Annotated in this window: 58 protein-coding genes and 1 rRNA gene (1 of these 59 running past the window's edge); 34 read left to right on the top strand and 25 right to left on the bottom strand. The window is 41.6% G+C overall.

The window, feature by feature from the left end:
• Nucleotides 1-1207, top strand: the 3' portion of a protein-coding gene (der, locus tag B1202_RS05645; RefSeq protein ID WP_078189606.1) for a ribosome biogenesis GTPase Der. Its footprint begins 203 nt before the window's first position; 1207 of the gene's 1410 nt are visible here — the last part of the coding sequence; its start codon lies off the left edge, out of view; its stop codon occupies nt 1205-1207.
• A gap of 76 nt (nt 1208-1283) precedes the next feature.
• On the opposite strand, the gene B1202_RS05640 is transcribed toward der, so the two are convergent.
• Nucleotides 1284-1853 (bottom strand): hypothetical protein, encoded by a 570-nt coding sequence (locus B1202_RS05640; protein ID WP_078189605.1) that lies wholly within the window; start codon nt 1851-1853, stop codon nt 1284-1286.
• A 277-nt stretch (nt 1854-2130) separates the two neighbouring features.
• Between B1202_RS05640 and B1202_RS05635 the strand changes: the two genes are divergently transcribed.
• Nucleotides 2131-2772 carry a 4'-phosphopantetheinyl transferase family protein gene (locus B1202_RS05635; protein ID WP_078189604.1) on the top strand — a complete coding sequence of 214 codons (642 nt, stop codon included), beginning with the start codon at nt 2131-2133 and terminating at the stop codon, nt 2770-2772.
• 88 nt (nt 2773-2860) lie between these two features.
• On the opposite strand, the gene B1202_RS05630 is transcribed toward B1202_RS05635, so the two are convergent.
• Nucleotides 2861-3280 carry a hypothetical protein gene (locus B1202_RS05630; protein WP_078189603.1) on the bottom strand — a complete coding sequence of 140 codons (420 nt, stop codon included), beginning with the start codon at nt 3278-3280 and terminating at the stop codon, nt 2861-2863.
• Nucleotides 3281-3445: 165 nt separating this feature from the next.
• Nucleotides 3446-4222, bottom strand: coding sequence for an SDR family oxidoreductase (locus B1202_RS05625; protein ID WP_078189602.1), 777 nt, complete (start codon nt 4220-4222; stop codon nt 3446-3448).
• A gap of 104 nt (nt 4223-4326) precedes the next feature.
• Here B1202_RS05625 and mazG point away from each other — a divergent pair, with 104 nt between their 5' ends.
• The 9 genes from mazG (at nt 4327) to yjgA (ending at nt 11000) form a co-directional block, all read left to right on the top strand.
• Complete coding sequence (gene mazG / locus B1202_RS05620; protein WP_078189601.1) at nt 4327-5121, top strand: nucleoside triphosphate pyrophosphohydrolase; 795 nt, start codon at nt 4327-4329, stop codon at nt 5119-5121.
• Between the two features lie 37 nt (nt 5122-5158).
• Complete coding sequence (locus B1202_RS05615; RefSeq protein ID WP_228145134.1) at nt 5159-5530, top strand: ComEA family DNA-binding protein; 372 nt, start codon at nt 5159-5161, stop codon at nt 5528-5530.
• 134 nt (nt 5531-5664) lie between these two features.
• Nucleotides 5665-7134 carry a polynucleotide adenylyltransferase PcnB gene (pcnB, locus tag B1202_RS05610; protein ID WP_078189599.1) on the top strand — a complete coding sequence of 490 codons (1470 nt, stop codon included), beginning with the start codon at nt 5665-5667 and terminating at the stop codon, nt 7132-7134.
• Entirely contained in the window at nt 7131-7616 is a 486-nt protein-coding gene (folK, locus tag B1202_RS05605; protein WP_078189598.1) for a 2-amino-4-hydroxy-6-hydroxymethyldihydropteridine diphosphokinase, read from the top strand. The genes pcnB and folK overlap by 4 nt, the downstream gene beginning before the upstream one ends.
• 46 nt (nt 7617-7662) lie before the next feature.
• The gene (panB, locus tag B1202_RS05600; RefSeq protein ID WP_078189597.1) at nt 7663-8472 is read left to right on the top strand and encodes a 3-methyl-2-oxobutanoate hydroxymethyltransferase; all 810 of its coding nucleotides are present in this window, start codon (nt 7663-7665) and stop codon (nt 8470-8472) included.
• A gap of 3 nt (nt 8473-8475) precedes the next feature.
• The gene (panC, locus tag B1202_RS05595) at nt 8476-9324 is read left to right on the top strand and encodes a pantoate--beta-alanine ligase (protein ID WP_078189596.1); all 849 of its coding nucleotides are present in this window, start codon (nt 8476-8478) and stop codon (nt 9322-9324) included.
• Between the two features lie 22 nt (nt 9325-9346).
• A complete protein-coding gene (rapZ, locus tag B1202_RS05590) occupies nt 9347-10198 on the top strand; it encodes an RNase adapter RapZ (protein ID WP_078189595.1) in 852 nt (283 codons plus the stop codon).
• Entirely contained in the window at nt 10195-10464 is a 270-nt protein-coding gene (locus B1202_RS05585) for an HPr family phosphocarrier protein (protein WP_078189594.1), read from the top strand. The genes rapZ and B1202_RS05585 overlap by 4 nt, the downstream gene beginning before the upstream one ends.
• A 2-nt stretch (nt 10465-10466) precedes the next feature.
• Entirely contained in the window at nt 10467-11000 is a 534-nt protein-coding gene (gene yjgA, locus B1202_RS05580; RefSeq protein ID WP_078189593.1) for a ribosome biogenesis factor YjgA, read from the top strand.
• Nucleotides 11001-11193: 193 nt separating this feature from the next.
• On the opposite strand, the gene B1202_RS05575 is transcribed toward yjgA, so the two are convergent.
• On the bottom strand, nt 11194-12834 hold the full coding sequence (locus B1202_RS05575; RefSeq protein WP_078189592.1) for an acyl-CoA synthetase: 1641 nt from the start codon (nt 12832-12834) through the stop codon (nt 11194-11196).
• A gap of 534 nt (nt 12835-13368) precedes the next feature.
• On the opposite strand from B1202_RS05575, the gene B1202_RS05570 reads away from it, so the two are divergent.
• On the top strand, nt 13369-14649 hold the full coding sequence (locus tag B1202_RS05570; RefSeq protein WP_078189835.1) for a D-arabinono-1,4-lactone oxidase: 1281 nt from the start codon (nt 13369-13371) through the stop codon (nt 14647-14649).
• A 57-nt stretch (nt 14650-14706) separates the two neighbouring features.
• The gene (locus B1202_RS05565) at nt 14707-15858 is read left to right on the top strand and encodes an alanine racemase (RefSeq protein WP_078189591.1); all 1152 of its coding nucleotides are present in this window, start codon (nt 14707-14709) and stop codon (nt 15856-15858) included.
• Between the two features lie 64 nt (nt 15859-15922).
• Here the strand turns inward: B1202_RS05565 and B1202_RS05560 are convergent, their stop codons facing one another.
• A complete protein-coding gene (locus tag B1202_RS05560; protein ID WP_078189590.1) occupies nt 15923-17542 on the bottom strand; it encodes a glutamate synthase-related protein in 1620 nt (539 codons plus the stop codon).
• A 319-nt stretch (nt 17543-17861) separates the two neighbouring features.
• On the opposite strand from B1202_RS05560, the gene thrS reads away from it, so the two are divergent.
• Together thrS and infC are read left to right on the top strand one after the other, a co-directional pair.
• Nucleotides 17862-19784 carry a threonine--tRNA ligase gene (gene thrS / locus B1202_RS05555; RefSeq protein ID WP_078189589.1) on the top strand — a complete coding sequence of 641 codons (1923 nt, stop codon included), beginning with the start codon at nt 17862-17864 and terminating at the stop codon, nt 19782-19784.
• 5 nt (nt 19785-19789) lie between these two features.
• Nucleotides 19790-20338, top strand: coding sequence for a translation initiation factor IF-3 (gene infC / locus B1202_RS05550; RefSeq protein WP_078189588.1), 549 nt, complete (start codon nt 19790-19792; stop codon nt 20336-20338).
• A 59-nt stretch (nt 20339-20397) separates the two neighbouring features.
• Here infC and B1202_RS05545 read toward each other — a convergent pair whose 3' ends face one another.
• Nucleotides 20398-20793, bottom strand: coding sequence for a hypothetical protein (locus tag B1202_RS05545; RefSeq protein ID WP_078189587.1), 396 nt, complete (start codon nt 20791-20793; stop codon nt 20398-20400).
• 271 nt (nt 20794-21064) lie between these two features.
• On the opposite strand from B1202_RS05545, the gene B1202_RS05540 reads away from it, so the two are divergent.
• Nucleotides 21065-21682 (top strand): glutathione S-transferase N-terminal domain-containing protein, encoded by a 618-nt coding sequence (locus tag B1202_RS05540; RefSeq protein ID WP_078189586.1) that lies wholly within the window; start codon nt 21065-21067, stop codon nt 21680-21682.
• Nucleotides 21683-21711: 29 nt separating this feature from the next.
• Here the strand turns inward: B1202_RS05540 and B1202_RS05535 are convergent, their stop codons facing one another.
• Complete coding sequence (locus B1202_RS05535) at nt 21712-22125, bottom strand: energy transducer TonB (RefSeq protein WP_078189585.1); 414 nt, start codon at nt 22123-22125, stop codon at nt 21712-21714.
• Between the two features lie 170 nt (nt 22126-22295).
• Between B1202_RS05535 and B1202_RS05530 the strand changes: the two genes are divergently transcribed.
• A complete protein-coding gene (locus tag B1202_RS05530; protein WP_078189584.1) occupies nt 22296-22580 on the top strand; it encodes a hypothetical protein in 285 nt (94 codons plus the stop codon).
• A gap of 12 nt (nt 22581-22592) precedes the next feature.
• Nucleotides 22593-23021 (top strand): YqaA family protein, encoded by a 429-nt coding sequence (locus tag B1202_RS05525; RefSeq protein WP_078189583.1) that lies wholly within the window; start codon nt 22593-22595, stop codon nt 23019-23021.
• A gap of 57 nt (nt 23022-23078) precedes the next feature.
• Here the strand turns inward: B1202_RS05525 and B1202_RS05520 are convergent, their stop codons facing one another.
• The 3 genes from B1202_RS05520 to B1202_RS05510 form a co-directional block, all read right to left on the bottom strand.
• Complete coding sequence (locus B1202_RS05520) at nt 23079-23813, bottom strand: energy transducer TonB (RefSeq protein ID WP_078189582.1); 735 nt, start codon at nt 23811-23813, stop codon at nt 23079-23081.
• A gap of 246 nt (nt 23814-24059) precedes the next feature.
• Complete coding sequence (locus B1202_RS05515; RefSeq protein WP_078189581.1) at nt 24060-24419, bottom strand: TonB family protein; 360 nt, start codon at nt 24417-24419, stop codon at nt 24060-24062.
• 102 nt (nt 24420-24521) lie between these two features.
• A complete protein-coding gene (locus tag B1202_RS05510) occupies nt 24522-25784 on the bottom strand; it encodes an MFS transporter (protein ID WP_078189834.1) in 1263 nt (420 codons plus the stop codon).
• 223 nt (nt 25785-26007) lie between these two features.
• On the opposite strand from B1202_RS05510, the gene rpmI reads away from it, so the two are divergent.
• Together rpmI and rplT are read left to right on the top strand one after the other, a co-directional pair.
• A complete protein-coding gene (gene rpmI, locus B1202_RS05505; protein WP_065994397.1) occupies nt 26008-26202 on the top strand; it encodes a 50S ribosomal protein L35 in 195 nt (64 codons plus the stop codon).
• A gap of 12 nt (nt 26203-26214) precedes the next feature.
• Nucleotides 26215-26574 carry a 50S ribosomal protein L20 gene (rplT, locus tag B1202_RS05500; protein ID WP_004647525.1) on the top strand — a complete coding sequence of 120 codons (360 nt, stop codon included), beginning with the start codon at nt 26215-26217 and terminating at the stop codon, nt 26572-26574.
• 67 nt (nt 26575-26641) lie between these two features.
• Here rplT and B1202_RS05495 read toward each other — a convergent pair whose 3' ends face one another.
• Nucleotides 26642-27616, bottom strand: coding sequence for a hypothetical protein (locus tag B1202_RS05495; protein WP_143221577.1), 975 nt, complete (start codon nt 27614-27616; stop codon nt 26642-26644).
• A 251-nt stretch (nt 27617-27867) separates the two neighbouring features.
• Here B1202_RS05495 and B1202_RS05490 point away from each other — a divergent pair, with 251 nt between their 5' ends.
• The 3 genes from B1202_RS05490 to B1202_RS05480 all read left to right on the top strand — a co-directional run bounded on the left by B1202_RS05490 (nt 27868) and on the right by B1202_RS05480 (nt 29206).
• Entirely contained in the window at nt 27868-28248 is a 381-nt protein-coding gene (locus tag B1202_RS05490) for a hypothetical protein (RefSeq protein ID WP_078189579.1), read from the top strand.
• Nucleotides 28249-28317: 69 nt separating this feature from the next.
• Nucleotides 28318-28869: an AAA family ATPase gene (locus B1202_RS05485; RefSeq protein ID WP_078189578.1), complete on the top strand. Its 552-nt coding sequence runs from the start codon at nt 28318-28320 to the stop codon at nt 28867-28869.
• A gap of 124 nt (nt 28870-28993) precedes the next feature.
• The gene (locus B1202_RS05480) at nt 28994-29206 is read left to right on the top strand and encodes a hypothetical protein (protein WP_078189577.1); all 213 of its coding nucleotides are present in this window, start codon (nt 28994-28996) and stop codon (nt 29204-29206) included.
• A gap of 85 nt (nt 29207-29291) precedes the next feature.
• Here the strand turns inward: B1202_RS05480 and B1202_RS05475 are convergent, their stop codons facing one another.
• Nucleotides 29292-30320 carry a hypothetical protein gene (locus B1202_RS05475; protein WP_078189576.1) on the bottom strand — a complete coding sequence of 343 codons (1029 nt, stop codon included), beginning with the start codon at nt 30318-30320 and terminating at the stop codon, nt 29292-29294.
• A gap of 159 nt (nt 30321-30479) precedes the next feature.
• Here B1202_RS05475 and pheS point away from each other — a divergent pair, with 159 nt between their 5' ends.
• From pheS to B1202_RS05460, 3 genes are all read left to right on the top strand, one after another.
• On the top strand, nt 30480-31460 hold the full coding sequence (gene pheS, locus B1202_RS05470) for a phenylalanine--tRNA ligase subunit alpha (protein WP_078189575.1): 981 nt from the start codon (nt 30480-30482) through the stop codon (nt 31458-31460).
• 147 nt (nt 31461-31607) lie between these two features.
• Complete coding sequence (gene pheT / locus B1202_RS05465) at nt 31608-33989, top strand: phenylalanine--tRNA ligase subunit beta (RefSeq protein WP_078189574.1); 2382 nt, start codon at nt 31608-31610, stop codon at nt 33987-33989.
• Nucleotides 33986-34282, top strand: a complete 297-nt coding sequence (locus tag B1202_RS05460; RefSeq protein WP_004649746.1) for an integration host factor subunit alpha — start codon at nt 33986-33988, stop codon at nt 34280-34282. Before pheT ends, B1202_RS05460 begins: the two co-directional genes overlap by 4 nt.
• Nucleotides 34283-34563: 281 nt before the next feature.
• Here B1202_RS05460 and B1202_RS05455 read toward each other — a convergent pair whose 3' ends face one another.
• The 3 genes from B1202_RS05455 to trxA all read right to left on the bottom strand — a co-directional run bounded on the left by B1202_RS05455 (nt 34564) and on the right by trxA (nt 37141).
• Nucleotides 34564-34809, bottom strand: a complete 246-nt coding sequence (locus tag B1202_RS05455) for a hypothetical protein (RefSeq protein WP_078189573.1) — start codon at nt 34807-34809, stop codon at nt 34564-34566.
• 412 nt (nt 34810-35221) lie between these two features.
• The gene (gene rho, locus B1202_RS05450; protein WP_067731074.1) at nt 35222-36490 is read right to left on the bottom strand and encodes a transcription termination factor Rho; all 1269 of its coding nucleotides are present in this window, start codon (nt 36488-36490) and stop codon (nt 35222-35224) included.
• 324 nt (nt 36491-36814) lie between these two features.
• Nucleotides 36815-37141: a thioredoxin gene (gene trxA / locus B1202_RS05445; RefSeq protein WP_078189572.1), complete on the bottom strand. Its 327-nt coding sequence runs from the start codon at nt 37139-37141 to the stop codon at nt 36815-36817.
• Between the two features lie 266 nt (nt 37142-37407).
• Here trxA and ppx point away from each other — a divergent pair, with 266 nt between their 5' ends.
• The 5 genes from ppx to B1202_RS05420 are packed head-to-tail and all read left to right on the top strand — an operon-like array spanning nt 37408 to nt 42517.
• Nucleotides 37408-38928, top strand: coding sequence for an exopolyphosphatase (gene ppx / locus B1202_RS05440; protein ID WP_078189571.1), 1521 nt, complete (start codon nt 37408-37410; stop codon nt 38926-38928).
• Between the two features lie 33 nt (nt 38929-38961).
• On the top strand, nt 38962-39786 hold the full coding sequence (locus B1202_RS05435) for an acetyl-CoA carboxylase carboxyltransferase subunit alpha (RefSeq protein WP_078189570.1): 825 nt from the start codon (nt 38962-38964) through the stop codon (nt 39784-39786).
• Nucleotides 39723-41099, top strand: coding sequence for a tRNA lysidine(34) synthetase TilS (tilS, locus tag B1202_RS05430; RefSeq protein ID WP_078189569.1), 1377 nt, complete (start codon nt 39723-39725; stop codon nt 41097-41099). The genes B1202_RS05435 and tilS overlap by 64 nt, the downstream gene beginning before the upstream one ends.
• Nucleotides 41096-41926 (top strand): pyrroline-5-carboxylate reductase, encoded by an 831-nt coding sequence (gene proC / locus B1202_RS05425; RefSeq protein WP_078189568.1) that lies wholly within the window; start codon nt 41096-41098, stop codon nt 41924-41926. Before tilS ends, proC begins: the two co-directional genes overlap by 4 nt.
• Before the next feature lie 27 nt (nt 41927-41953).
• Nucleotides 41954-42517 (top strand): YggT family protein, encoded by a 564-nt coding sequence (locus B1202_RS05420; protein ID WP_078189567.1) that lies wholly within the window; start codon nt 41954-41956, stop codon nt 42515-42517.
• Between the two features lie 156 nt (nt 42518-42673).
• Here the strand turns inward: B1202_RS05420 and polA are convergent, their stop codons facing one another.
• Nucleotides 42674-45439 carry a DNA polymerase I gene (gene polA / locus B1202_RS05415; RefSeq protein ID WP_078189566.1) on the bottom strand — a complete coding sequence of 922 codons (2766 nt, stop codon included), beginning with the start codon at nt 45437-45439 and terminating at the stop codon, nt 42674-42676.
• A 163-nt stretch (nt 45440-45602) separates the two neighbouring features.
• Here polA and B1202_RS05410 point away from each other — a divergent pair, with 163 nt between their 5' ends.
• Nucleotides 45603-48389, top strand: a complete 2787-nt coding sequence (locus B1202_RS05410; RefSeq protein ID WP_078189833.1) for a DUF2339 domain-containing protein — start codon at nt 45603-45605, stop codon at nt 48387-48389.
• 122 nt (nt 48390-48511) lie between these two features.
• Here the strand turns inward: B1202_RS05410 and B1202_RS05405 are convergent, their stop codons facing one another.
• Entirely contained in the window at nt 48512-49435 is a 924-nt protein-coding gene (locus B1202_RS05405) for a mechanosensitive ion channel family protein (RefSeq protein WP_078189565.1), read from the bottom strand.
• Nucleotides 49436-49444: 9 nt separating this feature from the next.
• A complete protein-coding gene (locus tag B1202_RS05400; protein ID WP_078189564.1) occupies nt 49445-50266 on the bottom strand; it encodes a hypothetical protein in 822 nt (273 codons plus the stop codon).
• Between the two features lie 100 nt (nt 50267-50366).
• Here B1202_RS05400 and gspE point away from each other — a divergent pair, with 100 nt between their 5' ends.
• Nucleotides 50367-51854 carry a type II secretion system ATPase GspE gene (gspE, locus tag B1202_RS05395; RefSeq protein ID WP_078189563.1) on the top strand — a complete coding sequence of 496 codons (1488 nt, stop codon included), beginning with the start codon at nt 50367-50369 and terminating at the stop codon, nt 51852-51854.
• Nucleotides 51855-51910: 56 nt separating this feature from the next.
• On the opposite strand, the gene B1202_RS05390 is transcribed toward gspE, so the two are convergent.
• The 7 genes from B1202_RS05390 to B1202_RS05360 all read right to left on the bottom strand — a co-directional run bounded on the left by B1202_RS05390 (nt 51911) and on the right by B1202_RS05360 (nt 57062).
• A complete protein-coding gene (locus B1202_RS05390) occupies nt 51911-52261 on the bottom strand; it encodes a hypothetical protein (protein WP_078189562.1) in 351 nt (116 codons plus the stop codon).
• A gap of 173 nt (nt 52262-52434) precedes the next feature.
• Nucleotides 52435-52827: a DUF4951 domain-containing protein gene (locus B1202_RS05385; protein ID WP_078189561.1), complete on the bottom strand. Its 393-nt coding sequence runs from the start codon at nt 52825-52827 to the stop codon at nt 52435-52437.
• Between the two features lie 202 nt (nt 52828-53029).
• Nucleotides 53030-53455 (bottom strand): organic hydroperoxide resistance protein, encoded by a 426-nt coding sequence (locus tag B1202_RS05380; RefSeq protein WP_078189560.1) that lies wholly within the window; start codon nt 53453-53455, stop codon nt 53030-53032.
• 95 nt (nt 53456-53550) lie between these two features.
• Nucleotides 53551-54375, bottom strand: a complete 825-nt coding sequence (locus tag B1202_RS05375; RefSeq protein WP_078189559.1) for a carbon-nitrogen hydrolase family protein — start codon at nt 54373-54375, stop codon at nt 53551-53553.
• A gap of 32 nt (nt 54376-54407) precedes the next feature.
• Nucleotides 54408-54926 carry an anti-anti-sigma factor GigB gene (gigB, locus tag B1202_RS05370; protein ID WP_078189558.1) on the bottom strand — a complete coding sequence of 173 codons (519 nt, stop codon included), beginning with the start codon at nt 54924-54926 and terminating at the stop codon, nt 54408-54410.
• A gap of 112 nt (nt 54927-55038) precedes the next feature.
• Nucleotides 55039-56007 (bottom strand): RsbU family protein phosphatase GigA, encoded by a 969-nt coding sequence (gene gigA / locus B1202_RS05365; protein ID WP_078189557.1) that lies wholly within the window; start codon nt 56005-56007, stop codon nt 55039-55041.
• A 98-nt stretch (nt 56008-56105) separates the two neighbouring features.
• Nucleotides 56106-57062, bottom strand: a complete 957-nt coding sequence (locus B1202_RS05360; RefSeq protein ID WP_078189556.1) for a VacJ family lipoprotein — start codon at nt 57060-57062, stop codon at nt 56106-56108.
• Nucleotides 57063-57597: 535 nt separating this feature from the next.
• On the opposite strand from B1202_RS05360, the gene B1202_RS16525 reads away from it, so the two are divergent.
• A 16S ribosomal RNA gene (locus tag B1202_RS16525) occupies nt 57598-57671 on the top strand; the annotation flags it as partial.

Below are 57671 nucleotides of genomic sequence, written 5' to 3'. Positions count from 1 at the left end.
TTCGTACATGGCAGAACAGTCAAAAACTGCCATCAATGAAGCAGATATTATTGTCTTCGTGGTCGATGCGCGCGCAGGCTTATTGGCATCTGATGAACAAATTGCTCGTGACTTACGTACGCTAGGTAAAAAAGTTTACCTTGTTGCCAATAAAGTTGATGGTGTTCATGCCGAAGCAGCTTTAGTTGAATTCTTCAAATTGGGTATGGGTGAACCACTTCAAGTGGCTGCCAGCCATGGTCGTGGTGTTCAGCAAATGCTTGAAGAAGTGTTAGCTGAAGTGCCTGAAGATGAAAGTGAAGAACAACACGATAAAGACACAGGCTTACGTTTAGCGATTATTGGTCGTCCAAACGTAGGTAAATCAACTTTAGTGAACCGTTTGTTGGGTGAAGACCGTGTGGTTGCATTTGACCAACCGGGTACAACACGTGACTCAATTTATATTCCATTTGAACGTGATGGTCGTAAATACACGTTAATTGATACTGCGGGTGTACGTCGTAAAGGTAAAGTGGACGAAATGATCGAGAAGTTCTCGATTGTGAAAACTTTACAAGCGATGAAAGATGCGCATGTTGTGGTTATTGTTGTCGATGCACGTGAAGGGATCGTTGAGCAAGACTTGCATTTGATCGGTTATGCGCTTGAAGCAGGCCGTGCGATGGTAATTGCCATCAACAAATGGGACAACATGTCTGACTACGACCGTAAACAGTGTAAATTAGATGTTGAACGTCGTTTTGACTTTATTCCATGGGCAAAAATTCACTTAATTTCTGCACTTCACGGTACAGGTGTTGGTGATCTTTATCCATCGATCCACCGTGCTTATGATTCTTCGCATTTGAAAGTATCACCTGCGAAAATCACTCAAATCTTGAATGATGCAACTGATGCACACCAACCACCAATGGTTCAAGGTCGTCGTATCAAAATGCGTTATGCGCATATGGGCGGACAAAATCCACCGACGATTGTGATTCATGGTAACAAAGTTGATAAAACGCCAAATGACTATCGTCGTTACCTAGAAAACGTGTTCCGTAAAGTTTATAAACTTGAAGGTACGCCAGTCAAAATTGAATTTAAAACCTCTGATAACCCATTTGAGGGTCGTAAGTCGCAAATCGATGAGCGTACGGCTGCACGTAAACGTCGTTATGTTCAGAAGTTCAAAAAAGCGGAAAAGAAATTCAAACGCTAAGTTTGGATAAGCAAAAAAAGCCTGCAGATATGCAGGCTTTTTTATTTCACTTTATTTATCTAAAAAGATGTAGAAATTAGTTTTTACACTTTTTAGCTTGGCGGTAAATATCAATATTATCCAGGTTGGCTTGAGCAACTTCCATGGCTTGCTGAGCGCTGTTGCTATCCTGTTGTGTATTTTTATTGCCCGAAAAAGCCGTAGCAAATTGTCCCATACGTGCCGCTGTTTCAGATTGACCTGAAAAGGCGGATAGCGCGTTGCCAGCAAGCCCCGCCCATTTTGAAACTTGATTATTTTGCTGTGCAGACGCTTGGCTTAATGCCAGTTGCGATGCTTCTAATGTACGTTCAAAAGTCTTACGCTCAACGCTCAGGTCAGTGCAATCCAAGGTTTTTAAATAACTGGTGCTATAAACACTATTGTTGGTTTGACTGGCTTGATTGAAATTTGAGGCATAGCCACGGTCTGCTTGAGCCACGGCATTGGCAGCTTCTTGACGGCTTTGATTCATACGAGCTTCAGCTTGGTCCATAATCGCGCCATTTTTGGCACCCATCACTGCAACAGCTGCATCCAATAAACCTGCTTGGGCGAAACATGGTAGGACACAAAGTGAACTGATTAACGTGATTTTTCTTAGCATCTGGTTTACCCCGAGTTTTAAATTAAAGTTATAAGAATCTAGAGTATTTTATCTAATTAAAGATGTATTTGAAATATTTATTATACTTAAGTATTTGAATATATTTATAATATTAAGTATTTCTTAAGTGGTTTGAAATATTTTTAAACTGAGTTTTAAAATCTCGATAAGTCAAAGGACCGATGCGCTCATCTGTATTGTGGTGTATTTTGTGTCGGAGAGTCGCATAAAATATAGCGTCATGGACGTAGTGTAAAAGATATTGGATCAATAACTTATGGCGAAAATTCAGCTTGAATATAGTGCAGTTACTGACTTCTTTGTGGAGCCGCATGGCTTGAGTCGTCAAGAGGTAATTGCCGTGCGTAAACAAGCCATTTACCAATATCGCAATCAATTACTTGGGCAGCGGCTAAATAGGTCAGTTGAAAATTCAGATTTTTCAAAGTCTGCGTTTGGTAAGCCTTTTCTTCCTGATTTTCCAAGTTTTCATTTTAATCATAGTCATAGCCAGCAGCATTATGTTTTGGCCAGCAGTGAAAAAATCGCCAGTATTGGTGTAGATATTGAGGATTTAAATCGAAAAGTCCGTTTTGATGCGATGGCCCAACACAGCTTTCATCCCGAAGAATTGCTTCACTGGGAGGGCTGTGAGCATGATCCTGATTTTTGGTTTAAAGTTTGGACCACCAAAGAGGCGGTACTTAAAGCGTCAGGTTTAGGGATTCGAGTGAACTTGAATGAACTGAATACTCAGTGTCATCCTGAGCAGAATGGTGGGATGTGTAGCCATCCAGCAATTGGCACTTTTGCTTATCAGAATATTCAACTGCCGCATGTGATGTTGACGGTGGCATGGCAAAGTGAACAATCTTGCCGAGGCTTTCATTTACCGAAAATTGAGTTGAATGTCTTATAAATCGGTATGAAATAAAAACCACCATGAAAAAAGCCCTGTTCTGGCTGAACAGGGCTTTTTTTGAAAATCAATCTAAACTGGCTTTAGATTAGATTTTGCATTTTTTAGAACCTTGGTAGATACCAATGTTGTCGATGTTTGCTTGAGCAGCAGATTTGTTCGCTTGTTGAAGTTCAAGGTTGCCTGCTTCTGAAGTATCTTGCTCACCAGCCAAGCTGTTTGCAATGTTGCCTGCACGAGCAGCTTTTTCAGAGTTACCACCGAAAGCAGCAAGAGCGCCACCCGCTAAACCAGCAAATTTGCTCAATGATTTGCCTGGCGCTTGAGCAGATGCTTGGATGTTTGCAATGTTTTTGTCAGCAGCTTCTAAAGAGCGCTTAGCATTCGCTTTTTCAACAGCAAGAGTTGCACAATCCATCGCTTTTAATTCTGAAGATGCGAATTGAGTTGTAGCAAAAGCAGAAATTGAAATAGTAGTAACAGTTGCAAGAACAAGTAATTTTTTCATGAAATAATTCACTTTTATTGTTAGAAAATAAACGCCCGAAAGTAGTGGGCGGGTGAATATTATTCAAAAAAAGGAATTTTGTCCTGTTAAAATGTGACAATTGTGTAACTTTGTGTAATTTGCGTACAAATATGATTGCAAAATTAAATGATTAGTAACACGTTGCTATTTGGGTTTTTGTGCAATCCAAATATTACTTAAGCGATTGACGAATTGCGGGCTAAACTTCGATAAATTAAATAAAAATTTAGCTTTCATCCCCACAGGTGTATGTGTGGCCATTAACACCGTATCCTTTTTTTGTACCAAGGCATAAATTTGCTGAGCGACATCGCTCGGTTGAAGATTGACGCCCATTTTCTTAATACTTTGTGCATCCATGTCTTGCACCATCGCGGTTTGAACAAATAAAGGCATCACATCTAAAACGCGAATATTGTATTTTTGCCATTCAATATCCAAGCTTTCAGTGAACCCACGTACAGCAAATTTGGATGTGGCATAGCTGGCTAAATCGGCTTGTCCATAAATTGCTGAAGCCGAAGAGAGGTTAATCACACGAGCAAAATTGCTTTGCTGTAAATAGGGGAATGCCGCATAGCAACCGTTTATCACCCCTTTGACATTGATATCAATTGTTCGGTGGTGTGCAGACAGTTCCGTATGTTCAAAGCTGCCTGAATACAGAATTCCGGCATTATTGACTAAGATATTCAGCTGACCTGCCCAAGCAACAAATTCAGCTAAAGCGCTTTGCCATTGCTCTGGTTGTGTCACATCTAAAAGCCCTGCTTTGGCATGGCTACCGAGTTCAGCAGCTAACGAGGTGACTTGAGATTGGTTAATGTCGTAGAGCCCAACTTTATAGCCTTGTTGTACGAACAGTCGTGCAATTGCTGCGCCAATCCCTTGTCCAGCACCGCTAATAAAAATACTTTGCATGTTATGCTTCCTTGAATTGAGTTGCTCATTCCCTGAGTGAATTTTGAGCATATCAAATTCTGTAATCGAAACAATGTACTGATGAGTAAATAGCTGGAGTTCACATGGAACAATTATTAGCAGTGATGAAAGAATTACGTGAAAAATGTCCATGGGATCAAAAGCAAACCCCAGAAAGTCTGACTCGTTATGCCATCGAAGAGGCCTATGAAGTGGAAGCGGCAGTTCGTTCAGGTCAGAGTGATGATGTACGAGATGAACTGGGAGATTTATTACTGCAAGTGGTTTTTCAGTCGCAGATGTATAGCGAACAAGGCGCGTTTGATTTTCAAGATGTGGTGCAAGCCATTACAGATAAATTAATTCGCCGTCATCCCCATGTATTTCAGGCAGAGCAGTTCTCAGCACTCAATGCGGATGATGTGGCAACACTATGGAAACAGATTAAACAACAAGAAAAAACAGGGAAATCAGCATCAAGATTAGATGAGGTTAAACATGCTCCTGCATTAAGCCAAGCAGATGAAATCCAAAAAAATGTGGCGAAAATTGGCTTTGATTTTCCTGATATTGAAGGGGCTTATGGCAAGCTTGAGGAAGAGCTAGGGGAGTTTAAAGAGGCATTGGCAGGCAAAAAATCCGACGAAATATTTGATGAATTCGGTGATTGCTTATTTTCTCTGGTGAATGTTGGACGTAAGATTGGTATCTCAAGTGAAATGGCACTTTTAAGTACCATTCATAAATTTAGAAGCCGTTTTGCTTATATTGAAGCACAGGCCACATTACAACAAAAACATGTAGAAGACTTGTCCTTAACTGAGATGGATCAGTTATGGGAACAGGCAAAACAACAATTAAAACAACAGGCTGAATATGTACCACACCCTAAAAAATAAATGCTTTACACAACTTCTTATCTTGGTTTTGAGTTTAATGGCTGATTTGACTTTTGCTCAAAGCCCTTCGGGCTACGCGGAATGGAAAGCCATGCAACAAGCTCAAGATCAACAATTAAAAAAGCAATCTGAGGCCTCTAAGTCCAAATCGGCAACTGCACCCAGCAATGCCAACTATTATTTGTCACGACCCAGCACTCAGCAAAATAGCCGATCAGATCAAGTGCACTTAAATACAGCCTCAGTCGATGAACTGCAGACATTGCATGGAATTGGTCAGAAAAAAGCAGAAGCAATTGTGCAATATCGCAAAAGTAATGGCTTATTTAAAAGCATTGATGATATTCAACAGGTTAAGGGAATCGGTCCTGCGCTGTTTGCTAAAAATAAAGCAAAATTGGCACTTTAAGTGAAGTGTAAAAAAAAGAATTAGGTTAAGCTCAGCTTGAGCATTGAGATAATCAAATTGCCCTTTGATTGTGTTAGAGATATCATTAGCGACATCTTAAGAATTTTACGTTCAGACGTAGGAGACAGCGTCTTTTGCAAACTTTGCGCGCGTCCAAATGTGGTTTATCAACCGCACAATTACCTTCTTCCATTTTAGATGTGATTGATGCCTTAACTAAGGCAGGCTATGAAGCTTATATCGTGGGTGGCGGTGTCCGTGACCTAATGTTGGGTCATGCACCTAAAGATTTTGATGCCGTGACTAATGCGACACCAGCTCAGGTGAAAGAAGTCTTCGGGCGACGTTGCCGAATTATTGGTCGTCGTTTTGAGCTGGCGCATGTCTACTCAGGACGTGAACTGATCGAAGTTGCGACCTTCCGTGCGCCACCTAAAAAAGCCGTGACTTCTGCTGCGGGCATGATTTTACGTGATAATAATTGGGGGACGATTGAGCAAGACTTTGCACGTCGTGACTTCTCGATCAATGCAATGTATTACCAACCACGCAAAGGTGAAGTGCTAGATTTTTGTCATGCAGTAGATGACATTAAGCATAAAACATTGCGTTTATTGGGTGATCCACAATTACGTTTTGAAGAAGATCCTGTGCGGATGCTTCGGACTTTACGTTTTGCAGCCAAATTAAACTTTAATATTGATGAAAAAATTCTGGATGTCTTTACTCCAGAACTTACTCAATTGCTGCGTGATGTGTCTCCACATCGTTTATACGATGAATCACAAAAGCTCTTTACCATGGGGCATCTCAATCGCGTCTTACCGATGCTGATCGATTTTGGTATTTGGTATCAATTATTTGCAGATATCAAACCGGTTGTAACGCCATTTATTGAGTTGGCTGCAAAAAATACCGATCAACGTATTTCGATTGGGAAAACCATTAACCCAGCGTTTTTCTATGCCGTGTTATTGTGGATTCCGTTCCAAGAACGTTGTACGTTCTATCTGAATAAAGGTGTAGTTCCTGCTGAAGCGCGTGCTCAAGCAGGCTTGGATGTATTGAAACGTCAGGCTACACGAACCATTATTCCACGCTTTGCCGAAACATTTATTCGTGAAGTTTGGGAAATGCAAACCCGTTTGTTGAATCCAAAACCACAGCAAATTGAAGCACTTTCAGGTCATGCACGTTTCCGTGCAGGCTTTGACTTCTTGCTGCTGCGCGAGAAATCCGGCGACACAAGCACGCAAGGTATGGGCCAGTGGTGGGATGCTTATCAGCAGATGAGCACTGACGAAAAAGAACGGGCAATTAGCCAATACAATCGTCAACGTGCCAAGAGTCGTCGTAAAGCGGTGCATGAAGATGTGGAAACGAAAGGTTCTGCTCATCAGCAAGTAGAAATTGAACCGCTTGTGAATGAACCAGAAAGCAGAAGTCGCCGTCAACGTAAGCCTAAATCACATGCCAACAGCCCAGCGACAGTATCAATTGTTGCAGCGTCAGCCAGTGGTGAAATTGGTGCAGATCATCCGATTTTAAAACGTAAACGTGTGAAACGAGATTTGACTCAGGTTATTTTTGGGCCAACACAATGACGCTGACATATATTGGTTTAGGCAGTAATTTAGGTGATTCTCTGCAGATCCTCAGTGAAGCCGTGCATAAACTTGCGACACTCGGTACAGTGAAAGTCTCACAACTGTACCAAAGTCCGCCAATGGGTCCACAAGATCAGCCGAATTATTTAAATGCAGCGGTTGCATTAGAAACGGATCTAGCACCTTTGGCCTTGTTGGATGAATTGCAACGCTTTGAACAAGAGTCGGGGCGTGTACGCCTACGTCATTGGGGCGAGCGTACACTGGATTTAGATTTACTGATTTACGGTGAACAGCACATTCAAAATGACCGTTTAACGGTGCCTCATGTTGGTGTTTTAGAACGTGATTTTGTGTTGAAACCTTTATTGGATTTAGATGAGAATCTACAGATTAAAGGACAACCATTAAAAGATTTACCTATTTTGAATAATCCAAATTTAACTGTATTGGATGCAGGAAACTGGGCCCATCTTTAATTTTTGTATGACCACTTGAGAAAGCCGTCATCTGAGGAATATTGAAATGATTAGTCTAAGTGACTTGAAAAAATTTAAAGCGGAAGGCCGCAAATTCTCCTGCCTGACTTGCTATGATGCGAGCATGGCAAAAGCAATGGAAATTGCTGAAGTCGATAGTATTCTGATTGGTGATTCATTGGGGATGACCATTCAAGGCAATGACTCTACTTTACCTGTCACTGTTGAAGATATGGCATATCACACTGCAGCAGTGCGTCGTGGCAATAAACATGCGTTTATTTTGACTGATTTGCCATTTATGACCTATGCCACTTTGAAAGACGCTTTGGTGAATTCAAAGACCGTGATGCAAGCAGGCGCGCAGATGGTCAAATTGGAAGGTGGCGCATGGTTGTCAGAAACAGTTGAAGTATTGACCCGTAATGGTATTCCAGTGTGTGTGCATTTAGGGTTAACTCCGCAATCGGTTCATGTGTTTGGCGGTTATAAAGTGCAAGCACGTACACGCGAAACTGCGGATCAACTCATTGCAGACTGTAAAGCTGTGGTTGATGCAGGTGCAGCACTTTTACTTTTGGAATGTGTTCCTGCCCAAGTGGGTAAAGAAATTAGTGAATTGTTCCCAAATACTCCTGTGATTGGGATCGGTGCCGGTGCAGAAACGGATGCTCAAGTCTTGGTTCAACAAGATATGTTGGGGCTAACGTTTAGTCACGTGGCGAAATTTGTTCGCAACTTTATGAAAGAGCAAGCAGGGGAAACGGCAATTGTGGATGCGTTTAAGGCATATCATGCTGCCGTATTAGATGGTAGCTTCCCTGCCAAAGAACATACATTCCAAATTGAGCTGTAAGACATGAAAACTGAAACAACGATTCAAGGTTTAAGTGCATCGCTAAATCCAGCACGTGCTGCGCGCAAAATCATTGGTTTTGTACCAACGATGGGGAACTTGCATGAAGGTCACCTCAATTTAGTTCGTGAAGCACGTAAACTGTGTGATGTCGTGGTGGTGAGTATTTTCGTTAACCCAATTCAGTTTGGTCCAAATGAAGACTTTGACAACTATCCACGTACTTTGGAACAAGATCAGCATTTATTGGCTGAAGTGGGTTGTGACATTGTATTTGCACCGACCGTTGAACAAATGTATGGCAACAAGCCGCGCTTAACCAATATTAGCGTGGGCGGTATTACCAATGATTTGTGTGGCGAACAGCGTCCGGGTCATTTTGACGGTGTTGCTGTTGTTGTGACAAAACTCTTTAATATTGTTCAACCGAATTTTGCATTCTTTGGACAAAAGGATTACCAGCAACTTGCAGTGATTCGTCAGTTTGTACGTGACTTAAATATTCCACTTGAAGTGATTGGTGTGCCGATTACGCGTGCTGAAGATGGTTTGGCATTGAGCTCACGTAATGGTTATTTAAGTGCGGAAAATCGTGCGATTGCTCCAACGATTTACCAAAGCTTGAAAACGGCTGAAGCAGAATTACATGCCGGAACTCAACTGGCAGATGTGTTAGCGAATATTAAAGCAACATTGACAGCAGCGGGTTTTGTTGTGGACTATGTTGAAGTACGCACACCTGAATTACAGAAAATTGAAGAATTTGATCAAGATGTGGTGTTGTTTATTGCGGCTAAATTAGGCGCAACACGTCTTATTGATAATATGCAGGTTAAATATACTGCAGTTTAAAACGGCTATGGGGTAGCAAGCGATGAAGCGCATTTTAATTGTTACAGGACAATCTGGATCTGGAAAGTCATCTGCATTACAGATACTTGAGGATTTGGGCTATTACTGTATCGATAATTTGCCGTTGGCCTTACTCCCCGAAATTGTTGAAAAACTTGATTCAGAAAATAATCTTGAACAATTGGCACTGGGTGTGGATGTCCGCAGTACACGTGCAGATTTACAAGAGTTCGATTTGGTTTTTCAACAGCTACAACGCCATGGCTCAGTCGATATTATTTATTTGACCACGCGTGATCAGGAATTGATTGCGCGATTCAGTTCATCTCGACGTCCCCATCCGTTGGCAAGTCGTTTCAAAAGTTTAAATGAGTGCATACAGGAAGAAAAATCTTTACTGTTGCCGATTCAATTACGCTCGACAGTACATATTGATACCACTGATAAGAGCGTACATGATTTAAAACATACCTTGCTGTCTAAACTCGGACAGGCAGATAATTTAATTTTGATCTTACAGTCTTTTGGCTATAAGCATGGTATTCCACTCGATGCAGATTATGTTTTTGACGTCCGTCATTTGCCCAATCCGCACTGGGATATGGAATTACGCAAGTATTCAGGATTAGATGAGCCAGTTCGTCAGTTTTTACAACAAAGTGAACAAACCAATGAAATGTTCCAAGATATTTATAATTTCTTGGATAAATGGCTGCCGGCATTTGCCGAAGGGCATCGTCATTACATGACGGTGTCGATCGGTTGTACAGGTGGGCAACACCGTTCGGTATATATCGTAGATAGACTAAAAAAAGCACTTGAGGCAAAATGGTCTATTCAGGTTCTACATAGAGAAATGAAGCACTGGTCATGATCGACATAACTGTTGACGTAATTAATAAACTGGGTTTACATGCGCGTGCATCTGGCAAGCTAATCGAAGTCACGACCAAATTTCGCTCGTCGATTCAAATTGGTAAGGGTGGAAAATTAGTAGATGCCAAAAATATTATGTCTTTGCTGATGCTTGGCGCAGGCAAGGGCACAACTTTACGCTTAGTGATTGAAGGTGCAGATGAAGAAAAAGCTTTATCTGAAATTCAAGCACTGTTTGCAGCAAAATTTTACGAGGCAGATTAAACGTGGCACGTCGACCGAACCGCTATACCGAAGAAGACTTTGAATCCTTAGAAGGACGTGCAAGTAAAACTGAGCAAAAGAAAGCTGTACAACGTATGGCTGCTTTGGGCGAGGAACTTGCAAAACTGAATCCTAAACAGATTAAAAATCTTCCTGTAGAAGAGCGTCTGATCGAAGCACTACTTGATGCACAAACTATTACTTCACATGAAGCGCGACGTCGTCAGTTTCAACGTGTAGGTAAATTGCTGCGTAATGAAGATGAAACCATGATTTTATCTTACTTAACCCCACAGCAAGGTGCGAAAAAAACAGCGCAGCTTCAACGCTGGACTGAACGTATGATTGCTCAAGGTGATCCAGTCATTAAAGAGTTCATGAAAGCGCATAATGCTGCTGAACATCATCCCATTCGTCAGCATATTTTGCGTATTCAACGTGATATAGCCAAAAATGTAAGCGAAGAAGAACTGACTGCGTCTAAGTTAAAATTGTTTAACTACATTCAACAAGTGGCTTTATTATCTGATAACTAATGCATGATTAGATAGCCAAGTGCTTAGATAGCTCAATGATCAGAGCCTTCAACATGATCTGATCATTGAAGCAATACGTGAAGTTATAGACTTCACATCAAAAAAAGCGACCTGATTAGGTCGCTTTTTTTGCTTGAATTTTTCAACATTCAAGCTTGGCTTTTGGGTTTTTATATTAATTGGGGTTTTAACATTAACCAAATTCACCAACAGCGCGCTCTTTAGCCCATTCACGGAGAACGAATTTCTGAAGTTTACCAGTTGAAGTTTTTGGAATTTCGGTAATCACCACATCTTTTGGCACTTTGAAACGTGCAAGATGTTGTTTACAGAATTCAATCAGTTCTTCAGGTGTGGCTTCTTTGCCCGTTTTCAATTCAATGAAGGCACAAGGCACTTCTTGCCAACGAGGGTCAGGCTTTGCAACCACTGCAGCGGTCAGTACTGCAGGGTGTTGATACAGAATTTCTTCCACTTCGAGTGATGAAATGTTTTCACCACCTGAAATGATCACATCTTTAGAGCGGTCAGTAATTTTGGCATAACCGTCGGGTTGGCAGACCGCTAAGTCGCCTGTATGGAACCAGCCGCCGGCAAAGGCTTCAGCCGTTGCTTCTGGGTTTTTCAAATAACCTTTCATTACGATGTTGCCACGGAACATGATTTCACCCATGGTCTGGCCATCATGTGGAACAGGTAACATGGTCTCAGGGTCAATGACTTTCATGCCATCTTGAAGCGGGTATGGCACACCTTGGCGAGAATGCAACTGTGCTTGTTCTTGAATGGAAAGATCAGACCAGCCTGCTTGCGATGCGCAAAGTGCCGATGGACCATAGGTTTCAGTCAAACCGTAAACATGTGTGACATTGATACCAATATTACGCATCCCTTCAATAATCGCTGCAGGAGGCGCTGCACCAGCCACCATCACTTCAACGCGATGGTCAAATTGCGCTTTTTTCTCTTCAGGCGTATTGATCAACATTGAAAGTACGATCGGCGCACCGCAGAAATAATCTACTTTGTGTTCTGCGATCAGTTTGAAAATCAGTTCTGGGTCGATTTTACGTAGACAAATATTGGTTCCGCCATTGGCTGCCATTGTCCAAGCAAAGCACCAGCCATTACAGTGGAATAGAGGAAGCGTCCACAGATACGTTGCACGTGGCGTCATACCGCAAGCAATGATATTACTCGCTGCATTGATATATGCGCCGCGGTGATGATACACCACGCCTTTTGGGTTACCTGTTGTGCCTGAGGTATAGCTTAAGCTAATCGCATCCCATTCATCTTGGGGTAAATGCCATTCAAAGTTGGCATCGCCTTGCGCCAACCAGTCTTCAAATTCGATTTGTCCAATTGGTTGTGCTGTGCCTTCAAATTCAGCATCGGCAACATCAATGACATAAATGTCTTGATCAATTAAAGCTAAAGCTTCTGTGGCTACTTGAGTGAATTCAGGGTCAACCAGCAGGACTTTGGTTTCTGCATGTTCCAACATGAAGGCAATGGTTTTCGCATCAAGACGTGTATTTAGCGTATTCAGTACCGCACCGGCCATCGGTACGGCAAAGTGTGCTTCAACCATAGCCGGAACGTTCGGTAATAACACAGACACGGTGTCGTTTTTGCCAATGCCTAATTGTTGCAACTGATGTGCAAATTGACGACAGCGGTTATACGTTTGGCGCCAAGAAATATGACGATTGCCGTGGATAATGGCATCCTGATCAGGATAAATATAGGCTGCACGCTCTAAATAACGTAGAGGCGAAAGTGCCACAAAATTTGCCGGGGTCCGTGGCAATTCATCGTATGCGCTAACCATTGTGGTACTCCAAGTCCATGTATATTTGTTTTAAATCTGACTTAACAATAATTCAGTCCGTAGCTTCTCTGCATTTATGCTTTAGTCGAGTATTTACACTAAATTTTTAAGTGGTTGAAATTGAATAAAATAAAAATAATAAGGTGACGAAAATGAACCCTATGGTTCTCAAAATTGATTTTTTAGAATAAATAATTTAGCTGAAAAACATACAAGTGTTGTTGGTTTTTTATGCTGATTTTACCGATGTTTTCGTGCGTGATCCTCTTCATTGATCAGGTTGGAATGATGCTGATCGAATAAAATAGAGCACCTTGAACAGTCTGTATGGGGATATTAACGAATGATTTTTCTTTAATTGATCGTGGCTTATTTGCTGTTTTATAACAATAAACTTAAATTTGAGAAGATGCTGAACTTCGTATAATCTAAGTAAAAAATCAAGATGGCTTGTGCATTAACATTGCAAAAGCGGAAATCAAAAATAAAACAATATGGCTGAATACAATAAAAAGTATGGCGATAAGGATGAATATGACAATTCAACACGACATTGCATGGGAAAATTGGTCAGGTGCTCAGAAGTCGATCCCGAAGTCATTTATACAACCGCAAAATCTTGAGCAATTAATGGATGTGGTGCAATCCCATCCTAAGATTCGTATGGTCGGTGCAGGGCACTCATTTAGCCCTTTGGCAAAAACCATAGATACCTTAGTAAGTTTAGATCATCTTAAAGGCATTCTAGATATCGATGCTGAACGCTGCCAAAGTACCGTCCAAGCTGGCACACGATTATTTGATTTGGGTGAGAAACTCGCGTCTTTTGATCAAGCACTGATTAATCAAGGGGATATTGATCGTCAAAGTTTGGCTGGAGCGATTGCAACAGGGACGCATGGTACTGGACTCGAATTACCGTGTTTATCGGCATTGGTTACGCGTTTCGAATTATTAACCGCGCAGGGCGAATTACTACAATGCAGTGCTGAACAGAACAGCGAAATTTTCCAAGCAGGGCGGGTTTCATTCGGGAGTTTAGGCGTGCTGTCGCATGTACAGCTGCAAAATCGGCCGATGTATAAACTCAAAGAACAAACGCGATTATGTCCGCTGAAAGACGTCATGCAAAATATGCAGCAATGGCAATATGAACATCGACATATTGAGTTCTGGGCATTTAGTCATGCCGATCAGGTTATTTTAAAAACCTTAGATGAGACGGAAGATGACCTTCAATCGCGGAAAGAACAGTGGTTAGTTGACGACGTATTACTCAAATTTTGTGCAGAATTGACGCGAATTTTTCCACCACTGAATCCATGGTTACAAAAATTATTGGGTGTTTTTGTCAAACCTTCGATGAACGTGGACTGGTCAAGTCGAATTTTTCCTTCTGCTCGAAATACCAAATTTAATGAGATGGAATACCAGATTCCGCTGCAACACGGAATGAATTGTTTAGAAGAAATTTTGCATACCCTTCGACGTCATAAGGTTCCGATGTTTTTTCCGCTAGAGTATCGACTTGTACGTGGGGATGATATTTGGCTCAGTCCGTTTTATCAGCAAGATTCGGCCTCAATTTCGGTGCATCAGTTCTATAAGCAAGATTATCAAGTCATCTTTAATCTCGTAGAGCCGATTTTTTTAAAATTTGGCGGGCGACCGCATTGGGGGAAATTGCATAGCCTAAATGCGCGGCAACTTCAAAATTTGTATCCCAAGTGGCAGGATTTTTTAAACATTCGACAAGAATTAGATCCGAAGCAAAAGTGGCTCAGTCCAGAGCTACAGCAATTACTGATTGAATAAGCGTCGTGGAACGTTAAACGTTGAAGACTAAACGAATGAAATAAAAAAGGAGATGGCATGGATGCATATTTTCAAAAGTTGAATACGCTGCTAAAGCAAAACGGGACAGGTATGCCGCAGTTAATCGTGGATGTTGATGTATTAAATCACAACTTGAAGATCACTCACCAGCAAATACCACACAGTCTGCATCCGCGCTTGGTAGTGAAATCCTTGGCGTGCATGGCATTGCTCCAACATTGTGCTACACAGCTTCAGACACAGCGTTTCATGCTATTTCATTTTGCACATCTGAAAACACTTTTCGAATCGATGCCGCAAGCCGATGTGTTGTTTGGGAAACCGATGCCGATTCAGGTCTTGAACCATGCAGACAAGGCATTTTTGCAGGCAACGCAATCGCAAGTGCAATGGCTGATTGATAGTGAACAGCGTTTAGCCCAATACCTCAAATTTGCTGAGCAGCATCAACTGTGTCTACGCATCAATATTGAAATCGATGTGGGTTTACACCGCGGTGGTCTGAAAACGATCAATGAGCTAAAGGCTGTTTTGGATCTAATCGCTCGACATCCTCAACATTTAAAATTTTCAGGATTGATGGGCTATGACGCACATGTGGCAAAGATTCCACGGCTGATTCAATCTGCTGAACAGACTTATCAACAATCTCAGCAAAGTTATCAACAATTCAAAGCTTATGTACTACAGCGCTATCCAACTTTATGTGATGAACACACCTGTTGGAATGGTGGTGGTAGCCCTAGTTTTAGTTTTCATTGTCAGCAGAGCGTCTGTAACGAAGTCTCGTTTGGCTCGATGTTATTAAAACCCGCAGATTTTGAACTGAAAAATTTGCACACTTTTCAAAGTGCCTTGTGGATCGCCACACCTGTGCTAAAAGTGTTGCCGCGGATAGAATTACCACAGTTAGAGTGGCTCAGTCGTTGGGCGAAATCTCAGGCTGTGTTTATTTATGGAGGTTATTGGCGTGGGGACTATGTTTATCCTCAAGGCAGTCAGCCCCATGCATTATATGGTCGCAGTAGTAATCAGGAACTTGTGCAAATTCCACAGACAAGCAGCATAGAAGTAGATGATTATATTTTTTTACGTCCTGCACAAAGTGAAATGATCATCCCTCAATTTGCACAGCTTTGGTGGTATCAAGCCGATCAATTCATGGCCTTTGAGACCTTTCGAGAATAAAAGAGCCCGTTTGGACTCTTTTATTTAGGCTCAATGGTTTTGAAAAAAGCTCACGATTTGAAGCTTACTCAAAACCTCCATAGTGAATACCCGTGAGGTTCGACATTTCTTTTTTCCATGTGGTCAGGTCATCTTTGCAGAATTGATTCAGATGATGATGTCCGCAGGCACGTGCCATGACTTGCATCAGTTCAACGGATGCATTTAAAAAATTTGCCAGTTGTTGTGCCGATTTGTCTATTTCTAAACGACGACGTAAATGATCTTGTTGCGTGGCAATGCCGACAGAACAATCATTGGTCTGACAGGCACGCATAGCTAAACAGCCAATGGCTTGCATGGCAGAGTTTGAAATCGCGATGGCATCGGCTCCTAAAGCCAGTGCCTTAATAAAGTCAGCGGGTACACGAAGTCCACCTGTGATCACTAAGCTAATATCTGACCGTCCTAAACGGTCTAAATGACGCCGTGCTCGTGCAAGCGCAGGAATGGTTGGTACAGAAATATTGTCACGGAACAGCGTGGGTGCTGCACCTGTACCACCGCCACGTCCATCTAAAATAATATAGTCCACGCCAATCGCGAGGGCTGCATCAATATCACGTTCAATATGCTGTGCAGAGAGTTTATAGCCGATCGGGATGCCGCCGGTTTCTGTTCGGACATATTCTGCAAATTCACGATATTGTGAAAGATGTGTCCAATCAGGGAAGGTCGCAGGAGAAATAGCAGCGGTGCCTTCTGGTAATTTGCGCACTTCTGCAATCTTGCCAACCACTTTATGGCCTGGAAGATGTCCTCCCGTACCTGTTTTTGCAGCTTGACCGCCTTTAAAATGAAAGGCCTGACACTTTTTGACTTTTTCGATGTCATAGCCAAAACGACCTGATGCGAGTTCATAAAAATAACGCGAGTTGGCCGCTTGTTCCTCTGCAAGCATTCCGCCTTCACCTGAGCAAATCCCTGTACCCGCAAGTTCAGCACCTGTTGCGAGGGCAACTTTGGCTTCTTGAGATAACGCACCAAAACTCATATCTGACACAAACAAGGGAATGTTGAGTTTTAAAGGTTTTTTAGCATTTGGGCCAATCACCACTTCGGTTGCTACGGGTGCATCATCTAATAATGGAATTTTCCACAGTTGCGCGGTGATCAGTTGAATATCCTCCCATTTAGGGAGTTGATTAAAAGGCACGCCCATTGCCGCTGTCGGGCCATGATGTCCAAATTTACTTAAGCCATTGCGTGCGAGTTCTAAGATCAATTTATTATGTGGTTCTTCTGGTGCTGGCGCGGAGTCAGCATATAGGCCTTGGTATTGATCACGCTTATATTGTTGAGGATTTCTATTTTCCCACGCTTGAATTTCTTCAAGATCGACATACACCTGATCGCCTTCCACCCACGCTTTAAACTTTTGCAAATTTTTATTCAGATAACGTGGGTTGATACCAGTTTTATAAATATAGTGCGAGCCATGCAGCCCACAGACGATTTTATCCCCTTGAATATGGGCATCAGCCATGAGGGCGCCGCGATGCTGACAGCGACCATACATGACCACGACTTGTTCTGCATCATCATCTTCGAGCCTTAAGATCACTAGATCGACATTTGCTGCGAGGGCATAAGCGGGTTGGAGCGGTTTTAAACTAGACCAAGATATGAGTGAATGTGCTTGCATGATACCTGCCTACATAAAGATTTCAGTGGGTATTGGTGTTCGAAATTCGGAATAATTTTATGAATGAGAACGTGATTATTATGTTGACAGCATAAAGCGCATTTCAGCTGAAATCTGCTTGAATTATCAGGAGTCTTGTAAAAGGCGGTAGAAAAATCAACTTCCATGGGATTAGAGGTTTATTAAAGTTGGCAGGGCGTGTAAAATTTAGGTCGAATTTTATTTATCCACCGTTTTTATCTTTTGAGGGTCTCCCTCGATCATAATCTCGCGGTGACATGCTCCATTGTACGGGGCATCACTCCTTAAGGATTTTTATATGCCAATTATCACTTTGCCAAATGGCGATCAAAAAGAATTTGATCATGCCGTGTCTGTGATGGAAGTTGCTCAAAGCATCGGTCCTGGTCTAGCAAAAAATACAGTTGCGGGTCGTGTAAACGATCGTTTAGTTGATGCGTCTGATTTAATTACAGAAGATGCTAGCCTACAAATTATCACGCCTAAAGATGAAGATGGTATTCACATCATTCGTCACTCTTGTGCGCACTTGGTGGGTCATGCAGTTAAGCAATTGTTCCCAGAAGCAAAGATGGTCATTGGTCCTGTCATTGAAGAAGGTTTCTACTATGACATCTGGATGCCACGTCCGTTTACTTTAGATGACATGGCAGCAATCGAAGAGCGCATGAAAAAGCTCATCGACCAAGACTATGATGTCATCAAAAAAATGACTCCACGTGATGAAGTGATTAAAGAGTTCACTGCACGTGGCGAAGAATACAAACTGCGTCTGATCGAAGATATGCCTGAAGAAACTGAAATGGGCTTGTACTACCATCAAGACTACTTGGATATGTGCCGTGGTCCGCACGTTCCAAATACTAAATTCTTAAAATCGTTCAAGTTGACTAAAATCTCTGGTGCTTACTGGCGCGGTGATGCGAAAAACGAACAGCTACAACGTATTTACGGTACAGCTTGGGCGGACAAAAAGCAGCTAGCTGCCTACATCAAACGTATTGAAGAAGCTGAAAAACGCGATCACCGTAAAATTGGTAAAGCGTTAGACTTGTTCCATATGCAAGAAGAAGCACCGGGTATGGTGTTCTGGCATCCAAACGGCTGGACTATTTACCAAGTGCTTGAACAATACATGCGTAAAGTTCAACAAGCCAACGGTTACCAAGAAATCCGTACACCGCAAGTGGTTGATTTCACGCTTTGGGAAAAATCAGGTCACGCAGCAAACTATGCTGAAAACATGTTTACGACTCACTCAGAGAACCGTAACTATGCAGTAAAACCAATGAACTGCCCATGTCACGTGCAAGTCTTCAACCAAGGTTTGAAATCTTACCGTGATCTTCCAATTCGTTTGGCTGAGTTTGGTTCATGTCACCGTAACGAACCATCGGGTTCATTACACGGCATTATGCGTGTACGTGGCTTTACACAAGATGATGCGCATATCTTCTGTACCAAAGAACAAATCGGTACTGAAGTTGCAGACTTTATTAAACTGACATTAGATGTATATAAAGACTTCGGCTTTGAAGAAGTACAAATGAAGTTGTCGACACGTCCAGAAAAACGTGTGGGTGATGACAAACTTTGGGATATGGCAGAAAAATCTTTGGCAGATGCTTTAGATGCTGCTGGCCTAGAGTGGGAACTTCAACCGGGTGAAGGCGCATTCTACGGTCCGAAAATTGAATTCTCATTGAAAGACTGCTTAGGTCGTGTATGGCAGTGCGGTACAATTCAATGTGACTTTAACTTACCAGAACGTCTTGACGCATCTTATGTGACTGAAGATAACGACCGTGATCAGCCTGTAATGTTGCACCGTGCAATTCTTGGCAGTTTCGAGCGTTTTATTGGTATACTTATTGAACACTATGCTGGTTTCATGCCACCTTGGTTGTCTCCAATTCAAGCATGTGTGATGAACATTACCGATTCACAAGCTGAAGCATGTGAGTCAGTCGTCGCTAAACTTAAAGAAAGCGGTATCCGCGCGATTTCAGACTTGAGAAATGAGAAAATCGGCTTTAAGATTCGTGAACGTACTTTAGAGCGTATTCCTTACTTGTTGGTTCTTGGGGACCGTGAAGTTGAGGAAGGTACTGTAAACGTCCGTACTCGCTCTGGAAAAAATTTGGGTACTATGTCAATTGATGCATTCGTTGACCTAGTAAAAGCAGCCGTAGCCGAACGCGGCCGGTACATTGTGGAGTAAAAGCGATTAAACAGCCTGACCGTAATCAACAGGGCGGAAAATCAAACCGTCCTGCCTTGAATGATGAAATTCGTGCAAAAGAAGTCCGTCTAGTAGACGAAAATGGCGAGCAAAAAGGGATTGTATCTCTTACTGACGCCTTGCGCGCTGCAGAAGCAGTAGATCTTGACCTTGTTGAGATCGTTGCCAATGCTGAGCCACCAGTCTGCAAAATCATGGACTTCAACAAGCATTTGTTTGATCTAAAACAAAAGCAAAAAGAAGCGAAGAAAAAACAGCATCAAGTACAGGTGAAAGAAATCAAACTCCGCCCTGGTACTGATGTTGGTGACTACAACGTTAAACTACGTGCGATTATCAAGTTCCTTGAAGAAGGCAACAAGGTAAAAATCACGCTTCGTTTCCGTGGTCGTGAAATGGCACACCAACAGCTTGGTCTTGCTCAATTACAAAAAATTGAAGCTGACGTTGCTGAAGTAGGTGTTGTGGAACAATCACCGAAAATGGAAGGTCGTCAAATGGGTATGCTACTTGGTCCTAAAAAGAAAAAGTAAGCATCTCTTGATGAAAAAAGCCCTGCGGATGCAGGGCTTTTTTATGTCTGAATTTTGAATTAGTCAGCTAGACGTTGCTGGCTTGCCTCGACAATAGGAATATTGGCTTCAGTCGGGACATAAATAATTTGTTGAATACGACCATCTCTTAATGCCTCACCAAAGGCACCAATAAATTCTTGCTTTCGATATTCAGGATATTCTTTGGCTGCTTGTCCCACGAGTTTAATGGCTTGAGCGCGCAGTTTGGCACTTTCAAGTTCAGCTTTTGCCACTTGCACCTGAATCATTTTCGATTGTTCAGCTTCTGCAAGAGCAGCCTGACCGTCCATGCCTTGTTTCCAGACTTTATAATGTGGCCAAGCAAACATCAGGAGCAGTAGTACAACCAATAAAAAGAATAAAACCACAAAAATACCGAGGGGATTGAGTGTGTTTTGTCGCATATAGCTCATAATTGAACCTGTATAAGTTGATTTTTTATTTGAGATTATTGGATTTGTCTTGTTTGGAATATATTTGAAAAATCATTTCTTAGCATAAAATATGAGCTAAATTATAAATACTGTAAAGCCAAAATTTTAGAGAATACTAAATAAATAAAGTGCATAAATGTCGCTGAAAAATTCAGTTAGGCTTAAGGCTTTTGTATTAAATTCATGTTATAAAATGCAGATAAAATTGCATAACCTGAACTAAAAACGAGAATATTCATAGGAAAAATATATGATTGACCTCTACTATTGGGGCACACCCAATGGCCATAAAATTACCATCGCTTTAGAAGAAATGGGTTTGGAATACCAAATTTTTCCGATTAATATTTTGGAAAATGACCAATTTCAGCCAGACTTCTTAAGAATTTCTCCGAACAATAAAATCCCTGCAATCGTGGATCAGAATGGCCCACGAGGAGAGTCGATTTCAGTTTTTGAGTCTGGTGCGATTCTGCAATATCTTGGACGTAAAACAGGTTTGTATTATCCAGAAGATGAGTTTGAGCGCGTTGAAGTTGAACAATGGTTGATGTGGCAAATGAGTGGTTTTGGGCCCATGTTAGGACAAAATCATCATTTTAGTCGTTTTGCACCTGAACGCATTCCATATGCAACTGAACGTTATGTCAATGAAACTAAACGCTTATATAAGGTTTTGAATCATCAGTTGATTGGTCAAAAATTTGTGGCGGGAGAGTATTCGATTGCAGATATGGCTATTCTGCCTTGGGCGCTGCGTCATGAATGGCAGCAAATTCAGTTGGAAGATTATCCATACGTGAAAGACTATATTGATCGACTGACGGCCCGTCCAGCGGTACAAAAAGCCTTAGCGATACAGGTTTAAAAAAAAGTGCATGGAAACATGCTCTTTTTTTATGGAATGAATAGAAGCTTTTTCCACCAAGGTCTTTGGTTTTCTTTCAGGGTCTTGAGTGAAAAGGGTTGTACGGCAACAAAGGGGTAAGCGACACCATTTTCGATATAAGGTTTGAACTTGGCACGTAAAAGTGACTGTTCAACCCGCTTGTCAATGTGCGTGAGTCCAGAGCTTTTGATTAATTCAGCTTTTTTAACTTCGCCAGTGGCTAAAACATATAATTTGAAACTGAGGTCACGATTTTGATTGCCAAGATCGTCATTGTTGAAGTTGAAAATAGGTCGCTTTTTCCAAAGAATTTGATCTTGTGTAATCACGTGTTGTTTGGCAATCTCAGAAGGAACTTGTGCATATAAAGCAGTCAAACTTTGTAAGAACACGATAAAACTAAGGCTGAGAATTTTTTTCATAAATTTTTTAATATTTGCGTGGCAGATTAGAAGTCTCATGCATAAAAGTAAAGTGCGGAAAGACTCACCTTAAGATTTTAGATGGGACGGAAGAAAATTCTAAGGCTGTGTTAGAATGCGGCGCTGCCGAAAAGAACACGATGTTGACGGCTTAGTTGGACGATTTTGCGATGAAAGACTTTTTCTTAAATTTTACCCGTATTGTTGAAAATAACCCAAGAATCTATTGGAGTATTATTTTTGGTATTGCAGGCTGTTTAGTGCTATTTGTCGCGGAAATTGTGCATGTGCAAAATATTCTTGCAGATTTACATACCAAGGATCAAAACTTGATGCGGGCTGCGATTGAACCGATTTCTTCACAATATAAATGGTCGAGAATCGTTGTGATTATTGCCGCAGTGCTTTGGTCAAATTTTGAATATTTGAAGTCGAAGAAAAAATTAGGTCTCTAAGCATTTGTTTCGATGTGGTCATTTTTAGTTTTATTCTTCGCGGCATTTGGGGCAGCGACCTTACTTCCTTTACAGTCCGAGGCCGTATTGCTCGGCTTGTTGAGCTATGGTCAACATAACTCATGGCTGCTGATTGTGGTGGCCAGTATTGGTAATATTCTCGGTTCTTGTGTGAATTGGTGGCTCGGTTTAAAAGTAGAACATTATAAAAATAAAACATGGTTTCCCGTGTCAGAGCCGAAAATGCAGCAGGCACAGGGCATTTATCACAAATATGGCTATTGGTCTTTGCTACTGAGTTGGCTGCCGATTATTGGAGACCCAATTACTTTAATTGCGGGTTTAATGAAAGAAAACTTCTGGCGCTTTGTGTTCATGGTTACCGTGGCCAAAACAGGGCGTTATCTCTGTATTTATCTTATATTTTTAGGCTTTTTCTGAGATAAAAAACAGGGCATTGAAAGATTCAATCCCTGTTTGAAATGTTGCATCTATTATTTATTTACAGCCATTCACTTTAAATTGAATTTCATCTTTAAAGTTCGACTTTTTGTAGACCCATAGGGTGCTCGCAGTACGTTTAACCGAGATCTGACTATTTCTTAGTGCTTCAACGACTTTCTGATCGAGTGCATAAATGCCAGAGCCTTGCTTGATCTTCACCTTTTTTACTTGTCCGTGTTTATCCACTTTAAAGTTAAATTTGACTTTACGATCGTGCTGTTTCAATTCATGACTAGTGAGATCTAATTTTGGTTGAGATACATATTGGAATGGTGTTTTCTTATCTGCACTTTGTGCATTCCAAACTTTTGAATCAAAGTTGAAATCACATTCAGGCGTATTGCCTTTAACTCTCAAATTAAACGCTTGATAGCCAATAATGGCTTTGGCTTCACCATTTTCTAAATGTGGTTTGACTTTAGCTTTTTTGACAGCAGAAATTAAGATTCGGTCGAGTTGATCGACACCAGTACTTTCTTCAACACTTGCATCGGTAATTGTGCCTTTTGCATTCGCTGTGACACGAATAATGGCCGCGCGGTCACGTTGCTTGAGGTCTTCATTGGCATATACCGGTTTTGGAAAAACCGACCAATTTAAGCGCGTGGTTAAATGTGCAGGAGCAACTTCAATATTCTGTGCCGGAAGTTGGTGGGTTTTGGTTGAAGCACTAAACGCTGTAGAAAATGGAGCGCAGGCCAAAAGGGTTAAGCACAGATATTGTTTCATAAGTCTATTCTAAGATCACAAAGTGAGTGATGAATGCGTCGATATTGCTGCGCAGTATTTCCTGTATTGGAAATACTGGCAAGGTTTAAATGGAAAATATGCCATTATTTTTTTGACTGATGGGTAATGTCGATTCCAAATAAGTCACGGGTTTTTGCGTTTTTGCGTTCAGCATCATAAACATTTGAATGAAGTTCTATTTTGCATTTAGGTGGAATACGACTTGCGGAATCAGTATTTTGTTCCCTAATTTAGTTTAATAGGTAGTTGAATAATAAATGAAGTGGCTTGACCATTCTCTATATACGGTTTAAATCTTGCACCTCTTAAGGATGCGCTGATTTTTTGATCCAAAGCATCTAAGCCTGTACTTTTGAGAGTTTCGACTTGAGTCACTTTACCTATCTCATTTACATATAAACGTGCAAGAAATTGATGAGATTTACCTTTTAGATCATTTTCATTAACGTCAATTTTTGGTGTTCTAAGAAAACTAACACCACTAGATTGTAATTTAAGCTCTTTAGGGCTGTTATTTATATCTGTTTCGGCATAAGAATAGCCACATAAAATACTGCTCAGTAAAATCAATGTTTTAATTTTCATAAAATAAATCTTAAATTATTAAAATAAAGGAGGAAAATGAGTATAAATCATCCATAAAAAAAAGGGCAAAATGAATATTTGCCCTTAATATGATCGGTAAATTTATTTTTTTAAATCATCATGACTTTGGGTGATATCTACTTTAAACAAATCACGGGTTTTTGCCCAACTGATCGCAACTACAGCCATGGTCATACAGCCACCAAACAGTGTCGCCATGATCGTGCCCATATATTTTGCAGCCAATCCAGATTCAAATGCACCGAGTTCATTACTACTGGAGACAAACATGCCATTGACCGCGGCAACACGCCCACGCATATTTTCCGGCGGGTAGAGCTGTAAAATGGTTTGGCGAACCACCACAGAGATGCTGTCACATGCGCCAGTCATTGCCAGTGCAAAGAGTGATAACCAAAGATTGCTTGAAAATGCGAATAAAATGGTAAATACACCAAAACCTGCTACAGCCAATAACATATTACGCCATGCATGATGGGTTGGAGGGAATTTGGTTAGTGCAATCATGGTGATGAGTGCGCCAATAGACGGAGCTGCGCGTAAGTAGCCTAAACCTTCAGGCCCCACTTTTAAAATATCTTCGGCAAAAATCGGTAAGAGGGCAATCACGCCACCAAAAAGCACAGAAACCAAATCGAGTGAAATCGCCCAAAGGACAATTTTGGTTTTCCAGATAAAACGAAAACCTTCACTTAAACTATCTTTTAAATTGTCAGATTCAATTTTAGGGAAACTGCGTTTACTGAGCAGATTAATAAGGACGAAGCAGAGCGTTAGTAGTGCTGCAACACTGAGCAAACTTGTTTCACGGCCTAAAAATGCCAACATGAAACCGCCGAGCATTGGCCCAATAATCACCCCACTTTGCCAACCAATCGTTGTCCATGTTGCACCATTGGCATAGAGCTCCCGCGGGATCAAAAAAGGTTTAAGCGACGTTGCAGACGGATTATAGAAACCTCGGATCGTTCCAAGCCCAAAAATGACCGCATAAATCCCCCAAGACAGTTGGGTGACATCAATTTGCCCGAGCCCATATTGGTGAAAAAGCCCCCAAAGAATCAGTGGCATCGGTACAGAAAAAAACAGACAAATTTTCATAATGGTCTGTTTATTGAAACGATCTGCAAAATATCCTCCCCACAAAGAGAGAGCAATAAATGGAATTGCTTCGGCTAAACCAATTAAGCCCAGTGTTAGAGGGTCTTTGGTGATTTGATACAGTGAATAAGCAACGATAATTTCTTGAATCAAAATGGCTAAGGTCAGACAAAATTGATTGAGCGTAACAATCGAGAAATCCCGATAACGTAGGGCTGCAAAAGCATCCTGTGCAGGTTTCATAATGGACATTAATAGTTGGCGTGCCGACATTATATAAGCCTTATTGGGCAGCGCTTATAAAATCATCGGAAAATCTATATCAGAAAATTAATTAAGATCGATATTCGGTAGAAAGATTCGCTTTTGTTTTGAGCACAGATGCTTTAGAATACTCGCTCCCTTACCTGCAGGGCGTCTTTGCAATGGTGCAGACGTGCCGAACAGGTGTTCAAAAGAGGTTCTTATGCCTAAGATGAAAACTCGCCGTGGTGCAGCTAAACGCTTCAAGCCAACTGCAAACGGTTTTAAACGTCACCAAGCGTTCAAACGACACATTTTGACCAAAAAATCTGCTAAGCGTATCCGTCAATTACGTGGCTGTGTAATGGTTCACGTAAGTGACGTTGCTTCAGTTCGCCGTATGTGCCCATACATCTAAGGAGATTTATAAATGGCTCGTGTTAAACGTGGTGTACAGGCTCATCGCCGTCATAAAAAAATTCTTGCTCGTGCTAAAGGTTACTACGGCGCTCGTTCACGCGTATATCGCGTAGCGTTCCAAGCAGTAATCAAAGCAGGTCAATATGCTTACCGTGACCGTCGTCAAAAGAAACGTCAATTCCGTGCTCTATGGATTGCGCGTATCAATGCCGGTGCTCGTCAAAATGGTTTGTCGTACAGCCGTATGATTGCTGGCTTGAAAAAAGCTCAAGTGATTATCGACCGTCGCGTACTTGCTGACATCGCTATGCATGACGCAGTTGCATTTGCTGCTTTAGCTTCTAAAGCTAAAGATGCATTAGCTGCATAAGTCTTTATGACTTAAAAAGAGACCGCTTTTAGCGGTCTTTTTTTATGGACGAATTTTATTAAACATCTTATTTTTTCGACCATATGGCTAAAAACACAATGATGCCAATTGTGATTGCGGCAAATTTTATAAACTCAAATTGTTTAAAAAGTAAATAAAAGCCATAAAGTAAAGCGAATAGCATGGTAAAAATTAAAACTAAAGAAAAAAATGCAACCCATGGTTTTTCAGGCACTTTATCTGTTGAAGTGCTGGTGGCGGAAAGACCTTGATCAGATGTTGCGTTGAAATAATTAGCTTTGGGGTATTTTTTCTGTAGTTGTTTGAGTAAAACTTTCTCTTCATCATTGATTAAATTTTCTTGGTTGAAATGATTGGCTGTATAGCATGTGATATATACATGGTGCTCTGACAGTTTGTACTCATAATCCAACAGTTGTGCATACTCTTCGGTTGTAAATAAATAGATTGGTGAGTTTTCGTTTTTTACATGTTTTAAATTTTTGATAGCAGCTTCGATTGAATTGAGCATTACAAGCAGACTTAATCCAACTTGAGGTGAAGCTTGATGATTCTCCAAAAGAAGAGGGAGTGAGTCATCCTGAAGGTCATAATAATATAAATTATGGATCAGTTTAAATTGAGGCTGAATGTGGGTAGAAAACGGATGTTCAAATAAATCCAGTTGAATGCTGTTTACTAAACTGCCCCAGCTCGATTTTTTATCAAAGCAAAAGCATTCGTTCCGCTGTTGTTGATTAAGCTCAATCAATGTAAACAGCCCTAATGCGTCATGAAATTGTGTGGAACTTGCACCCCAAAACTCCCGAGGATCACCAATAGAGCTGATATCTAAAATTTTCTTTTCAGAATTGATTTGAACCAGTGCAAAGGCTTGATTTAAATTGTTGTGGAAAATAGCAAGAGGGTAGTTAGTTTTTACAAAGTCAAAATGAGGATGTTGATTCAGTTTTGCATGCTCAAAAAGAAGATCAAATGGATAAAGTGAGCATGTTCTAATCCGCTTTTCAGCCATATACATGATCAAATGATCCACTGAGTCATGTAGTAATGCGTTGGTTTTAAAATCGCGAATCAAGAAAATGTTGCAAGCTTGGCCGCACCATGGGTGCAAAATCTCGTCATAGTAAATCTTCTGGTCAAAAAAGCGTTGAGCGTTATATTGCAAACCCAGAATAAATTGCTCGTAATGATCTAGCATAATGAATCATTTTTTTATTTTTCAATTGTAAGCTATCTTAGCTTGAATTTGATTCAAAAGGTAACGGCCTGATGCGCAAACAGTATCACTTCCGCCAAGTAGGTGATGATACGTATATTTGGGATGTACATCGTTTAGTAAAACTCAGTCAAAATTTTAAGATTCAGCAAATCCCTGTAAATGACATTCAAGAGTTAAATGAAGCATATTGGTTTCCAAAATCTGCACCGACCACACAGCAAATTATTGAACATCTGCAATTGGTAAATGCTGCGGACTTAAGTTATCCGATTATTTTATGTGCCAGTGGTCGAGTGATGGATGGGATGCATCGAGTCGCAAAAGCATGCATAACCACTCAGTCGCATATATTAGCCGTTCAATTTGAACAAACCCCAAAGCCTGACTTTATCAATATCGATGCAGATCGTTTAGATTATCGTGAAGAATAAAGTTAACCTACAGATCCAATGCTGTTATCTTGAAGTAGATTCACCAGACTCAAGTAGATCATCATGACAATGAAAAGAATAAACGTAGTCGGTACATCGGCCACTGGAAAATCAACCTTTTCCAGAGCTTTGGCGGAAAAATTAGGGCTGCATTATATTGAACTGGATAACCTATTTTGGCTGGATGACTGGCAGGAGTGTCCTGACGAAATCTTTTTTGCACGTATCGAAGCTGAAATTGCCAAAGCGAAAAATGGTTATGTTATCGATGGAAACTATACTCGGGCGATTCCGGTGAAATGGTCGGAAATAGATACGGTGATTTGGCTCGATCTACCGTTTCCAGTCAATTTATACCGCTCTGTAAAGCGCGCGATTTCTCGGGCTAAGTCCAAACAAGATCTTTGGCCGGATTCAAATAATCAGGAAAGTTTGTGGCGAATGTTTGGTCGAGATTCAATCGTTTGGTGGATGATTAAAACCCATAAAAAAAATCGTGAAAAATATCTACAGATGATGAATGCACCTGAATATCAACATATTCAATGGATTCGATTAGAGTCACCAACTGCAGTGGATGCGTTTTTAGAACAATTGGACTCTTATGTTTTTGATGTTTAAGTTTTGATATTTAAGTTTTGATGTTTTATCAATAAAAAGTGCAGCCAAGTTACAGAAATAATCTTTATACCAAGCTTTGCACCATGCCTAATGTATGGATAGAAAAAAACAAAAGGTAAATAAAATGTTGGCTGAAATAGTTGGTATGGGTCAAGGCAGCATTACAGTAGAACTAGAAATGATCCCCCGTAAAGGTGAGGCGGTCAAAATCATGTATGGTGCAGATGCAGAGATTGAGGGGGAAGTAGTCTCTGTCAGTCATTATATTAATCAACATGCCGATCAGCATCGCGTTCGATTAGAAATTCGTCCGTTTAATTATTTAACTACCTCATAATTTTGAGGTCTTTCATACAGAAGTATGTCTATAAAAAAAGCCCTTCCATGAGAAGGGCTTTTTAGTGTTGATCATATTTATACAGTTAAAGTCCGAAGTAATAAGCCAATAAGCAAATCACTACCGTAATAATAATTAAAGTAATCACTCCACCTGCACCGGGTTTATGGGTTGGATTTGGTGTGTGTGCATGCTGAGGATTTGATTTTCTTTGTTCAGTTTTAAATCCATCCAGAGGAGAGCTTTCGACTACAGGAGTTAAGCGTGCAGTTTTATAGTGATTGGCGACTTTCACAATAAATTTAGCCGTTAAATCTTCAGTTTTCTGAGCAAAATGGCGCAAATTTAACTGTTCTTCAGGTGTATAGATGCTGCCATCTGCATGATAGGGATGCTGAATTTTAGACTGAATGTGGCGGTTTAATGCATCTAAGCGATGCAAGCTATCATGTGCGAAATCCGCTTGTGCATCCGTTGGCAAGAGTGCAAGTTTTGCGGATTCATTCGATTCGCTGCTTAGATCAGGCTGCGTACCATAATAAGGTGTGCCTAACACCTCCGGCTCAATAAAACCTTCCGCAGGTTTTTGTAAAAATAATTCTGCTTCAGTGAAGTTATGAATATCATCCCATTTTGGTAACTGCATATCCGCTTCGATGCGTTTAATGAGTTTATGGTTCAGCTCATAGCGCCAAAAAGTTTCGCGACGAATTTGTAGTTGTTGGGATGCAGGTGCTTCATAGTCATTTTCTGCGTTATACCACTCGGCAAGTTCTTTACCAAAAATCCATGCCTGCTTTTTATTTTGTTCGTGGCTCACAATAAAATGGGCAAAGGGAAGAAGTTCAACGTTAGCATTCGGATTTTGTTCATCATTCAGTAAGCTAGAGCTATGTAAACTTAAGCGTTGTACCCCTTGTTTTTTTAAGCCCTCTAGCCAAATTTGGAAATGTTGAGCCAATAAATGCTGTGATAGCAAATCACGAAAATGGAAACTGTGCTGATCAAAAATGTGGTGATTCAACCAACGTTGAAAACTCAAACCTTGGTTGAGAAATTCATTGCCATAAGTGACGAGTGTGAGCTGTTGTTTCCAGATTGGATCGAGTGCCATAAAGATTGGATCCCATTGATATTGTGTTTATCTTATACTTTTTTTAAAACTTGATGCTAATGCAATTTTAACTTGTGAATGCGCTTCATCATAACGGCTAAAAACTGTTAGAATAAGGGGTTTATATTATTTTTTTAAATTGTTGCTTTGAGAGTTACTATGTCACTGGAAGCCCTGACCACTGAAGCGCTCGCTGCGATTGCAGCAGCAGAGGACCTTGCTACACTCGACCAAGTGCGAGTGCAATTTACAGGGAAGAAAAGCCAGCTCGCGGAACAATCGAAGTCGCTCGGTAAAATGGACCCAGAAGAACGTAAAGTTTTTGGTGCTCAAATTCATGCCGTTCGTGAATCGATTACTGGCGCACTGACTGCTCGTCAAGCTGAATTACAAAAAGCTGCATTAGAACAAAAGCTTGCTAGCGAAACGATTGATATTACTTTACCCGGCCGTGGTCAAACGGTGGGTAGTATTCACCCTGTGACTCAAGTTCAAGAACGTATTTGCCAATTCTTTACCAAAGCTGGCTTTACTGTTGCGACCGGTCCAGAAGTTGAAGATGATTATCACAACTTTGAAGCATTGAACATTCCGGGGCATCACCCTGCACGTGCGATGCACGACACTTTCTATTTTGATGCGAATCATTTACTTCGTACGCACACCTCAGGCGTGCAAATTCGTACCATGGAAACGAGTCAGCCACCAATCCGTATTGTGTGTCCTGGTCGTGTTTATCGCTGTGACTCGGACCAAACGCATTCTCCAATGTTCCATCAAATAGAAGGTCTGTACGTTGCTGAAAACACTAGCTTTGCAGAACTTAAAGGTTTGTTGGTGAACTTGCTAAATGAATTCTTTGAAAAAGATTTGAAAGTACGTTTCCGTCCATCTTATTTCCCATTCACAGAGCCAAGTGCGGAAGTGGATATCATGGATGAACGTGGTAAATGGTTGGAAGTTTTGGGCTGTGGTATGGTGCATCCAAACGTTTTACAAGCCGCTGGCATTGACCCAGAAAAATACAAAGGCTTTGCCTTTGGTTTAGGTGTAGAACGTTTTGCAATGTTGCGTTATGGCATTAATGACCTACGTATGTTCTACCAAAATGATGTGCGTTTCTTACGCCAATTTGCTTAAACAGATTTTTTGTAAATCCTCTCCTAACCTCTCCTTTATAAAAGGAGAGGGACTTCTCGAAATCAATTAGAAGTAGAGGAGTTCTCCCCTTTAAATGAAGAGGGAGTTAGAGGGGGATTAAGAATTTAGATATATAGGTTTTTATAAATGAAAATTAGCGAAAATTGGTTGCGTACATGGGTTAACCCAGCCATTGATAGCGATACACTTTCTGACCAACTGACCATGTTAGGTTTAGAAGTTGATGATTTATCTCCTGCTGCAAAACCATTTACAGGTGTAGTAGTCGGTGAAGTTTTAACAGTGGTTCAACATCCCGATGCTGACCGTTTACGTGTCACTACCGTAAACATCGGTTCAGGCGAACCGTTACAAATCGTTTGTGGTGCTCCAAACGTACGTGCAGGGATGAAAGCCCCTGTAGCAACCATTGGTGCTGTACTTCCGGGCGATTTTAAAATCAAAAAAGGCAAGCTTCGCGGTGTTGAATCACAAGGCATGCTCTGCGGTGCGTCTGAAATTGATCTTGAAGACAAAATCGACGGTCTATTAGAGCTTCCTGCGGATGCGCCTGTGGGCACCAATATCCGTGAATATTTAAGTCTTGATGACCATGTGATTGATATCAGCATCACGCCAAACCGTGGTGACTGTTTCAGTATTCGTGGTATTGCACGTGAAATTGGTGTGATTAACCAACTCCCTGTGACTGCACCAGTGATTACAGAAGTTGCTGCAACCATTAGCGATGAAAAAAATGTCGTTGTTAGTACGGATGGTTGCCCACGTTATTTAGGTCGTGTGATCAAAAACGTTAATACCAAAGCACCAACTCCTGAGTGGATGGAACGTGCATTGGCTCGTGCAGGCATTCGTCAGCACAGTATTTTGGTCGATATTACCAACTACGTTTTAATGGAGTTGGGTCAACCTTTGCATGCATTCGATGGCGGTAAAGTTGAAGGGTCAGTTCGTGTACGCCAAGCAACAGCAGCAGAAAAATTAACGTTGTTGAATGAACAAGAAGTTGAATTATCTGAAAACGTGATGGTGATTGCAGATGATCAAAAAGCCTTGGCGATTGCAGGGATTATGGGTGGCCTAAGTTCAGCCGTATCTGACGATACCACTGAAATTTTCCTTGAGTCGGCGTTCTTTGATCAACTCTATATCGCAGGTCGTGCGCGTAGTTTTGGTTTGCATACCGATGCATCTCAGCGTTATGAACGTGGCGTAGACTTTGAATTGCCGATGACGGCAATGCACCGGGCTTCACAGCTTATTGCTGATTTAGCTGGTGGTGAGTTTGGCCCAATTACTGTGGCTGAAAAAGTTGAGTTATTACCAAAACGTGAAGCCATTGAACTGAACCAAGCACAAGTTGATCAACTGCTCGGTTATAAAGTTGAATCTACATTTATTACTGATGCTTTAACGCGTTTGGGTTGTAACGTTACTGTGAAAGCAGAAGGTGAGTGGACAGTTGTGCCGCCATCACACCGTTTTGACATGGCGATTTATCAAGACCTCATCGAAGAAGTGGCACGTATTCACGGTTACGACAATATTCAAATCAGCTTGCCAGTGATTGATGTCAAACTAGCGAAATACCAAGACCAATTTGAATTGGTTCAGTTACGTCAAACTGCAGTGGCTTTGGGTTATCAAGAAGCAATTAGCTTTAGCTTTGCAGATGCGAAACTAGAGAAACAATTGAATCCACAGGTTCAACCACTAGCGCTTGCAAACCCGATTTCTAGCGACCTTGCAGTGATGCGTTCAACCTTATTATCAAGTTTGATCCCATGTGTGCAATACAACGTGAACCGTCAGCAAAACCGTGTGCGTTTCTATGAGCTTGGTCTACGTTTTGATTATCAAGGTGCGAACAGCATTCATGATTTGAAGCAAATCCCAACGTTTGCATTGGTTGCAACAGGTTCACGTACGACGGAATCTTGGCATGGTAAAGCACAGCCAATGGATTTCTTTGACTTTAAAGGCGATGTAGAAGAGATTTTAAATTCTGCACGTTTAAATGTTGAATATGTACGTTCAGAGCGTACGTGGTTGCATCCAGGTCAATCTGCTGAAATCTTAGTCAATGGTCAATCAATTGGTTACTTCGGTCGTTTACACCCATCTTTAGAAGATGAGTTGGATTTGGCGACAACTTGGGTAGCTGAGTTGGATCAATCGGCTGTTTTGCAAACTTATGTATCTAATTTTACAGAATTATCACGTTTTCCGTCGGTTCGACGTGATATTGCGCTTTTAATTAGTGATAAGATTAATGTTAGTGAAATTCAGCAACTTATCGAAAAAACCGGCGGTGAGCTTTTAGACGCAGTTTGGTTATTCGATGTGTACACTGGTCAAGGTGTCGAAGAAGGCAAGCGCTCATTGGCATTTGCAATTCAATGGCAACATCCAACACGTACATTAGAAGATGCTGAAATCAAAACCGGTATGGATAACATACTTCAGGTGTTGGAAAACACTTACCAGGCGACATTGAGGGCTTCATGACAGCATTAACAAAAGCAGAAATGGCTGATCATTTAAGTGAGCTCACGAGTTTAAACCGTCGTGAAGCAAAACAAATGGTCGAGTTATTCTTCGATGAGATTAGCCAAGCGCTAATCTCTGGGGAACAAGTTAAACTCTCTGGTTTCGGTAACTTCGAGTTGCGTGATAAACGTCAACGCCCAGGCCGTAACCCGAAAACGGGTGAAGAAATTCCGATTTCTGCCCGTCGTGTAGTGACCTTCCGTGCGGGACAAAAATTCCGTCAACGTGTTGGAAATGAGCAGATCGATTGATCTGCTTTTTTTTGCCTTTGATTTAGTAGGCGCAGTGTTCATCATCTATCGCACAAGTCATGTTGAAGAATATTCGTTTTAAAGTGTGACGATATATTTGAGTTGAGTTGTCGTAGAGATTGATTGTGGCTTTCTTTTAGCTAAATCTTTAGTTTTTATTTTTCAATAAGCATGGGCTTAGTATTTTGAATTTTAGCTATTATTATTAACTAGGGTCTAAAGTTTGAGGCAATAAAAAGAGAGCCAAAGGGCTCTCTTTTTGTGCTGAATAATCGGTTAGATTATTGAGCTTCAGAAGCAGCAGCAGTAGCTTCAGATGCAGCAGCAGTAGCTTCAGAAGCAGCAGCAGTAGCTTCAGAAGCAGCAGCAGTAGCTTCAACAGCAGCAGCGTCAGACGCAGCAACTACTTCAGAAGCAGCAGCTTCAGATGCAGCAGCAGGAGCAGCTTCTTCAGTTTTTTTAGCACAACCAACGAAAGCTAAAGTAGTAGCAACTGCAGCAGCAATAGCGATTTTTTTGAATAACATGGCATCACTCTCTAAAATATGAGATTAAAAAATAACCTGCGTTAGTCTGTTGTGTGCTTTTATTATGCCTAATTTGAATAGGTATTAAAAATGCATAGAGCAGTCTAACTGGTCTGCGTGTATGCTATCACTGAGTATTTTGAAATGCTACTAGCGCCTTTGAAAAAACCGTGAAAAATAGGTGAAAAACGACCATTTTTTAACAGAAAATAACAATTAAGAGAAAGATTTATATTGGGGAAATAGCAAATAAACCACTAAAAAGAATAGGGTTTTTTAAAATATATTTTTTATAATCATCAACTTGAAAATAAGTTTACATGGAAATCCATCAAATGTTTCTTTGTGTAACAGAAGTCAACCAAATAAAAAGGCCATCGTTATAGATGGCCTTTTCAGTCAAACATTCAACTTAGTTGGATGCTTTACGTTTCATTTGATCAAAGAAATCATCATTGGTTTTGGTTTCTTTCATACGATCAAGCAAGAATTCCATCGCTGCAAGTTCGTCTTGTGTATGAAGCAATTTACGTAAAATCCAAACTTTACGTAGGTTATCTTCAGACATTAGGCGCTCTTCACGACGTGTACCTGATTTTTTGATGTTCATCGCAGGGAACACACGTTTTTCAGCAATACGACGGTCTAGGGTAATTTCTTGGTTACCTGTACCTTTAAATTCTTCGTAGATCACTTCATCCATCTTACTGCCAGTTTCAATCAAAGCAGTTGAGATAATTGTCAGTGAACCACCTTCTTCAATATTACGTGCTGCACCAAAGAAACGTTTTGGACGTTCTAAAGCATGGGCATCCACACCACCAGTAAGAACCTTACCAGATGATGGAATCACTGTGTTGTACGCACGTGCTAAACGAGTAATTGAGTCAAGCAAAATCACCACGTCTTTTTTGTGTTCTACAAGACGTTTAGCTTTTTCAATCACCATCTCTGCAACTTGTACGTGACGAGCTGGTGATTCATCGAATGTTGAAGCAACCACTTCACCACGAACAGTACGTTCCATTTCTGTTACTTCTTCAGGACGTTCGTCAATCAGAAGGACAATCAAGAAACATTCAGGATTGTTACGAACAATCGACTGTGCGATGTTTTGTAACAACATGGTTTTACCGGCTTTTGGCGGTGCAACGATAATTGAACGTTGACCTTTACCAATCGGAGCAACCAAGTCAACCACACGCGCAGTTAAGTCTTCAGTTGTACCATTACCTAATTCCATCACCAATTGTTCAGTTGGGAATAACGGTGTTAAGTTCTCGAAAAGAATCTTATTACGTGAGTTTTCTGGTGTGTCGTAGTTAATTTGATTAACTTTTAATAATGCAAAGTAACGTTCGCCTTCTTTAGGGGGACGAATCGTACCTGTAATAGTGTCACCAGTACGAAGGTTAAAGCGACGGATTTGTGATGGGCTCACATAGATATCGTCAGGGCCGGCTAGGTAAGAACCCGCTGCAGAGCGTAAGAAACCAAAGCCGTCCGACAGAATTTCTAGAACGCCATCACCAAAAATCTCTTCGCCGTTCATTGCGTGGCGCTTTAAGATGGCGAAAATAATGTCTTGCTTACGGTTACGAGCCATTCCTTCGAGGCCCATAAACTCGGCAATCTTGATGAGTTCGCCAATCGGTTTTTTCTTGAGTTCGGTTAAGTTCATAGGTGGTCAGATAGAATCTAAAATTCTGAGGTACAGGTTGGAAAAGGGAGCAACAAATGTGCCGCGATCGTGCAAGAAACGTTAGCAATTGGTTTGCACAAAACAATTCAGAGATCTGATTCGTTATATGAAGAGAGATGTGAAAAACAATTCTGTTGCCGAGCGGCATTTTATGTGTTGTGTGTTGTAAGAAAATGACAGGATTTGAGATCCTTTATTTCTTGAGTAAGCAATATAAGAGAGAACACAACATTTGTCAATTTATCAGGCAAAAAAATACGCTGTATAAAACAGCGTATTTCCATGGGTTTTTATCGAAAAATATTAGATGTTTTCTTCGATGAAAGCTGTCAATTTAGATTTTGGTGCAGCACCGACTTGAGTTGCTACAACTTCGCCGTTTTTAAACATTAATAATGCAGGAATGTTACGGATGTTGTAGTTCACTGCAGTTTGTTCGCAAGAAGTTACGTCTACTTTAACGATTTTAACTTTGCCTTCAAACTCAGTTGAAAGTACTTCAAGTACAGGTGCAATGGCTTTACAAGGAGCACACCAACCTGCCCAGAAATCTACAAGTACAGGAGTATCAGACTCTAGTACGTCAGCTTGGAAGTTTGCATCAGTTGTATTTACGATATTGCCAGACATGGATTTTGCTCCGGATTTAATTTTTAAGTTGACTCTATGCTTATAAGTATTACATAGCCAACTATAACAATGTAGGGGGTTATGTAAATTTTCGACCTGAATGGTCAGTTTGTCTAATGGATGATCACGATGCCGATGATCGTGTATGACTATCATTAGTTCAGATAAAAAAACGATAAGTTCCGTTCGAACTACTCATAAATGGCTTTTAAATTGCATGTATGTGAATTAATCTAAGCACAATTCTGAACAGGTTTTTTTGAATAATGTCTGATTTTTTGATTGATGAAGAATTACTTGCTGCTATCGATATGGGATCGAACAGCTTCCACTTGGCTATCGCACGTGTAGACCATGGTGAAGTGAAAAAAGTTGCATCAATGTCAGAAAAAGTACAGCTTGCCGCAGGTCTAGACGAAAATAAAAATTTGACTGAAGCCGCACAGCAACGAGGATTAGCCTGCCTAGCACGTTTTGTAGGGCGTTTAAATCCTGTCCAAGCCAACCGTTTACGTATTGTAGCGACCAATGCCTTGCGCCAAGCAAAAAATGGTCATGAATTTATTCAAAAAGCCGCTGAAATTTTACCGAAGCCGATTGAAATCATTGCTGGTCGTGAAGAAGCCCGTCTCATTTATTTGGGGGTTTCACATACCATGGCGAATAGTGGTCGCCGTCTAGTGATTGATATCGGTGGTGGCTCAACAGAGCTGATTATTGGTGAAGAGTTTGAGCCGATTCATACTGAATCCGTGCAAATGGGCTGTGTTGCTTTTACCAAAGCGTTTTTTGCCGACGGTGAAATTAACCTGAAAAGCTTTGATAAAGCAGTGAATGCTGCTCGTAAGGAAATTGCAGGTATTGCCAATACCTATAAAGCCGCGGGCTGGGATACTGTTGTTGGTTCAAGCGGTACGATCAAAGCGTGTCGTCAGATTTGTGTCAATATGGGCTGGAGTAACGATCAGGAAGAACTGACGCGTGACGGTCTATTTAAACTCAAAGATAAATTGCTTAAATATAAGCATGTCAATGAAATGGAATTTGATGGTCTAAAAGAAGACCGTCGAGCAGTTTTGCCAGCCGGCATTGCCATTTTATATGCCGTCTTTGATGTGCTGAATATCGATAAATTAGTTTATTCGGATGGCGCATTACGTGAAGGCGTGATGTATGACCTCTTGGGTCGTTTCCAACATGAAGATGTTCGAGATCGTTCTGTACATGCGTTGATGGGGCGTTACAACGCAGATGTGAAACAAGCAGAGCGTGTGGTCAATACCGCGCAACAACTGTTTAATGGTGTGGCGACCGCACTGAATTTGACCAGTGATGACAGTGATTTACTGCGTCGTGCCGCGTATTTGCATGAAATTGGTTTAGCGATTAGTCATAGTGGTTACCATCGTCATGGTGCCTATTTACTGCAACATTCGGATATTCCAGGTTTCTCGCAAATTGATCAAAATCATTTGTCACATTTAGTGGCGCATCATCGTCGTAAGTTACGTAGTGATGCACGTGTCGATGTGATGAAAGTCGGTGGTAACAAACTTGTTTACTTATGTCTATTGCTTCGTTTAGCAGTTTTATTAAATCATAGTCGCAGCGATGAGATGCTTCCTGCCATTGAATTAAGCGTGGACAATGCGCAACAATGGCAACTTAGTGTTTCTGGTGATGCCAAACAGTGGCCTTTGTTAGTTGCAGACTTGCATGATGAGCAAGTGCAATTTAAGCATTGGGATATTGAACTGAATATCCAGTCGGAACAATTTATCAATTAACAGACCAGTTAAGTTAGGGATAATGATCGACCTATGAAAAATAAAGCAGCTCAATCTAAAGCCTGGACTACGGTTCAGATCGCACGTCATCCTGAACGTCCGCAGTTTTTGGATTATGTTGGCGAAATTTTTACAGAGTTCGATGCTTTGCACGGTGACCGCCTATTTGGTGATGACGGCGCGATGATTGGTGGTTTGGCTCGTTTAGATGGTCAGCCTGTGATGATCGTAGGTCAGCACCGTGGTCGTAGTACACGTGAAAAATTACAGCATAATTTTGGAATGAGTAACCCAGAAGGTTACCGTAAAGCACAGCGTTTATTGGATATGGCGGAGCGTTTTAATCTGCCCGTCTTTACCTTTATTGATACCATGGGTGCATACCCAGGCGTGGGTGCAGAAGAGCGTGGTCAGGCTGAAGCGATTGCAACCAGCTTAGCTCAGCTTTCTTCACTTAAAGTGCCTGTGGTGGCAACGGTATTGGGTGAAGGTGGTTCGGGTGGTGCGCTCGGTATCGGCGTAGCTGACCGTGTGATTATGCTATCTCACAGTATTTATTCAGTGATTTCACCGGAAGGCTGTGCATCTATTTTGTGGAAAACTGCAGAAAAAGCAGAACAAGCAAGTGAAGCATTGGCATTGACGGCAGATAAATTGCAGAAGATGGGCATTGTGGAATACGTGGTGGACGAAGCGGAAGGCGCACATTTAAACCCTGAAAAAGTCATGCAGGATTTGAAAGTGGTCTTGAAGCAAGCTCTAGAAGAACTGCAACCAATGGATGCAAACGAACGATGCGAAGCGCGTTATCAGCGTTTAATGAAGTTTGGCAGCGACAATTTAGGGCTGACTGCTTAAGTCAAATTCAGGCGCTGCCTGAACAAAGCCGATTTTTAATAGGATGTAGTGGTGGCATGGATTCCATGTTGCTGCTGCATCTTATGTCGTTTTTGTGCCCTGAAAAAATACGGGTAATTTATATTGATCACCAACTGCAAACGTGTAGTCACGCTTGGGGTGAATTTGTACGTGCTCAGTGTGCAGCGCTGAATCTTCCATTCATCATACAAAAAGTTCAGGTTGCGCAAGGTAACCTTGAAAATCAAGCACGCTCGGCCCGCTATCAAGCCTTTGCTCAACATTTACAAGCAGATGAAATATTGGTACTCGCGCATCATCAGCAAGATCAAGCCGAGACACTGATGTTGCGGCTACTTTCAGGTGCGGGTGTCCATGGCCTTTCTGCCATGAAAAAATTCGATGTGCGTGAAGATTTTACATTATGGCGTCCGCTATTAGATCTTTCACGTGAGCAAATTTGCCAATGGGCAGCAAAGCTGCATGTGCAAAATATTCAAGACCTCACCAATTTTGATACCGACTATGACCGTGCGTGGAGTCGTGAAATTTTGTGGCCACTACTCAGTAAGCGATTTCCTAAAATGCAGCAAGCTCTGAGTCGAACCAGTTACTTGATGCAAGATGCTGATGAAATTTTATATGAGGTGTTGCAACAAGATTTAGCGGCCTGTGGTTCATCGCAAGCGTTATCTTTGGCGGCATTACAACAGCTCAGTCAGGCACGTCAGCGTCAGTTGTTATCACACTGGATGAAAGGTGAGGGGCAATATCGTCCAAGTTTTGAAATGGTACAGCGTTTAGTTTCAGAAGTGATTAATTCACGCGAAGACTCGCAAGCGGCATTACACTGGAATGGATTTTATTATCTGCGCTTTCAACAACAACTTCATCGAATTGCCAAAGCGGATTATCTGCCAGTAAAATCCATTCAAGAGGTTGAGGTTGTAACTTGTGTTGCAGGTCAGTGCCTCAAGTTGCCTGCAGGACATTTTGTGATTCAACCCTCAGAGCTTGGCTTATCACCTGAATTATTGGGGCAGCAACTGCAGATTCGCCCACGTCTTGGCGGCGAAAAAATTCATTTATATGGTCGTGTCGGAAGTTGGCCCTTGAAAAAAGCCATTCAGCAGGCGCAAATTTTTCCATGGCAGCGTCATACTATTCAAATATTAAGCCGAGATAATGTTATGCTAGGCGTCTTTACGCCTCAGGGCTTTTGGTTGGCGCAGTCTGAATTTTGTACTCAAGCTGGCTGGCAACCAACATTATCTCTTAACGCTAAATCTGCAATATCGGATCTTCAATCATGAGCGCAATTCTAAATTGTAATATCAGTTTCATTGGTGGCGGCAACATGGCACAGGCTTTAATTGGTGGCCTAATTGCACGTGGTGTCCCGACTACACGTATTACAGTTTCAGATCCCGTAGAAAAAGTACGTGAGCTTTTGGCTGAAAAAGATTTGCATGTGACGGATGATAATGTTGTAGCAATTCGAGATGCTGACATTGTTCTTTTTGCAGTTAAACCTCAGGTGTTGGCAAAAGTTTTGGCACCATTACAAGGTTTGCTAGAAGGGAAGTTAGTGATTTCAATTGTTGCAGGTGCAGAAATTGCAACGATTTCAAAATTATTAGGCACAGAGCGTATTGTTCGTGTCATGCCAAATACACCGGCTTTAGTTCAAACCGGTGCGCATGGTTTATATGCAGGTGAAGCAGTTTCAGCTGAAGATCGTGATCTTGCAAGTCAAGTTTTGGCTTCAACTGGTTTAACACTTTGGGTAAACTCAGAAGCGCAAATTGATGCGGTCACAGCTGTTTCTGGCTCAGGTCCTGCATACTTTTTCTATATGATGGAAAGTATGATCCGTGCAGGTAAAAACATGGGCTTGGATGAAAAAGTGGCTACAGCACTAACCTTGCAAACTGCATTAGGTGCCGCACAAATGGCGATTACCAGTGCCAACAGTCCTGCGGAGTTACGTAAAAATGTAACCTCTCCAAACGGTACAACACAAGCTGCGATTGAAGTATTTGATCGTGCTCAGATTTCACAAAATATTCAGGCCGCTTTAGCAGCAGCGCAAAAGCGTAGCCAAGAATTGGCACAAGAGTTAAGCGAAAGCACCAAATAATTCGATTTGATTTAGGAAAGTTCAAGTATGGGCTCTGCTCAAATTTTTGGAATCATTATTAACGTTGCAATTTTGCTCGTATTTTTCCGTTTTTTAATGCAGCTTGCTGCCGTGAGTCCATATAACCCTGTGGTTTTGGCAACAGCAAAAGCAACAAAAATTGTCGACATCTTTAGCCGAATTTTCCCAACTTTGGCCAAAGGTCGAGTGAATACCGCAGCATTGGTGTTGGTGGTGATTCTGTATTTGTTAAAAATGTTTGGTTTGATGTATTTGTCTGGCGTGGCAGTGAATAGCCCATTCCATCTGATCATTATGACCTTTGTGACCATGATTCAGGATTTAATTCGTTTCTGTCGTTACTTAATTTTTGCATCGATTATTTTGAGTTGGGTCGTGATGTTTAGTCAGTCACGTTCGCCTTATATTGAAGTGGTTCAAGAATTGGCAGAACCGCTACTTGCACCATTCCGTCGTATTCTTCCAAATATGGGGATGATTGACTTGTCGCCCATTTTTGCGATTTTGGCATTGTTGGTTGCGGAAACCATTATGAAACAAGTCGCAATTGCATTATTGACTGGTCTTTAGTCTGAGCTAAGACGAGTTAAATTAAAAAGGACGCCGAGGCGTCCTTTTTTGTGGATTTAAAATGCGGTGTAAAACAATAAATATCTACGAGGAGATATCTCACCTCCATCCAACCTTCCTCCTAGAGGGAGAAAGGCGTGAATGAACGTGAATGAATTAGTGTGCTTCGTCCCAGTTATTACCTTGACCCACTTCCACAATCAGTGGAACGGAAATTTTCAACACAGACTGCATCACTTCAGCCAGTTGGGCAGAGAGTTCGTCAGCAATTGCAGCATCAACTTCAAACACCAATTCATCGTGTACTTGCAGTAACATTTTGGCTTGATCTTTCGGTAAGATTTTATCGACGGCAATCATGGCCAATTTAATAATATCCGCCGCAGAACCTTGTAGCGGCGCATTAATCGCTGCACGTTCAGCACCTTGTTTCACCATTTTGTTGCTCGCCATAATGTCCGGTGTATACAGACGACGACCTAAAATGGTTTCCACAAAACCTTGTTCACGTGCGACTTGGCGAGTACGTTCCATATATTCCAAAACACCTGGGTAGCGTTGGAAGTATTTACCAATATAGTTACGTGACTCTTCACGAGTGAAACCCAACTGACGGGTCAAACCAAATTCAGACATACCATAGAGCAGGCCGAAGTTCACCGCTTTGGCTTGACGACGTTGGTTGCTGGTCACTTCATCGAGTGGAATGCCCAAAACTTCTGCCGCAGTACGTTTATGTACGTCTTGTCCATGATTGAAGGCATCGACCAATGCATGATCTTGCGAGAAATGTGCCATTAAACGTAATTCGATTTGCGAGTAATCGGCTGCCAATAAAATGCGACCTTCAGGTGCAATAAAGGCTTTACGGATTTGACGTCCAATATCTTCACGTACAGGAATGTTTTGCAAGTTTGGATCTGTGGATGACAGACGACCTGTAGCCGTTAAAGCTTGGTGGTAACTGGTATGCACACGATGTGTGTCATTATTCACTTGCTTTAACAGACCATCGGTATAAGTGCTTTTCAGTTTAGAGAGACCACGATATTCCAAAATTAGGTCAGTAATCGGATGATCGATTTTCTCTAGAACACTTTCACTGGTACTGTACTGACCTGTAGAGGTTTTTTTACCACCTTTTAAGCCTAATTTATCAAACAGAATCTCGCCAACTTGTTTTGGTGAGCTGACATTGAAGCTTTGACCCGCAAGATCGGTAATTTCGGTTTCTAAATTTTGAATGGTATTGGCAAATTCCACACCAAGTTGGTCGAGGAATTCCATATCTAGCTCAATGCCGTTTTCTTCCATAGAGGTCAGAACACGGGCAACTGGCATTTCAATATTGTGCAAAATATTGATCAGTTCCGGATGGGCTTGTAACTTCTTATCGAGTACTTCATACAGACGATAGGTCACATGGGCATCTTCTGCGGCATAATGGGCTGCCGTTTCGAGCTCAATTTGGTTAAAAGTCTTTTGTTTTGCACCTTTGCCGGCCACTTGTTCGAACGTCGTTGTGAGATGACTTAAATACAAACGCGCAACATCATCCATTCCATGACGAGTTGCCACAGAGTTAAGGACATAAGAGGCCAACATGGTATCGAAATACCAACCTGCCAAATGAATGCCATGATTTTCTAAGACATGTGCATCATACTTGAGATGATGACCAATTTTTTGTACGTCATTATTTTCAAGTAAAGGTTTGAGTTGATTCAGGATTGTGTCGCGATCAAGTTGTTGCGGCGCACCTTCATAATCATGCGCAAGCGGCACGTAATAGGCATCATGTGCATCTAAAGCCACCGAGAAACCTACAATCTGCGCCACGCGGTAGTCAAGGCTAGTGGTTTCGGTATCAAAGGCAAAACGCTTTTCAGTGCTCAGACGTTTAAATAACACATCCCAATCTTCTTGGGTCAATACCGTGTGATACCGAGCTTCACCAAGTAAATCATCAACACTGGTTTTGTCCGCTTGATCTTCCACTTCAGGTGCATTGGCTACAGTCGCCGTGGTGTTGATTGCTTTGGCTGCTTGTTTGTAGGTTGCACCATTGGGGTTGTTCGGATGATCTAATGACTGCAGTTGGTTACGGAATTCTAGTTCCGTATATAAATCACGCAGTGCTGGAATATTTGGATCAGCAAGTTTCAGATCTTCGTATTTAAGGCCCATGTCGAGATCACAAACAATGCTCGCCAGTTGGTGGTCAAGAGTAATCCCTTCGACATTGTCTTTAATGTTTTGACCGACTTTACCTTTAATACTGTCGACATTTTCTAAAATGCCGCCAATCGAGCCGTATTCGGTTAAAAGTTTCGCTGCCGTTTTTGCACCAACACCGGGTACACCACGGATGCCGTCAGAGGCGTCGCCCATCAGCGTAAGGTAGTCAATGATTTGATTCGGCCACACCCCAAATTTTTCAAAAACACCTTGAACATCCATCGGTTTGTCTTTGAAGCTGTCTTCTAAAGTGACACGCTCAGTAACGAGCTGCGCCATGTCTTTGTCACCGGTGGAGATCAAAACTTGATGACCGGCTGCTTCAGCGCGTTTGGCTAAAGTTCCGATAATGTCATCGGCTTCAGCACCCGGCAACATATGCAGCGGAATTCCTAGAGCACGAATTAATGCATGAAGATATGGAATTTGTTGTGATAACTCTTCAGGCATGCTTGGACGGTCACCCTTATAAATCGGGGACAATTCATGACGGAAGGTTGGTTCAGGTGTATCGAAAATAACGGCCATATGCGTCGGTTGAATACGACGCATTAATTTTTGGATGGCAGAAATGGCACCTCGGATTGCATTGGTATGCAAACCGGTTGAAGTGGTTAATGGTGGCAGTGCATGGTAGGCACGAAATAAAAAGTATGAGCCATCGACCAAGACAAATGGTGGCATGGATAATTTCCTAATCCTGAAAACGGTTTTATTGTACGTGATTTTTTGCCCGTACGCTGAGTCTAGATTGTATATGTAACTTACCGAATCACTGATGAATAGTTTTAATCCATCGGTCAGGCTCATGTATCATCAAAACATTCAGGAAAATGACGAAGCAGGTATGCTGAAACAGAATAATGAAATCAAGATGATTTGGTTGATGACGCTGATCATGGTAGGGATCGGGGCATGGTATTTAGATGTCCGAATCCTGAGTTATATCAGTGGTATCGGTTTTATGCTCAGTGTGATGAATTATGTCGATGATTTGCAGCACGGCGCTGATGCACTGAGCTCATCCAAACAACCATTTCAAGTGACATCAAAGGTTCCGTTATATATTGCATCGTTATTAACGGTCGTTGGACTGTTAACAGAATTGGGATATTTAGTTGCGATTGGGATAAGCCTGTGGGTCTATTTTTTTCTGCGTTGGCTGAAACGATTAGAACGTCAGCTGCATCTATTGCAAGGACGTGCGCTTCAGTCGCAATCGAGTCATGCAGCTACTTCAATATCAGCGCCTACAATAGACCGTCCTGAAATTTTTGATTCTGACAATACACCATTTGTACATCCCGCGACGGCAGTTGGTACAGCTAGACATCAGGCAGTAGTCAATTCATCGTCTACTAATACACCATCCAAGTCTGCGCCAAATCTATCTAGTCAAATTCAGCAATGGCTTTTCCAAGGCAATCCCGTGTTAAAAGTGGCTGTACTGGTCTTGGTGATTGGCGTGGTGCTATTACTTAGATTTGCCACAGAGCATTGGCAACTAAGCTTGGCCATGAAGCTGTTGATTGTGAGTTTGATCAGTGCTGGTGTTGTCGGACTAGGATATTGGCTGCAAGCCAAAAATCGAAGTTTTGCCTTGGCGCTAGAAGGTTTGGGTCTTGCAGCGCTGTTTTTGACCTTATTTTTTGCCTATTACAATGCGGTGATTGCGGGCTTTGGCATGGCCTGTGTACTGTATGCAGTGCTTATGGCATTGACGATTTGGCTCAGTTTGAAACAACAGTCGGTAGAACTGGCGATCATGGCAATGCTGATCGCCTATCTTGCGCCATTTACCTTGCCTGTTCGTGATGCAACTGCAACGGAATTCATCGCCTATTATCTTGTAATTAATCTGGCTGTTGCGGTCATGAGTACTTTAAGACCGTGGAAATATCTGAATCAAATCGCATTTTTGATGACGGTGATTATGGGTGGTGGATATGCTTTTTACCACGGATACACCACCGAACGTCAGATGATGAGCGTGCTGGTTTTAGCCCACGCTGCGATTTTTATTTGGCTGGGTTTTCGTTTTAGTCAGTTATTGGCAAAACAAGATCTTGCGCATTTTCAGCTTAAACCTGCCTTGGATATTGCACTGATTTTTGCTGCACCAGTGCTTGCTTATCTGGCATTGTATTTGATGTATTTTGAGGAAACGGTATGGCAGGCGGGGTATAGCTTGCTATTCGCGGCGCTTTTTGCCGTACTGTATAGCATCAGTAAACGTAGTGCTGTGATTCCACTGATTGCACAAAGTTATTTGAGTTTGACCTTAATTTTCTTGGCATTGATTCCACCAATAGTATTGAAAGAGCAGTGGAGTGTGGTCGGTTGGGCAGTTGAAGGTGCGTTGATATTTATATATGCCTTATACAAGCAGTCCAATATCAGCCGTTATTTAGGCATGGCGCTCTTGGTGATGGCGGGGTGTTCAAGTCTGTATTATTTGGTTCAACTGCCACATTTCCCTGCACAGATGTATTGGGGCGTGTGTTTGAGCTATTTGGCGGCCATTATCGTGACGCATGCTGTTCCTGCATTTCATAAACAGCTTTCCAGTTCGAGTATTGCCTTTCAATGTGTGCAAATGCTCTCAGCAACCACCATGTTCATCATGCTGCTCTTAGATTGGCTGCAGAGTAGTCATCAATTGGCCTTGAGTCTATTGATCGTCAGTGTGGCTTATCTGGTGGTGAATGAAGGTTTGTTAAAACGAAAAGCTTCGTGGAGTTGGTCCATCATTAAATGGACGGGTCTAGTGCCTGTCTATGTGATGGGGCTGTACCAAGTTATTTCAGTGAGTGAGAACGGTCAGCTAATTTGGCATTCAACGATGGAGCAGATTTATTTTGCATTCGCTGGGCTGAGCTTGACGCTGCTTTGGCTACGACCATTACTCGGTGTGCGTGAAGAAAAAGAATGGGTCAGTCTCGGAATTTTAAGCAGCTTGGCGTGGACCAGTCTGACGCTGATACCCAGTATGCCGTATATCAGTGTGGTAATTTTGCCGCTGATATTTTGTGCATGGTGTTATTGGCAAGCGCAACAACCGGCCTGGAAAATGTTTTGGCAAGCGCGTAGCAGCTTGTTTTTGGCTTTGAGTTGGATCATTAGTTCGCAATTATTTAGTCAGCAGGCCTTTGTGGGATATATCTTGCCGATACTGAATCCTTTTGATGCAGTGAGTTTGCTGTTGTTAGCGGCTTTTTTATGGATGTTGAATCAACAGTTAAAAGCTGGTTTAGATCGTAGCTTGGCTGCCGTGTTGAGTGTCCTAGGGCTACTTTGGTTAAGTAGCTATGTCGTACTCCGTGCCTTACATATGTATCTGGATACGCCTTATAACAGTTTAGACATTTGGGGTAATGCGACCATTCAACTGAGTTTTACCGTGCTGTGGGTGTTATTGGCTTTGGTGAGTATGCGCTTTGCCACTCAGCGCCAATTACGTTCAGTTTGGCTACTTGGTGGCAGTATTTTGGTCTTGGTTACTTTGAAATTGGTCTTGCTGGATTTATCTCATGTCGGCACTCTCATGAGAGTAATTTCATTTATGGCCGCAGGTTTTGCCATGCTTTTGATTGCCTATATTGCCCCTATGCCGAATGACAAGATTGAACCATAATGAAATTCTTAAAGGTACGAGATCACTAAGCTGTACAGGTCGATGGCTATAAATAGTAGATGATAAAAAGCCCTGCACATTTGATGATATGCAGGGCTTTTAACATCGGTAACTATAGACCATCATTTGAGTTGAGGCTCTCGTTGAATCTCATGTGCATTGGCATATTGATCGACGTCGGCATCGCTTGCTTGTGTAGAAAGCGGGTGGTCAACAAAACCCATTTTCGGGACAGGGATTTCAATTTTATTTTCGACAAAAGCATTGCGAATCCGTTCCTGCATTTCATCACGGACTTTCAGGAAATTCTCTCTTTGACACCAAATGGCAAAAAGCAATTCAATGGAAGATTCTCGAAAGGCCGTGACGGTCACGGCAGGTTTAGGGTCGGCCAAAACCAATGGATATTTACTGACGGCATCTAATAAAACTTCACGGACTTTGATGATGTCTTCATGAAAGTTAATCGCAAGGGTAATCGGAATTCGCCGTATTGGAAACTTAGACAAGTTATGTACAGGTGCCCGAATCAGTTGTTCATTCGGCAAGCGGACATAGACATTGTCCTGCGTAAGTAATTTGACCGACAGTAAATCAATCGAGATCACTTCACCTTCAATGGTATGCCCACGAATCAGTGTCAATTGAATGGTATCACCAACTTCAAAAGAACCTTCACCAATCAAGAACATCCCGCTGATCAGGTTGGATGCGGACGTTTGCGATGCAAAACCCAGTGCGACCGTTAAAATACCCGCTGCACCCAAGAACACGCTGAGTTTAAAGCCGGCTTCTTTTAAACTGGCCATCACAAAGATTAAAAAGATGAAATAGAAAATCCCGCGACGCCAAACCAACTGTTGATGGGCATTGAAACGCATCCCCACAGTACGAATAAAGGTATTCGAGATAAAACGGGCAATCAGAAAGCCGATGACTGCCAGTAAAACAGCCACCAATAATTCCGTCAGCCGATCGGTATTGAGATTGGCGACCATTCCTTTTAGGCTGCTGGTGATTTCTGTCGAAATATTTAAATCTGCCATGGCTCGCCCTTAGAAAAATGAATCAAACATATTGAACAGCACATTGGCTGACTCGCGTGGCGGATGCAGATAAATCACGTCACCTGCTTGTGGCGGTGTACGGTTTTCAATTTTGACCCGCGGCGGTTTGTCATGACCTTCATGCACGACCCGAATTTGTGAAGTCCATAAACGTCCCGTACTTTCACTATAAAATAATGGCAAAGCCGGTACGGGGACATTCATACGGTCAAAACGAATCTGTTGATTACTCACGTTATGAAACTCAATAGGGGTTACTGCACGAAAAGCACGAGGTTTGAGTTGTTTGAGTTCTGTACGACCATCAACTGCTGTGGCATAGCAAATTTCACCCATTCGATGATTCGGACCAAACCAGGTATCTTTCGGTAAAATTACAGGTATATCAAACAAAGGTTCTTTGAGACCTTCGACAAAGCCAGCAATCCACAGCGGTGTGCTGATATACAGCGTTCCGCGCTGTCCCGCAGGAATATAAATCGGATCGACCGGTTTAATCACCACAGAACGATCGGCCAAACGTGGCATGATTTGAATTTTGTCATGCGTCTGGCGGAACATATAACGTTCCATTTTAATGGGTTGTGGAAAACCAAATTCAGGGTCTTGAATCGGATGCCATTGCTGCTCATAGTCAAACTGAAAGGTCGGGCGATGGTATTCCATACGCCACTCTTGCATGCCGCGCGTCACACGAAACAATAAAGACCCAAACTGCCAACTGCGCGGGTGATTCAGTTCAAATTGATATTCCCCCCACCATTTACGTTTTGGGGATTCCTTTTCAGTCAAATCATTTTCTAATGGCAATGCGTATATCCCTTGTCCTGATAAATCCTAAAAACAGACTTCACGCTGTCAGATGCTTAGAGTACACTCAAAACAACTTTTTTCATCATTATAATGCGTGATGCAAGTACTTAAACAATTACAAATACCATATAGTTTTGCCAAACGTCATGGCGTATTGCTTCGATATGAGGGTGATCAAGCTTTTATTGTACGTCGTGACAGCACGCCACTGTTGGCTTTACAGGAAGCACGTCGCTATTTAGGGCATCCTGCACAATATCAATTATGTAGTGAGCAAGAGTTTAATCAATTACTCAGTGCAAGCTTTGCCGGAGATACCGGTGAGTCTCAACAAGTGGCAGCGGGTCTGGAAGATCATCCTGATTTACTCAGCCTTGCGGACTCTGTGCCAGAAGCTGAAGATCTGATGGATCAGGAAGATGATGCGCCGATTGTACGCTTAATCAATGCCTTATTGTCTGAAGCGATCCGTGTCGGTGCTTCAGATATTCATATCGAATCCTTTGAAAAAAAGCTGTCTGTCCGCTTACGTGTTGATGGTCAGTTACGTGAAATTGTGCAGCCACGTCGTGAACTTGCGCCATTGTTGGTGTCACGGATCAAAGTCATGGCTAAACTCGATATTGCGGAAAAGCGAATTCCACAAGATGGTCGTATTTCACTGCGTTTGGCGGGCCGTGAAGTCGATGTTCGTGTATCAACCTTACCGTCTTCCTATGGTGAGCGTGTGGTGATGCGTTTACTTGATAAACAAGCTGGGCGTTTAAACATGACCCATTTGGGCTTGATGCAACATGACTATGATCGACTGAAACAACTGGTGCATCGTCCGCATGGCATTATTTTGGTTACAGGGCCGACCGGTTCAGGTAAAACCACAACCTTATATGCGGCATTGTCTGATTTAAATGATGGCTCAAAAAATATTTTGACCGCAGAAGATCCAATTGAATATCAACTTGAAGGGATCGGGCAGACACAGGTCAATACCAAAGTGGATATGACCTTTGCTCGTGCATTAAAAGCCATGCTCCGCCAAGACCCAGATGTAGTAATGGTCGGGGAGATTCGTGATTTAGAAACTGCTGAAATTGCAGTACAAGCGTCATTAACAGGCCACTTGGTACTTTCAACGCTGCATACCAATACAGCAATTGGTGCAGTGACCCGTCTTAAAGACATGGGGATTGAACCCTTTCTACTTTCAAGCTCTCTGATCGGTGTGGTGGCACAGCGTTTGGTTCGAACCTTGTGCCGTCACTGTGCGACTTGGCATGATGCCGATGATTTTGAAAAAGACTTATTTAGGCATCTCGATGCATCGGCTGAGTTAAAATTGCCTCAACCTAAAGGCTGTGAACAATGCTCGCATACTGGATTTACAGGGCGTACCGCAATTTATGAAATCGTCCCGATTGATGAGCAAACACGTCGCCTTATTCATGGTAATGCTGCTGAGTTTGAGTTAGAAAATCATGTGCGTGCAAATGCGGGTTCAATACGTGATGATGGATTGCGTAAAGTTTTGGCAGGTAAAACCACCATTGAAGAAGTGCTCAGAGTGACGAATGAAGCGGCTGAATAGTCAGTGTGAAATATAAATAAAGCCCCGAAGCCAGTGTAAGGATTCGGGGCTTTGCTTTAGTTAATCTTTTCAAAATGAATTACAGCATCATATGCTTTGTCTGTCAGAGTGAGGTGAGTTGCATCACTCAGTTTCATTTCAATGCTATTACTCTCTTTATATTTCAGCACATCATGACTCACTTCGGCCATACCTGATGAAGCAGTAGAAGTACGCTCAGTTTTATTTTTATCGAGCCAAAATTCGTCTTTAATTTGGTAATCATCGCCTTGTTTGCTAATGGAAAGTTTGCGTAGGCTCTCCGTGTCAGGTGTTTGTTTCCATTCCCCTGAAAAATCAGGCGCAGGTGTTTGGCTACATGCGGCTAGGGCCAAGCTTAGAAAAAGCATCGAAAAGTATGTTTTCATTGTAAAGTCCTGAAAATGATTTTAATTTTTTTATGGATGTATAGTTAATTATAGTTTGAATATTAAACATTTTTTAATTTTATTCATTATTCTTTCTATCGAATGTCTCATGATTTTTTATTTCTAATTTGAACTAAAAACAGCCCAAAAATATGGGCTGTACAGTCTTTCACTTACCACAAACTTACAATTTTCTTCATTAATTCAGCACGAATGGGCGCGGTTGGGTTACCTGCATTGCGCTGCGTTTCATTTTCATAAAACTTTTGCCAAGTTTGAACCATCTCTAAAGTGACATCTTGAGTTTTAAGCTTTTCAACGTCAGCTTTGGTGATATTGGCTAAGCGCGCTGCAGCACCTTCTGGGCCTGTACCCCAACCAATGATGCCTTGACCATAGGCAGGTAAAGACATGTTGTTCGGTGTTGGTGGTAGCGCAAGACGTTGAATATCTGGATTAACCAAAGATTTAATTTGAGGACGGACTTTTTCAGACAGGGTTAATTCGGCAAAACTTAGTGTGGATGCGCTGATGAGCAATGTACTGATAAGGAGAGGTTTAAGCATCATAGATCAACAAATGAATGTAAATAAGAATCGTTATATATTTTAGCAAGGTTTTGGTAGCTGAATATGAATATTTAAATGTATTGGAAATGGATAAGGTTTATTTTGAGCTCAGCTGTAGATTTGTAGAAGTCAAAAAAGTTCAAAGCACTATTTTATAAGGAATTAAAACAGTGCTTTGTATAGATAGCTGAAAATGGATTTAAGTCAAAACATTTAAAGTGACATTAATATTGTTTCGGGTGGCATTTGAATAGGGGCAAACAATATGTGCAGCATCGACCAATTTCTGTGCCTCGCTTGCATCCATACCTTCAAGATGAATATTGAGCGTCACTTCAATACCAAATCCTGTTGGAATAGGGCCGATACCCACATCACCCTCGACGTAGGCAGCAGGGGCGATCGAAATTTTATCTCGGTTTGACACAAATTTCATTGCACCTAAAAAACAAGCTGAATAACCAGCGGCGAAGAGTTGTTCGGGATTTGTACCATTACCTGTACCCCCCATAATTTTCGGCACCGCCAATTGAACATCTAAATGCCCATCGGACGTCGTTGCACGACCATCACGACCACCAGTGGCTTTTGCATGGGCTGTATAAACTGCTTTTTCTAAAGTCATTTTTCTAATCCCTCAGATGATGGTTCAAATTCATATCGTGGGGGATTTTGCTTAAATAATATTCAGTTTTTTTGTAATTTTATACAGGGTGAAAATCAATATTGAACCAAAACACGGTGCTGCATCAGTGGCATGGATGCGCGAATCTGTTGCTGCTCATCTAAGTCAAAAGGAACCGTGAGTAGTTGAGCGGCTTCTTCTGCGGTGATTGCTAAAATTTGACCACGGCTGTTGCTTGCTCCAGCATGCCCCCAAGTTTGACGTTTTTCACCATGCCAACCTTGTTGTGCTGCACCTAATACAGCACATTGACTATCCATAGCACGAGCTTGCAGTAAGAGCTGCCAGTGCATTTCACCCGTGGTATAAGTAAAAGCCGCAGGCGCAGTTAATATATTTGCGCCTTGGGTACGAAGTTTTAAAGCCAGTTCAGGAAAGCGCAAGTCGTAGCACACCATCAGGCCAATATTGCCAAAAGGTGTTTTTGCGACCACAGTTTCAGTACCAGGTTCAAAGAATTTTGATTCTTGATAGCCACCTACAGCATCACCAACTTGCACATCAAATAAATGAATTTTGTCATAACGTGCTTCGGTGCGTTCAGGGCTGATACACAGGCTAACAGTACGGACACGGCCATCTTGAATGATTGAACCATCTGGACGATAGGGGCATGGGAGTGTACCCGCAACAATCCAAAGTTGATAACGATGTGCGAGTTGTTCTAGTCGCTGCTGAATACTTTCAAATTGCGCCGCGGTTTCGCGTTGTTTACCTGCGGCAAAGCAGACAAAATTTTCGGGAAATACAATGAGACTCGCACCTTGAGCCTGACTTTGTTGCATCAATGATTCGATCACTTTGAAGTTATCTTCAATGTCATTTTGAGAATTCATTTGTGCAACGGAAAGTAAAGTCATGCGAAGAGGGTCTCTGCTGTGATTAACCTAAATTAGACATTTTGCTGCTTGGGTTGCTCTAGATTGTCCTGCTCTTTTTGCAGTTGTTTGACCAAAGGCTCAAACATATTTTGGTTGCTATCATTTAGTTTCATCAGCGTTTTGTGTGCATCTAAAACCGTATTCAGCATATTGCTATGGGTAATGTGTTCTTCCATAAGTGCGCGAGTGCATACACTTGGATCACCACAATAATTCAAAATAACAAACACTTGACCTAAACCCATGCTATTGGCAAGCGTTGTGATATCAGAGTTTGTAGACAACATTACCGCTTGGATATGGTGAACTTGTTTGAGCTTCAAACCCAGTTTCGCCAAAATGCCAAGAACAGTACTATCGATAAATGTCGTTTGGGTTAAATCAACGATTGCACCGACGACATTTTGTTGCTGTTCAATTTTGTTTAATAACTTGTCTAGACTAATACAAGATTGGGCACGCACTTCGCCAATAAGCTTAAAAATATGCGTTCCGTTCAAGCTTGCATATTCAACATGACCTGTTGACATATAAATGCCATTTGCAGAGAAGGATAGTAAATTATCCCATAGGGGCACAGCTTACTCAAGTAGCCGAGTATGATCAGAAAGTCGTATTCGGTTTAAGTAGTTGATTTCGTGATTAATTGATTCGACGTAAACTTAGGATAGCAATATCGTCAGCTACATGGTCTGGTGCTTGAAATGATTGATTTTGCAAGTGATAAACTAATTGACCTAGCTGTTCATTCAATCCACCATCAAAAGGTTCAAGTGCGCCATCCGAGCAAATTACAAAGCGCGAATAACGATTTAAGGTAAATTCAAACTCTTCAACTTCTAGGTCTTCGGTTAAGCCGAGTGGGAAGCTACTGGTATTTAAAATTCGTGCGGGAAGACCGGGTTCAAACAAAATGGCCGGTGGATAATGGCCTGCGCTAGACCATTTCAAGACATGCGTATCGAGATTGAGTATCCCCGCAATCATGGTAATGTGCTTTTCAATATTTTCTTGAACCAACATGCCATTGAGTTTTTTGATCAACTCTCTTGGGGTTTTTGAACGACCGTGGAAAGCAGCCATCCATGAGGTCAGTAAACTACTCGTCACCCCATGACCAGATACATCTGCGAGATAAAACATGATTTCTTTATCGCTGATTTTCCAGTAATCGTACCAATCACCCGATAAATAAGCAGATGGTTGGAAGAATGTTTCAACTTTATAGTTGTGGAGTTCAATCGGATTGGGTAGTAAACGTTTTTGCAAATCTGCAGCAGAAGGCAGGTCACGGCTGTCTTGATTACGTTTGTATTGCGCATCAATTTTAGTGAGTGCCACTTGAAGGTTGGTTGGAATATGATCCCAAACCCATCCTGCTAAAGCGCCTTGTTGCCAAGCTTGAGCCAGTGCAGCACCTTCATGCTCAAAAGCGAGCACAATGGTGGGAAGTGTCCATTGGTGATTTAAAAAGTCAGCAACATCAGCAATTGCAATGATCGTTGGATCATACAAGTCTAGATCTTCAATGTTAATCATTTGTACGCTAGGAAGCGCATCAAGTACCTGATCTAAATATGGAATATCACGAGTAGGTTGAATGAAATACATAAAGAATTAGATGAATCCTTCGATAGACAATAAGTGTACTATAGCAAGCTAATGATGGCTGGAGGGAAAAACCACACCAGCCAATTGAAAAATTTTATTTATTCAGTTGTTACCGTGTCGGTATCATCTGAACTGCTATCATCAATGAAATCGGTAGAATCATCAGATGAAACATCTGTTGAATTATCTTCAGATTCATCAATATCGTCATCTTCTTCATCAATAAATAAGTTTTCTTCAGCAATACCTTTTTTCTCAGCAATAGAATAGTTCAGGCGTTGCAAATAGATATCACGAATTTGAGCGTATTTATCACCTTGCAATACACCTTCGATATCCAGTAATTGAGCGCGAGTATCGATTCCACGTAAAGTTTGCTCAGACCAATACGCCACATCATGACCATCAAGCATATATTTCTGTGGACGTCCTTGACTATCTACAGCTAGACCGACGGTTTGGCGCAATGTGCTTGGACCAAGCACTGGTAGAACAATATAAGGACCAGAAGGAATACCGTAATAACCTAAAGTCGCGCCAAAGTTTTCATCTTCTGTTTCTAGACCTAGACGGCTTGCAGGGTCAGCAAAGCCTAAAGTTGTCAGTGTATTAACAGTAAAACGCCCCAAACTTTTTGCGGCACGTGTCGGTCGCCCTTGGATGAGTTGGTTAAATGCATTCCAAGGTTCGCCCAAATTTTTACGGAATAAACGATAAGATTCACGAATATCCTTTGGGGTTTTTGCTACATATTGCACAGCAGCAGGGCGGGCAATATGGACATCTAAATAATCATTAAATGCGTAAACTTTCCGGTTGATCGGTTGGAAAGGGTCTTTATCTTCTTCTGATTGTGCTGCATTTGCATTTACAGATAATTTTTTTGCAACTTCAGATGACTTGACCATCGCAGCATGCGCAAGTTGTTGTGTTTTTGATTTATTGGCAGCTTCTGAGTCTTGAGCAACAGGTGCTGAAGCCTCGTCATTTGCAAATACAGGTGTTGTTACGACAAGTGACAATAATCCTGCATATAAAAAAGAAGTTTGGCGCATATATAGTCCTGACGCTTTTAGCGCGGCAAAATGTTTGCCGTATAATAAGTAAAAACGTTCAAATAATCCTGATTTATTACTATTAAACCAAATTTGATCAAAATATGAATGAAAAAATGTAATTTGAATGAAAAATGTGCGCTCAAAATAATTATTTTAAAAAAGGTGTTGCGTTGGATCAGAAATGCTGTAGAATGCACATCCATCGGCGGTGATGAAGATTAAAACTTCTGATAAAACAATAACTTGGTTGAATTGATTAAGTTGGGTTTTAGAAAGGAAGTTTAAAATAATTTGAATTACCGGTTGACTCTTTAGAAATAAAGAGTAATATAGCCGACCTAGCTTGCTGGTGACGAACCAACAAGAAGATCATTAAGAGATTATGAAGAACAACTTGTGTGGATTTTTACTGATTGATTGATCGAAATTATTTTCATTGATTAATGGTAGAAATTACTCGAAGTTTATTTGAGCAAATTTTTGTCAGTAATTGATGAGCCAAGATTGGTACACTATATGTACTATTGATTTTAAACTGAAGAGTTTGATCATGGCTCAGATTGAACGCTGGCGGCAGGCTTAACACATGCAAGTCGAGCGGGAATA

Origin of the sequence: Acinetobacter amyesii (assembly GCF_002018365.1) — a bacterium.
GTDB classification, from domain to species: Bacteria; Pseudomonadota; Gammaproteobacteria; order Pseudomonadales; family Moraxellaceae; genus Acinetobacter; species Acinetobacter amyesii.
Note: the sequence above shows the minus strand (reverse complement) of the source record. Positions and strands in the feature narration are given on the sequence as shown.

What these genes read in the sequence shown, in the direction of transcription:
- B1202_RS05540 (WP_078189586.1), top strand. Translation starts at nt 21,065, where the DNA reads ATGATTGACCTCTACTATTGGGGCACACCCAATGGCCATAAAATTACC.
- B1202_RS05640 (WP_078189605.1), bottom strand. Translation starts at nt 1,853, where the DNA reads ATGCTAAGAAAAATCACGTTAATCAGTTCACTTTGTGTCCTACCATGT.
- proC (WP_078189568.1), top strand. Translation starts at nt 41,096, where the DNA reads ATGAGCGCAATTCTAAATTGTAATATCAGTTTCATTGGTGGCGGCAAC.
- B1202_RS05475 (WP_078189576.1), bottom strand. Translation starts at nt 30,320, where the DNA reads ATGGCACTCGATCCAATCTGGAAACAACAGCTCACACTCGTCACTTAT.
- rho (WP_067731074.1), bottom strand. Translation starts at nt 36,490, where the DNA reads ATGAACTTAACCGAACTCAAGAAAAAACCGATTGGCGAACTCATCAAG.
- B1202_RS05515 (WP_078189581.1), bottom strand. Translation starts at nt 24,419, where the DNA reads ATGAAAATTAAAACATTGATTTTACTGAGCAGTATTTTATGTGGCTAT.
- B1202_RS05575 (WP_078189592.1), bottom strand. Translation starts at nt 12,834, where the DNA reads ATGGTTAGCGCATACGATGAATTGCCACGGACCCCGGCAAATTTTGTG.
- B1202_RS05460 (WP_004649746.1), top strand. Translation starts at nt 33,986, where the DNA reads ATGACAGCATTAACAAAAGCAGAAATGGCTGATCATTTAAGTGAGCTC.
- B1202_RS05630 (WP_078189603.1), bottom strand. Translation starts at nt 3,280, where the DNA reads ATGAAAAAATTACTTGTTCTTGCAACTGTTACTACTATTTCAATTTCT.
- panB (WP_078189597.1), top strand. Translation starts at nt 7,663, where the DNA reads ATGATTAGTCTAAGTGACTTGAAAAAATTTAAAGCGGAAGGCCGCAAA.
- trxA (WP_078189572.1), bottom strand. Translation starts at nt 37,141, where the DNA reads ATGTCTGGCAATATCGTAAATACAACTGATGCAAACTTCCAAGCTGAC.
- B1202_RS05410 (WP_078189833.1), top strand. Translation starts at nt 45,603, where the DNA reads ATGCTGAAACAGAATAATGAAATCAAGATGATTTGGTTGATGACGCTG.
- folK (WP_078189598.1), top strand. Translation starts at nt 7,131, where the DNA reads ATGACGCTGACATATATTGGTTTAGGCAGTAATTTAGGTGATTCTCTG.
- gigB (WP_078189558.1), bottom strand. Translation starts at nt 54,926, where the DNA reads ATGTCAACAGGTCATGTTGAATATGCAAGCTTGAACGGAACGCATATT.
- ppx (WP_078189571.1), top strand. Translation starts at nt 37,408, where the DNA reads ATGTCTGATTTTTTGATTGATGAAGAATTACTTGCTGCTATCGATATG.
- B1202_RS05565 (WP_078189591.1), top strand. Translation starts at nt 14,707, where the DNA reads ATGGATGCATATTTTCAAAAGTTGAATACGCTGCTAAAGCAAAACGGG.
- B1202_RS05485 (WP_078189578.1), top strand. Translation starts at nt 28,318, where the DNA reads ATGAAAAGAATAAACGTAGTCGGTACATCGGCCACTGGAAAATCAACC.
- B1202_RS05490 (WP_078189579.1), top strand. Translation starts at nt 27,868, where the DNA reads ATGCGCAAACAGTATCACTTCCGCCAAGTAGGTGATGATACGTATATT.
- rapZ (WP_078189595.1), top strand. Translation starts at nt 9,347, where the DNA reads ATGAAGCGCATTTTAATTGTTACAGGACAATCTGGATCTGGAAAGTCA.
- B1202_RS05380 (WP_078189560.1), bottom strand. Translation starts at nt 53,455, where the DNA reads ATGACTTTAGAAAAAGCAGTTTATACAGCCCATGCAAAAGCCACTGGT.
- B1202_RS05420 (WP_078189567.1), top strand. Translation starts at nt 41,954, where the DNA reads ATGGGCTCTGCTCAAATTTTTGGAATCATTATTAACGTTGCAATTTTG.
- B1202_RS05390 (WP_078189562.1), bottom strand. Translation starts at nt 52,261, where the DNA reads ATGAAAACATACTTTTCGATGCTTTTTCTAAGCTTGGCCCTAGCCGCA.
- B1202_RS05360 (WP_078189556.1), bottom strand. Translation starts at nt 57,062, where the DNA reads ATGCGCCAAACTTCTTTTTTATATGCAGGATTATTGTCACTTGTCGTA.
- B1202_RS05385 (WP_078189561.1), bottom strand. Translation starts at nt 52,827, where the DNA reads ATGCTTAAACCTCTCCTTATCAGTACATTGCTCATCAGCGCATCCACA.
- mazG (WP_078189601.1), top strand. Translation starts at nt 4,327, where the DNA reads ATGGAACAATTATTAGCAGTGATGAAAGAATTACGTGAAAAATGTCCA.
- B1202_RS05530 (WP_078189584.1), top strand. Translation starts at nt 22,296, where the DNA reads ATGAAAGACTTTTTCTTAAATTTTACCCGTATTGTTGAAAATAACCCA.
- polA (WP_078189566.1), bottom strand. Translation starts at nt 45,439, where the DNA reads ATGCCACCATTTGTCTTGGTCGATGGCTCATACTTTTTATTTCGTGCC.
- thrS (WP_078189589.1), top strand. Translation starts at nt 17,862, where the DNA reads ATGCCAATTATCACTTTGCCAAATGGCGATCAAAAAGAATTTGATCAT.
- B1202_RS05510 (WP_078189834.1), bottom strand. Translation starts at nt 25,784, where the DNA reads ATGAAACCTGCACAGGATGCTTTTGCAGCCCTACGTTATCGGGATTTC.
- pheT (WP_078189574.1), top strand. Translation starts at nt 31,608, where the DNA reads ATGAAAATTAGCGAAAATTGGTTGCGTACATGGGTTAACCCAGCCATT.
- B1202_RS05375 (WP_078189559.1), bottom strand. Translation starts at nt 54,375, where the DNA reads ATGACTTTACTTTCCGTTGCACAAATGAATTCTCAAAATGACATTGAA.
- panC (WP_078189596.1), top strand. Translation starts at nt 8,476, where the DNA reads ATGAAAACTGAAACAACGATTCAAGGTTTAAGTGCATCGCTAAATCCA.
- gigA (WP_078189557.1), bottom strand. Translation starts at nt 56,007, where the DNA reads ATGTATTTCATTCAACCTACTCGTGATATTCCATATTTAGATCAGGTA.
- B1202_RS05545 (WP_078189587.1), bottom strand. Translation starts at nt 20,793, where the DNA reads ATGAGCTATATGCGACAAAACACACTCAATCCCCTCGGTATTTTTGTG.
- B1202_RS05570 (WP_078189835.1), top strand. Translation starts at nt 13,369, where the DNA reads ATGACAATTCAACACGACATTGCATGGGAAAATTGGTCAGGTGCTCAG.
- B1202_RS05525 (WP_078189583.1), top strand. Translation starts at nt 22,593, where the DNA reads ATGTGGTCATTTTTAGTTTTATTCTTCGCGGCATTTGGGGCAGCGACC.
- tilS (WP_078189569.1), top strand. Translation starts at nt 39,723, where the DNA reads ATGCGAAGCGCGTTATCAGCGTTTAATGAAGTTTGGCAGCGACAATTT.
- pheS (WP_078189575.1), top strand. Translation starts at nt 30,480, where the DNA reads ATGTCACTGGAAGCCCTGACCACTGAAGCGCTCGCTGCGATTGCAGCA.
- B1202_RS05625 (WP_078189602.1), bottom strand. Translation starts at nt 4,222, where the DNA reads ATGCAAAGTATTTTTATTAGCGGTGCTGGACAAGGGATTGGCGCAGCA.
- B1202_RS05435 (WP_078189570.1), top strand. Translation starts at nt 38,962, where the DNA reads ATGAAAAATAAAGCAGCTCAATCTAAAGCCTGGACTACGGTTCAGATC.
- rplT (WP_004647525.1), top strand. Translation starts at nt 26,215, where the DNA reads ATGGCTCGTGTTAAACGTGGTGTACAGGCTCATCGCCGTCATAAAAAA.
- rpmI (WP_065994397.1), top strand. Translation starts at nt 26,008, where the DNA reads ATGCCTAAGATGAAAACTCGCCGTGGTGCAGCTAAACGCTTCAAGCCA.
- B1202_RS05495 (WP_143221577.1), bottom strand. Translation starts at nt 27,616, where the DNA reads ATGTATATGGCTGAAAAGCGGATTAGAACATGCTCACTTTATCCATTT.
- B1202_RS05615 (WP_228145134.1), top strand. Translation starts at nt 5,159, where the DNA reads ATGGCTGATTTGACTTTTGCTCAAAGCCCTTCGGGCTACGCGGAATGG.
- B1202_RS05635 (WP_078189604.1), top strand. Translation starts at nt 2,131, where the DNA reads ATGGCGAAAATTCAGCTTGAATATAGTGCAGTTACTGACTTCTTTGTG.
- gspE (WP_078189563.1), top strand. Translation starts at nt 50,367, where the DNA reads ATGCAAGTACTTAAACAATTACAAATACCATATAGTTTTGCCAAACGT.
- B1202_RS05405 (WP_078189565.1), bottom strand. Translation starts at nt 49,435, where the DNA reads ATGGCAGATTTAAATATTTCGACAGAAATCACCAGCAGCCTAAAAGGA.
- B1202_RS05535 (WP_078189585.1), bottom strand. Translation starts at nt 22,125, where the DNA reads ATGAAAAAAATTCTCAGCCTTAGTTTTATCGTGTTCTTACAAAGTTTG.
- B1202_RS05480 (WP_078189577.1), top strand. Translation starts at nt 28,994, where the DNA reads ATGTTGGCTGAAATAGTTGGTATGGGTCAAGGCAGCATTACAGTAGAA.
- B1202_RS05455 (WP_078189573.1), bottom strand. Translation starts at nt 34,809, where the DNA reads ATGTTATTCAAAAAAATCGCTATTGCTGCTGCAGTTGCTACTACTTTA.
- B1202_RS05520 (WP_078189582.1), bottom strand. Translation starts at nt 23,813, where the DNA reads ATGAAACAATATCTGTGCTTAACCCTTTTGGCCTGCGCTCCATTTTCT.
- B1202_RS05585 (WP_078189594.1), top strand. Translation starts at nt 10,195, where the DNA reads ATGATCGACATAACTGTTGACGTAATTAATAAACTGGGTTTACATGCG.
- B1202_RS05560 (WP_078189590.1), bottom strand. Translation starts at nt 17,542, where the DNA reads ATGCAAGCACATTCACTCATATCTTGGTCTAGTTTAAAACCGCTCCAA.